Origin of the sequence: Curtobacterium oceanosedimentum, assembly GCF_020297365.1 — a bacterium.
Taxonomy (GTDB): Bacteria; Actinomycetota; Actinomycetes; order Actinomycetales; family Microbacteriaceae; genus Curtobacterium.
Window position 1 is genome coordinate 1 of sequence record NZ_JAIXIG010000030.1, and the last position, 49,041, is coordinate 49,041.

Consider the following 49,041-nt stretch of genomic DNA (forward strand, 5'->3'; position numbering starts at 1 on the left):
TGCGCCCGCCCGCCGGACGCACCTCGAGCCTCCCGTCCGCCCCCACGCGCAGCGTGCCCACGCCGCCGAGCACACGCCCGCCCTGCCGTCGCTCCACGTGCAGGACCAGGTCGAACGCGCTGACCGCCTGGCGCGCAAGTGCCTCGGCGCCGAGTCCAGCCAAGGCACCGAGCGCCTCGAGCCGTGCCGCCACGTCCGCGGTGCCGTTCGCGTGCGCCGTCCCCGCGCCGCCGTCGTGACCGGTGTTCAGCGCCGACACGAGCTCCCGCACCTCGGCCCCGCGGCACTCCCCAACGACGATCCGGTCGGGACGCATGCGCAGCGCCTCGCGCACGAGCCGGTCGAGCCCGAGCGCACCGGCGCCCTCGGCGTTCGCCTGCCGTGCTTCGAGCGCGACGACGTGCGGGTGGGCGATGCGGAGCTCGGCGACGTCCTCGACGGTGACGATGCGCTCGTGGGTCGGCACCGCCCCGAGCATCGCCGCGAGCAGTGTCGTCTTGCCGCTGCCGGTCGCCCCCGTCACCAGGACGTTGCGGCGACGGTCGACGGCGTCCTCGACGACCGCACGCGGCACCGTCGAGAACGTCCCGGACCGTTCCAGGCCGGCGAGGGTGGGGCGGTGCACCTGGGGCAGTCGGATCGACAGGGCCGTGCCGGCGACGGAGACCGGGGCGAGCACCACGTGCACCCGCACCCCGTCGCCGTGTCGGACGTCGGCACACGGTGTGGTCTCGTCGACGTGTCGGCCGCCGAGCGCGACCAGGCGGGTCGCGAGTTCGCGGACGCGCCCCTCGGTCAACCGCGGCCGGACCGCCACGAGCCCGGCGCCCCGGTCCACCCAGGTCCCGACCCCGCCGACCACGAGCACGTCGGTGACGGACGCGTCCGCGACGAGTGCGGCGAGCTCCTCGAACTCGACCAGGCGGTCGGTGCGTCGACGCCGCGAGGGCACCGCACCGGGCAGGAAGGGGCCGCTGGCCTCGAGCGCCGCGTGCGCCGGCCCCGCCGGAGTCGACGGCGGGATGGACCGAGACGGCGGGGATGGCGGGTTCGGCGGGGCGCGATGCAGGGGCACACGCCGACCGTACGGACGAACGGGATCCCACCAACCGCCCCACAAGTGCGCGGTGGACAACTCCCTCCAGTCAGCACCAACGGTCCGATGTGTACCCCGAAACGGAAAGCCGTACCCCGGTCGGTGACGCGACACCGGCTTGCACGAATGACACCGGATCGAGCGTGGCGGAGCCGCGGAGCAGGGGTCCAGCGAGCGCGGAAGGCGCGATCGATTTCATCCCTCGCCATGGACCGTTCTGTCCACGACGACCGCATACCCGCGCGGATCGTAGCGCGTCATCGGAGTCCGAACAGCGACGATCACTCGCATCAGACCCCGGGAAACAGAAGAGGCGGCACCGGTTGGGGGGAACAGGTGCCGCCTTGACATCGAGGGATTGGGGGGAATCCGATTCGATGCCGCCGGAAACGAGTCCAGCGGGATCTACTGTACCCCATGATCGGCCTCCCGGGGCAACCCCGGACACGACCGCCGGGCGTGCCGCCGTGCCACCGCCCGGTGGGGTGAGGGGTAGCATCCCGGTGCACCCCGCCGCAACGACGCGAAAGGACATCGATGTCCACTCCGACCCAGACCGACTCCCGTGGCGACGACGGAGCGACCTTCGCGCCGCCGCCCGACTTCGTGGCCGACGCGATCGCCGGCGAGGACCTCCACCACGCCGCGACGGCCGACCGCGAGGCGTTCTGGGCCGGGCAGGCGCGGGACCTCGTCGACTGGCGCACGCCCTTCACGCAGACCCTCGACTGGTCGGGTGCCCCGTTCGCGAAGTGGTTCGCCGACGGCACCCTCAACGTCGCCGAGAACTGCCTCGACCGGCACGTCCGCGCGGGCAACGGCGACCGGGTCGCGATCCACTTCGAGGGAGCACCGGGCGACACCCGCCGCATCACCTACGCCGAGCTCACCGCCGAGGTGCAGCGCGCCGCGAACATGCTCACCGACCTGGGCGTCGGACAGGGCGACCGTGTCGTGGTCTACCTGCCGCTCATCCCCGAGGCCGTCGTCACGATGCTGGCCGTGGCCCGCATCGGCGCCGTGCACTCCGTCGTGTTCGGTGGGTTCAGCGCCGAGAGCCTCCGCGCCCGCATCGAGGACGCCGGCGCCAAGCTGGTCGTCACCGCCGACGGCGGCTGGCGTCGCGGTGCCGTGTCCGCGCTCAAGCCCGCCGTCGACGAAGCCCTGACCGGCGACGGCACGGACAGCGTCGAGCACGTGCTGGTCGTCAAGCGCGGCGGCAACGAGATCACCTGGAACGACCGCGACCTGTGGTGGCACGACGAGCTGGCGAAGGCCGCGCCCGAGCACGTGGCCCGGGCCTTCCCCGCCGAGACCCCGCTGTTCATCCTGTACACCTCGGGCACGACGGGGAAGCCGAAGGGCATCGTGCACACCTCCGGTGGGTACCTGACCCAGGCGGCGTACACGCACAAGAACGTGTTCGACATGCACCCCGAGAAGGACGTCTACTGGTGCACCGCCGACATCGGCTGGATCACCGGGCACTCCTACGTCGTGTACGGGCCCCTCGCGAACGGCGTCACGCAGGTGCTCTACGAGGGCACCCCGGACGAGCCGCAGCCGGGGCGCTGGTGGGACATCGTCGACTCCTACGGCGTCACCGTCCTGTACACGGCGCCCACCGCGGTTCGCGCCGCGATGAAGGCCGGCCGACAGATCCCCGAGGCGCGCAACCTGCAGACGCTCCGCCTGCTCGGCAGCGTCGGTGAACCGATCAACCCCGAGGCGTGGCAGTGGTACCGGCAGGTCATCGGCCACGACCGCACCCCGATCGTCGACACCTGGTGGCAGACCGAGACCGGCGCGATCATGATCTCCGCGCTGCCCGGCGTCACGAAGCTCAAGCCCGGCGCTGCGCAGACGCCGCTGCCCGGCATCGTCGCCGAGATCGTCGACGACGACGGCAACCGCGCCGACCCCGGCGAGAGCGGCTACCTCACCATCACGGAGCCGTGGCCGTCGATGGCGCGCGGCATCTGGAACGACCCCGACCGCTTCGTCGAGACGTACTGGTCGCGGTTCCCGGGTCGCTACTTCGCGGGCGACGGCGCTCGACTCGACGGCCAGGGCGACATCTGGATCCAGGGCCGCGTCGACGACGTCATGAACGTCTCCGGTCACCGGCTGTCGACCGCGGAGATCGAGTCCGCCCTGGTCGGGCACGAGGGCGTCGCCGAGGCGGCCGTCGTGGGCGCCGCCGACGAGACCACGGGCCAGGCGGTCGTCGCGTACGTGATCCTGACCGCCGAGGCCGCTGCGGACGTCGACCGTCAGGCCGTCGCCGCGGAGCTCCGGAACTGGGTCGGCAAGCGGATCGGCGCGATCGCGAAGCCCCGGCAGGTCGTCATCGTGCCCGAGCTGCCGAAGACGCGCTCCGGCAAGATCATGCGCCGCCTGCTCCGCGACGCGGCGGAGGGCCGCCGCATCGGCGACACGACCACGCTCGCCGACCCGACGATCATGGCGACCATCGCGGAACTCATGTAGCAGGAACGACGCGAGCCGCGCCTCCCGACCGGGTCGGACGGGAGGCGCGGCTCGCGTGACGTGTGCTGCTGACGGTCCGTCAGGCGGTGAGCTCGACCACCAGCTCGACCTCGACCGGTGCGTCCAGCGGGAGCACCGCCACGCCCACCGCGCTGCGCGCGTGGACGCCGGCGTCACCGAAGACCTCGCCGACCAGGGTCGACGCGCCGTTCGCGACACCGGGCTGGCCCGTGAAGGACGGGTCCGACGCCACGAACACCGTGACCTTCACGACGCGGGCCACGCGGTCGAGCGAGCCGGCGACCGACTGCACGGCGGCCAGGGCGTTCAGCGCGGCCACGCGGGCCTGGGCGGCGGCGGTCTCCGGGTCGACGTCGGCACCGACCTTGCCGGTCACGGGCAGGGCGCCGTCGACGAACGGCAGCTGGCCCGCCGTGTGGACGTACTGGCCCGTCACGACGGCGGGCACGTAGGCGGCGACGGGCGCGGCGACCGCGGGGATCGTCAGGCCGAGTTCGGCGAGCCGGTCGGCGATGCTCATGCGTCGGCCTTGGGGCGCTTCAGGTAGGCGACGAGGCCGCCCTCGGGACCGGTGACGATCTGGACCAGCTCCCAGCCCTCGTCCCCGTAGTTGTTGAGGATCGCGGTGGTGTTGTGGATCATCAGGGGCGTGGTGAAGTACTCCCAGCGAGTCATGCGGTTCCTTGCCAGCCTTTCAGTCGTGGGTGTCGTTTAGGCTGCATCCTATGTCTGCCCAGAAGACGTCTGCATCGCGGACCAAGCCCGTCTCAGCAGTCGGCGCCTTCATCGGATTCGTCGGGTTCAGTGCCCTCGCCGGCCTGCTCGTGACCATCGGTGTCACCCCCGCGATCGCGGTCGCCGGCGTGACGACGACGTCCACGATCGGTGTGTTCGAATCGCTGCCGGAGTACATCGAGATCGGTGACCTGCCGCAGCGCAACGAGATGTACGCGTACTCGGGCGGCAAGTCGGTGCACTTCGCCACGCTGTACGACCAGAACCGCCAGGAGCTGAAGTTCGACCAGATCAGCGACCAGCTGAAGAACGCGGCGATCGACGGCGAGGACAAGCGCTTCTACGACCACGGCGGCGTCGACATGACCTCGCTCATCCGCGCGGGTGTCGGCAGCATCGCCGGCGGGCTCGGCGAGTCGGGCGGTGGGTCGACCCTGACCATGCAGCTCGTCCGCAACATCAAGATGCAGCAGGCCCTCGAGCTCCCCACGAAGAAGGAGCAGGTCAAGGCCTACAACGAGGCCGTCGAGCAGACCATCCCCCGCAAGCTCGAGGAGATGAAGCTCGCGATCGGGCTGGCGAAGAAGTACTCCAAGAAGGAGATCCTCACCGCCTACCTGAACATCGCCTACTTCGGCGACCAGACCTACGGCGTGCAGGCCGCCGCGCAGCACTACTACAACAAGAGCGCGACCGACCTGACCCCGGCCGAGGCTGCGTCGCTCATCGCGATCGTGCAGTACCCCGAGGCACGCAACCTGTCGAGCCCGAAGAAGTACGACGCGAACGTGGCCCGACGCAACGTCGTCCTGCGCTCGATGTACGCGCAGAAGAACCTGACCGAGGAGGAGTACCGCACGGCGCGCCAGTCGAAGCCGGCGGACTACGTGCACCTGACGCAGCCGTCGCAGGGCTGCCGGGCATCGGTCGGCGACGGTTCGCAGTTCTTCTGCGACTACGCCAAGAAGGTCGTGCTCGAGATGCCGCAGCTCGGCTCGTCGCAGAAGGCGCGTGACACCGCGTGGCGTAACGGTGGCTACAAGATCCAGACGTCGCTGAACATCGACCTGAACGCCGAGCAGAAGCGTCTGTTGAACACGTACGACAACAAGGCCGAGACGAACATGGCGCTCGGCGCGACCCTCAACTCCATCGAGGCCGGGTCGGGGCGCATCATCACGATGGCGCAGAACAAGGACTTCGACGAATCGCTGAAGTCCGCCCCCACGTCGACGTCGCTGAACTACAGCGTGGACGAGAAGTACGGGAGCTCGAAGGGCTTCCAGACGGGCTCCACGTACAAGCTCTTCACCCTGCTCGACTGGGTGAAGCAGGGGCACGGCCTGAACGAGACCGTCAGTGGAGCGGAGCGAACGGTCTCGCCGTGGACCATCTGCGGCCAGACGGACTACACCGCGTTCCCGGTGTCGAACGATGCTCCGGGTGAGGGCGGCAACTGGAGCGTCATGGGTGCCACCGCTGGTTCCATCAACGGCGCGTTCGCCTCGATGGCGCAGAAGCTCGACCTCTGCGACATCCGCGACGTCGCGAAGTCGCTCGGCGTCCACCGTGCGGACGGCGACGAGCTCCAGTACATGAACCCGTCCGCGATCCTCGGTACCAACGAGATCGCGCCGATGACGATGGCCTCCGCCTACGCCGCGGTCGCGAACAACGGTGTGTACTGCAAGCCGATCGCGATCGACCAGATCACCTCGCCGTCGGGCAAGAAGCTCGGCGGCCAGACGAAGGACTGCAAGCAGGCCGTCGACCCGGCCTTCGCGCAGGCCGCGATCTACGCCATGAAGGGCACGATCAGGAGCGGTACTGCCCAGGGCGCGCAGACCCCCGACGGTACGCAGCTCTTCGCGAAGACGGGTACCACCGACGAGGCCGACCAGATCTGGCTCGTCGGCGCGAGCTCGCGTGTCGCCACCGCCTACTGGCAGGGCAACACCGACGGCCGGAAGATCAACCTCCGCCACTTCAGCAACGGCGTGAGCAACACCTACGCCGGCGCTCGCGCTGACGTCTGGCGTCAGGCCATGACCCCGATCAACGCCCTCTACCCGGCGGGCCCGTTCACCGATCCGCAGCAGTCATCCATCCGTGGCAACGCCAAGTCGCTGCCGAACCTGCAGGGCAAGACCGCCGACGAGGCACGCTCGGCGATCTCCGGCGCCGGCTTCACCTACGTCGACGGCGGAGCTCGCCCGGGCACCGGCGAGCCCGGCCGTGTCTCGACGACCTCCCCGGCCGCCGGCGCGCTGCTCTCCAGCGGCGCGAGCGTCACGGTCTACACGTCGGACGGCAGCCAGGCGACGGTCCCCGACATCGGCGGTGCGTCCGTCGGCAGCGCCCGCTCGGCACTGAACGACGCCGGCTTCACCAACGTCAGCCTCACCGAGGACTACGCGAAGGGCGGCGGCGGCAAGACCTGCAAGGTCGCGGCCGTCGAGCCAGCCGCCAACACCGACGTGGCCAAGGACGCCGAACTCCGCGTCCAGCTCTACGGCGACAAGAACGGCAAGGCGCCGAAGGACTGCAAGTGACACGCGGTCGCGCCGCGCTGGGGGTCCTCGCAGCGGGCGCGGCCGTCGGTGCCGCCTCGGCGGCCTGGGGCTCGCTCGTCGAGCGTCGTCGCTTCGGGATCCGGTGGGAGACCGTCCCGGTCCTCCCGCCGGGGTCGCGCGACGTCACGGTCCTGCACCTGTCGGACATCCACATGGCCCCGTGGCAGGCCGACAAGCAGCAGTGGATCCGCGACCTCAGCCTCGTCGAGCCCGACTTCGTCGTGAACACCGGCGACAACCTCGGGCACGCCACGGCCAACGCCGCCGTCGAGTACGCGCTCGAGCCGTTCCGCGGGGTGCCCGGCGTCTTCGCCTACGGGTCGAACGACTTCTTCGGCCCCTCCCCGCGCAACCCGCTGCGGTACTTCTCGGGCCCGAGCAGCACGCACGCCACCGCCACACCCGTGGAACTCGACATCGACCGCCAGACGGCGTTCTTCGAGTCCCTCGGCTGGCTCGACCTGAACGACAAGGCGCACGCCGTCGAACTGCGCGGCTCGCGCTTCGAGTTGTTCGGCACGTCGGACGCCCACCGCGACTGGGACCGGCTCGACCTGCTGCCGACGAACGTCGACGAGATGCGCAGCGACGTGTCCTGGTCCGACGACGAGGACGGCCCCGCCCCGGTGTCGATCGCGGTCACGCACGCGCCCTACCGGCGGGTGCTCGACGCCTTCGTCACGCAGGGTGCCGACGTCATCTTCGCGGGACACACGCACGGCGGCCAGGTCGCGGTGCCCGGGGTCGGTGCGCTGCTCACGAACAGCGACCTCCCCCGCCGGTTCGCCAGCGGGCTGCACAAGTGGGAGCACCGCAACCACTGGTCGTGGCTCGAGGTCTCGGCGGGTCTCGGCACGTCGATCTACGCGCCGGTCCGGTTCGCGTGCCGTCCCGAGGCCGTCGTCGTCACCCTGACTGCACGGACCTCCTGATCCGACGCGCCCGGGAGTTCACCCGATGGTCGTGAGCATCCCCGAACATCGGATAGACTTCTGGGGTTGCTCCGACACGGAGTGACCACACCGCGGGGTGTGGCGCAGCTTGGTAGCGCGCCTCGTTCGGGACGAGGAGGTCGCAGGTTCAAATCCTGTCACCCCGACACTGTGTTGAGACAGTACGAAGAAGGCCCTGGTTCTCCGGAACCAGGGCCTTCTGCTTTCATCGGTGACCTCGACCGTCCGATGGGTCGCAGGACCCACGCGCCCCCGTCCTCCCCCACCGCGAGCACGCCCTCCCGCTACGCTCGCAAGCGCCATGCAGAACGACCATCCCCTCGCCGCCGTGCTCACCGCGATCGCCGCGGAGTTCCCGGACGTCGCGGACGACCCGGTCCTGACGCAGAACCTGGTCGACAACGTGACGTCGATGATCGCGGAGGCCCACGAGCGGTACGCGGCAGGCCCCGACGGCAGTGTCGTGAGCCACGCGTTCCTCGATCCCGAACACCTGGCGACCGGGAGCCTGCACGCCGAGCACGCCCAACACCCGGCGGGCGCCATGCTCGCCGCCGAGATGCTGTTCGACGCCTACCTGCCGGTCTTCGTCGACGAGGTCGGTGCGACTTCCACCGTCGAGGTCCTGCGCGCCACCCGGGCCCTGCACGCCGGCATCTGGAGCCGGTTCCCCGCCGGGGCGGTCGCCTACACCGAGGCACTGCGCCAGCGCGTCACGACGGCGCACCTGGACTCCCGCACGCAGATCGCGCGGGACCTGCACGACCGCGTGGCACACGGCATCCTCGCCGGGTTGCAGCGCCTCGACCTCGTCCTGCTGACGGACCCGCCGTCGGACGAACGAGCCGACCAGCTGGACGACGCCGCACGGCTGCTGCGCCGAGCCCTCGGCGACGTACAGGACCTGGCGGTCAGCCTGCACGCCCGCGTCGGGGACGCACTGCTCGACGACGCGCTCCGTCGGCACGTGCGTGACCTGTTCCCCGACGACGACCGGCTGTCGGTCGGATCGACGGGCACACCCGCTCCGCTGCCGAACTGGCAGGCCGAGGAAGCCCTGACGATCCTGCTCGAGGCGCTGACGAACCGCAGCAAGCACGCTCCCGGTTCGACGACGTCGGTGCACTTCGCGTGGTCGCCCGCTGCGCTGGTCGTGACCGTCTCCGACGACGGTCCGGGCTTCGACCCGAGCGCCGACGCCGACGGACGCCTCGGGCAACAGACGATGCGCGAGCGAGCCGCGGTCATCGGCGCGCGACTCGACGTCGAGAGCGTCGAGAGCGGTCCGGACACCGGCACCACCGTCCGGCTGACGATCCCGAGGGGCACACTGTGACCGTCACGCACGTGGCCGTCGTCGACGACCATCGGCTGTTCCGCGAGGGACTCGTCACGATCCTCGGCTCGGTTCCGACGGTCCGGGTGGTCGCACACGGGGAGCGGCCGTCCGACGTGCTCGACTCCCCCGAGGCCGCCGCGATCGACGTCCTGCTGCTCGACGTCGAACTCGACGGACCACCCGCACGCACGACGATCGCCACGGTCCGCCGCACCCGGCCGGACATCGCGGTCGTGGTGCTCACCATGCACCGGGACGCCGTGCTGCGCCGGACCCTGCTCGACGCCGGCGCCGTCGACTTCGTGACGAAGGACACCCCGAGCCGCGAACTCGTCGACCGCATCGCGCGCGCAGCCCACGCCGACGCCGCCCCCGTCACCTTCCCGGTCGACCTGGTGACCGAGGCCCGCGCGGGCTCACCGCTGAGCGACCGCGAACTCGAGGTCTTGCGACTGATCGCCGCCGCCCGCAGCAACGCCGAGATCGCCGCCGACCTGCAGCTCGCGGTCGGCACGGTGAAGCGGCACGTCTACAACGTGTTCCGCAAGCTCGACGTTGGTTCCCGCGTCGGCGCGGTCGCCGCTGCGACGCGCCTGGGCCTGCTCTCCTGAGGCAGCGCCCCACTCCGTGAGCAGGAATGGTCGGGTGCCCAGCGGCGACCCGACCATTCCTGCTCACCAAGCGCGAGCGCTCGACCGTGCGGGCGAACGACTAGACCGCCGCGGCCACTCCGGCCGGCACGAGCCGCCCCTCGCCGTGCAGCCGCGCCACGACCTCGAGGGCCTGGTGCCGGTACCGCGCCTGGGCGGCCCCGGGCGAGACGATCACGCCGTCCGCCCCCGTCGACGCCACGAGCGCGTTGATCTTGTCGGCCACCTGGTCCGCGGTGCCGTAGGCCTGCCGCTCGGTGCGGGCGGCGATGAACCGACGCTCGAGGTCGGAGAACTCGTACGCCCGTGCCTCGTCCATCGACACCGGCTCGGGCTTGGCCCCCTGGCGCATCCGGATGAACGAGATCATGCCCGGGGCGCTCTGCTCGTCCACGACGGCCGGGTCCTCGTCGGTGACGACCTGCACGCCGATCAGCGCGTTCGGCGTCTGCCGGAAGCGCGACGGGCGGAACGAGTCGCGGTACAGCGCGAGCGCCGCCTCGGTGTTGTCGGACGCGAAGTGGTGCGCGAAGGCGAACGAGACGCCGAGGGCACCCGCGACCTGCGCGCTGTAGCCGGAGGACCCGAGCAGCCAGAACTCGGGCACGTCGCCGTACCCGGGCACCGCCTGGATGCGCGACAGCGGGTTCGCGGGGTCCATGCCGGTGAAGAACCCGATCAGGTCGGACAGGCGCTCCGGGAAGTCGTCGACGTCCAGCCGGTCGGTGCGACGCAGGGCCATCGCCGTGGCGCCGTCCGTGCCGGGCGCACGCCCGAGCCCGAGGTCGACGCGGTCGCCGTACAGCGCCCGCAGCGTGCCGAACTGCTCGGCGACGACGAGCGGCGCGTGGTTCGGCAGCATCACCCCGCCGGACCCGATGCGGATGGTCGAGGTGGCCGCGCCGACGGCGCTCAACAGCACGGCGGGTGCCGAAGACGTGATGCCGGGCATGCCGTGGTGCTCGGCGACCCAGAAGCGCTCGTACCCGAGCTGCTCGGCGCGCACCGCCATGTCGATGGAGCCCTGCAGGGCCTCGGTGTTGGTCTGGCCGTACTCGCGGGTCGCCAGGTCGAGGACGGAGAGGTGCAGGGTGTCGTCGGTCATGTGGGCACCAACCCGTGCGTGCCGCCGCACATTCCGGCGGAGACCGGTCACGACGTGCCGTCGCCCGGTCGGCGGGCGGTCGCCGGGCGTCGCCCGACGACCGGGGGGGCGACGGTTCGCGACCACTCGGCGGAGGCGCGTGGCGCGCCCTGGAACGACGGCGCGGCGGCCGGGAGGCGCGGGGCGGGGCCGTGCCGCGCCTCCCGGCCGCTGTCCGGTCACGTCTCGGGCGCGCACGGTCACGACGTGCCGTGCGCACCTCGCGGACCGGTCACGCCCGGTCGCCCGACGGGCGCACCGACGACGGAACGCGACCGCTCGCCGGACCCGGGCGGGGTGTCGTGACCGGCCGACCCGACCGCTCAGGCGCCGTCGAGGCGTCCGCCGGACTCCGTCAGGTAGCAGTTGGCACAGAGCGACTCGTACGCGACGTCGACGCCGTCGATCGCGACCTGCGACCCGTCGAAGACGAACCGGCCGTCGACGGTCCGGGCGTTGAACACGGCCTTGCGACCGCAGCGGCAGATGGTCTTGAGCTCCTCGAGGGAGTGCGCGACCTCGAGCAGGCGGGCGCTGCCGGGGAACGCCTCGGTGCGGAAGTCGGTGCGGATGCCGTAGGTGATGACCGGGATCTCGTCGAGCACCGCGATCCGCAGCAGGTCGTCGACCTGGCGCGGGGCGAGGAACTGCGCCTCGTCGACGAGCACGCAGCTGACCGGACGCACCATGCCGTCCAGGCGGTCCGACTCCGGGTCGACGGCGCCCGCGGCGGTGACGGCCTGGCGGACGTCCGCGTCGGGGCCGAACACGATGTCGACGGTGCGCGTGACCCCGAGCCGCGAGACGATCTCACGGTCGCCCTTGGTGTCGATCGCCGGCTTGGCGAGGAGCACCCGGTGCCCACGCTCCTCGTAGTTGTACGCCGCCTGCAGGAGTCCGGTGCTCTTCCCGCTGTTCATCGCGCCGTAGCGGAAGTAGAGCTTCGCCACTACGCGAGGAACCCGTCCTCGGCGGCCCGACGGATGAGGTCGGACTTCTTCGAGGCGGGTCGACCGACCTTGCTGTACTTCTCGCGCACCCGACGCAGGTAGGTCTTGGCGGTCTCGTACTGCACGTTCATCTGCGCGGCGACCTCGTTCGTCGAGTAGCCCGACACGTACAGGCGCAGCGCTTCCTCTTCGCCGGCGCTGAGCTTGGGCCGCTGGTGGGCGGCCGCCCCGGTCGGCAGCGGTCGCCACTCCCGCGGCTGCGGGGTCTCGCGGGCGACGCCCATGATCTCGCGAGCGACGTCCATGACCTCGCGCATCGGGAGCGACTTCGACAGGAACGCCGCAGCTCCGGCGGCCAGGGCACGGTCGCGGGACTCGCGGCTGTCGACGCTCGACAGGACGATCACCTTGGCGCCGGCAGCACGGCAGGTGCGCACGCGGGCCTCGATCGAGACCGGCTCCTTGAGCTGGAAGTCGAGGAACACCAGGTCGGTCGGGAAGCTGTCGCTGTGCACCATCTCGAGCCAGGTGTGCGCGGTCAGGGCGAGGTCGAAGTCGAATGCGTTGACGGCGATCCAGCTCGACAGGCTGTCCAGCAGCACCTCGTGGTCGTCGAGGATGGCCAGCCGCACACGTCGTGCTCCCGGGTTCGGGACGGCCGGGAGCCCCTCCGAGAGCCGGTTGGGGTCAGTGCTGGTCATACGAGAACCTTAGTGCGAGGGCGGACGGACGGACCGAGACGTCGAGGTCGGGGAACGTCACACGGAGGACGGCGAGGTAGGGGTCGAACGTGCGGTGGATGCCGATGTCGGAGTCGGCGACGACGAGGTCGAGCGCGACGACCACGCCGGCCGATCCGTCGTCTGCGCGGCGCACCGTCGCCCGGAACCCGGCCGGGTCGACGGTGACGGCACGGAACGCCGCGCGGACGAAGGTGCGCACGACGGTCCGCTGGTCGGTGTCGAGCGTCGCGATGAGTCCGTCGGGGTCGTCGACCACGGCGGCGGCACCGCCTTCGACCCGGACGGCGTACTCGAACCAGGTGCGGTCGGCGTCGGCGACCATGGACCGACGGATGCCGTCGGCGATCTCGCGGGCTCGCTCGCGGTCGGCGTCCGTGATGCCGTCGCGGGTGCGCAGCTCGGCGAAGAACGGTGCGACGTCGCGGGACAGGATCGTCGATCGGTCCTGCTGCACGCTCGCCGCGATGCCGTCGCGTTCGGCCCGCGCCACCGAGTAGGAGCCGGCGCGGATCTGCACGCGTTCCGCCAGGCCGGCGAACGTGCGGGCGAAGACCGCCGACGCCGCGGTGAGCACCAGGGTGGGTGCCGCGGCCAGGAAGGCGGCGACCGCGACGGGGACCTCGTGGGGGAAGACCGCGGCCCCGATGCCCCACGTCACGGCGTTCACCACGGCGAGCACCACACCACCGACGGCCAGGTCGGTCCACGGGCGGTACGGCGCGACCATCACGATGCCGGTCGCCGTGATGAGCGACATGAAGTCGTTCAGGGCGCTGCGGTCCGGGCCCCACTGCGCGGCGACGCTCGTCATGGAGGCCAGGCCGAGCAGCCCGACGTGCGCGATGTACGCCCAGCGCGGGAACGGTGCACGGAAGGGGCTCGACGCGACGAAGACGACGGCGGCCGACGCGGCGACGAGCAGCACGGTCAGGGCGCTCAGCGTGGCGCTCCCCTCGACGTCGCGGTCGAACACCGACACGAGGAGCGCCCACACGATCCCGGCGGCGCCGAGCACGACGGCGAGCGGCCGGGAGCCCATGGCGCCGAGGGGGTCGTACTGCTGGGCGGTCCGGCGGACCTCGGGCGCCCGACGGCCGCGCACCGCCCTCACCGCCCGGCTCCCTGGCCGTCGCCGCTCCCGACCGGCACGGTGACCGCGCCGGTGACGGGTCCGTACGGGACGGTCATCATGACGCTGGTACCGGAACCCGGCGACGACCAGATCTGCACCTCGCCGCCGACCCGACCGATGCGGTCACGGACGGATCCGCGGAGCCCCATCCGGTCCGCCCCGGTGGCGTCCTCGTCGAATCCGCGGCCGTCGTCCACGACCATCACCGTGCACGAGGCGCTGTCGTCGAACACGCTGACCTCGGCGGCGTCGGTGCCGGCGTGCTTCCGGACGTTCGCCAGGCACTGCCCGACGGCGCGGACGAGCGCGGCGAGGGCTCGCTGGTCGAGTCGTTCGAGGGTCGAGGTGTCGCCGGAGACGGTGACGTCGAGCCCGAGTGCGCGGTGCTCGTCGACCATGGCGTCGAAGACCGCTGCCCCGGCGCCCGGCTGCGGTCGCACCACGGGAGCGAGCCACCCCTTGCCGGTGAGGACCGCGACGTCGGCGTCGACGGTCTCGGCCAGGTGCGGGTCCATCGGGCCGTCGGGTGCGACGGCGATCGCGCCGAGGTGGTTCAGGACGGTGTCGTGCAGGATCGCGGCGGCCTCGGCCTCGACCCCGGCGCGGTACGCCGAGACGTGCTCCTCGCGCGCCGACCGCAGGAGCTCCGGCTGCACCTGCTCGGAGCGCGTGGTGCTCCGGCTCGTGGCGAGCACGAGCGCCACCACGAAGCCGAGGGTGACCCAGGCGAGCACGAGCGGCCGCAGGGTCGCACCGGCCTGCTCGATCGCGATCCAGGTGGCAGCCCGGCCGACCACGAAGCCGACGAACGACCACAGGGCGACCCCGCGCGGCGCGGCACCGGCCCCGCCGACCAGGATGAGCGGGATCACGACCAGGGACAGCAGGTACGACGTCACCCAACCGGTCGGCACCTGCTCCTGCACCCCGAGGGCGAACCACCAGGCACACACGCCGCCGACCACCAGGAACGCGCCGGCCGACCGCGAGGTACCGAACTGCACGTGCACGCCGACCATCGCCAGCATCGGCAGGAGGGCCAGCACGGCGGGCAGGACCTGCACCTCCGGCTCGGACAGCCGGTAGAGCACCAGGGCGATCCCCGCGGCGACGATCGACCCGATGGCACCGGCGTGGAACGCACGCACCGTCGACCACGCGTTCACGCGCGGCGCGAGGTGCGTGGGGATGCCGAGCACGAGGTGGATCCTTCCGGGTGGCGTTGGCGCCGTCCACGATCCAACCACCGCGGCGGCGACCGTGTACCCCGAAAGCAGGGACTCTCGGCGACTGGCTCGATGATAGTCGCCCGCGCCGGGGGCCTGCTGTCCCCCGAAGACGGACCGCCGTGGTCAGAACAGCGTCTGCGCCGCCACCGGGCGGAGGAGCCGGCGGTCGAACCCCGGATCGGCGCGTTTGAGCGGGGAGACCGTCGGCACGGACTGCTCCTGCGGGAGCGCCCGCGGCTCCGAGAACCCCATCGACCCGGTGGCCGGGTCGACGCGGCCGAGGCCGACCCCGTGCGCGGCCAGGATCGGACGGATGCGCTCGGTCAACCAGCGCCGGTAGTCCTTCGGCGCGTACGTGTTGTCGAGGTACATCGCCCGGTAACGCTGCACCAGGTCCGGGTACTCGCGACCGAGCCACTCGAACCACCACGGCTTGACGCCCGGCCGCAGGTGCAGCGCCGAGTACGTGATGCTCGTCGCGCCGGCCGCGGTGGCCCGCCCGACCGCATCGTCGAGGTGCGCCGTCGTGTCGGTGATGTACGGCAGGACGGGCATCAGGAAGACCGTGCAGTCCAGCCCGGCGTCGCGGATGGCCCGCACGGTGGCGAGCCGCGCGGCCGTCGTCGGTGTCCCCGCCTCGACGGACTGCTGCAGGCCGTCGTCGTACACGGCGATCGACATCGCCAGGTCGACCGGCACGACCTTCGCCGCCTCGACCAGCAGGGGCAGGTCACGACGGAGCAGCGTGCCCTTCGTCAGGATGCTGAAGGGCGTGCGCGACTCGGCCAGCGCCTCGATCACGCCGGGCATCAGCCGGTACCGACCCTCGGCCCGCTGGTACGGGTCGGTGTTCGTGCCGAGCGCGACCGGGTGGCGGTCCCACGTGGGCTTGCCGAGCTCGCGGCGCAGGACCTCGGCGACGTTCGTCTTCACCACGATCTGCTGGTCGAAGTCTGCGCCGCCGTCGAACTCCAGGTAGGTGTGCGTCGGCCGGGCGAAGCAGTACACGCAGGCGTGGCTGCAGCCCCGGTACGGGTTGATCGTCCACCCGTAGGTGCCGGAGCCGTCGGCGCTGGGGACCCGGTTCAGGGCGCTCTTGGCCAGGACCTCGTGGAACGTCACCCCGGCGAACTCCGGCGTCGTCACGCTCCGCACGAAGCCGCTGTTCGACTCCATGCCCGGGAGCGCGTCGTCCTGTGACGCGTCGATCGCCTGTCCACTCCACCGCATGCCGTCATTCGAACACATGTTCGAACGGGCCGCAAGCCGTGACCGGTCGTGGCGGCCGTCAGTGGTGCAACCCGAGCACCTTCGCCGTGCGCTCGAGCGTGGCGTCCGCCAGGGCCGCGTCGTCGCCGAGGTCCTGCCCGTAGGTGGGGACCATCGCGCGGACGTCGTCCTGCCAGCCGTCCCAGCGGTCCGGGAAGCACCGGCGCAGCAGGCCGAGCATGATCGGCACGGCCGTCGACGCTCCGGGCGACGCGCCGAGCAGCCCGGCGATCGACCCGTCGGCCGAGGTGATGACCTCGGTGCCGAACTGCAGCACGCCGCCCTTGTCCTTGTCCGGCTTGATCACCTGGACGCGCTGCCCGGCGGTGATGCGGTGCCAGTGCTCCGGCTGCGCGCTCGGCATGAAGTCGCGAAGCGCGTCGAACTTGGTGCGCTTCGAGGCGAGCAGCTGCCCCACCAGGTACCGCACCAGGTCGAAGTTCGAGAACGCGACACTCAGCATCGGCCGCAGGTTGTGCGGCCGGATCGACCGGAACAGGTCGAGCAGCGAGCCCTGCTTGAGGAACTTCGGGCTGAACCCGGCGTACGGCCCGAACATGAGCGAGGCACTGCCGTCGACGATGCGGGTGTCGAGGTGCGGCACCGACATCGGCGGGGCACCGACGCTCGCCTTGCCGTACACCTTGGCCGCGTGCTTCTGCACCACCTCGGGGTCGTCAGTGCGCAGGAACTCCCCCGAGACCGGGAAGCCTCCGTAGCCGCGGATCTCCGGGATGCCGGACTTCTGCAGCAGGTGCAGTGCCCCGCCGCCGGCGCCGACGAAGACGAACTTCGCGGCGATCCGCTGCGTGGAGCGACCGATCTCGTTGCGGACGTCCAGGACCCACCCCTCGGACACCTTGGACCGGCTGAGCTTCGTGACCTGGTGCGAGGGCTCGAACTCGACCCCGTCGATCTCGAGCTGGTCGAACAGCTGCCGGGTGAGCGAGCCGAAGTCGACGTCCGAACCGGCCGCCGAGTACGTCGCGGCGATCGGCTGGTCCTTCTTGCGGCCGGGGATGAGCGCGGGGGCCCACTTCCGGATCTGTTGCGGGTCGTCGGAGAACTCGATGCCGGCGAAGAGCGGGTGGTCGCGCATGGCTTCGTACCGGGCACGCATGTACGCGACGTTCGCCTCGCCCCAGACGAACGAGATGTGCGGCGTGGGGTTGATGAAGTTCGACGGCTCCGGCAGCACACCGGTCTCGACCAGGTGCGCCCAGAACTGGCGGGACACCTGGAACTGCTCGTTGACCGTGACGGCCTTCGCGATGTCGACGCGGCCGTCGGGCAGCTCGGGTGTGTAGTTCAACTCGCAGAGCGCTGAGTGACCGGTGCCGGCGTTGTTCCACGGGTTCGAGGACTCCTGCGCCACGGTGCCGAGCCGCTCGTACACCCGGATCTTCCAGCTCGGTTCGAGCCGATGGATGATCGCGCCGAGGGTGGCGCTCATGATGCCACCGCCGATCAGGACGACGTCGATGGGGTCCACCTGCTTCTCTGCCACCCGTCGATCCTACCGACGTCGGCCGACAGGCCGGTCGGCGGACGCTCCGTCGCCCGGCCGGCGGAGCACGCGCAGCCGATGCGGGACGGACGGGAGGCCCGTGGCGGTGTCGCCACGGGCCTCCCGTCTGCTGGTCGCGTCGCTGCGCTACGCGGCGACCGAACGCCGCGCGACGATCGTCTCGGCGATCTGCACCGCGTTCAACGCGGCGCCCTTCCGCAGGTTGTCGTTGCTGACGAAGAGCACCAGGCCGCGGCCCTCGGGCGCGGACTGGTCGGCACGGATGCGACCGACGAACGCCGGGTCCTGACCGGCCGCCTGCAGCGGGGTGGGGACGTCGGAGAGCTCGACGCCGGGGGCGTCCGCCAGGATCTCGGTCGCACGCTCGGGCGACAGCGGGCGCTCGAACTCGGCGTGCACCGAGATGGAGTGGCCGGTGAAGACGGGGACGCGCACGCACGTCCCCGCGACGAGCAGGTCGGGCAGCTCGAGGATCTTGCGGCTCTCGTTGCGGAGCTTCTTCTCCTCGTCGGTCTCGCCCAGGCCGTCCTCGACGATGCTGCCCGCGAGCGGCACGACGTCGAACGCGATCGGGCGCACGTACTTGACGGGCTCGGGGAAGGTCACTGCCGACCCGTCGTGGGTGAGCGCCGCGGTGTCCTGCTCGAGCGCGGCCTTCGCCTGGCCGAGCAGTTCGTCGACCCCGGCGAGCCCGGAGCCCGACACGGCCTGGTAGGTCGTGGCGACCAGGCGGCGGAGTCCGGACTCGGTGTCCAGGACCTTGAGCACCGGCATGATCGCCATCGTCGTGCAGTTCGGGTTCGCGATGATCCCCTTCGGCGCCTGGTCGATGGCGTGCGGGTTCACCTCGCTCACCACGAGGGGCACCTCGGGGTCCATGCGCCAGGCGCTGGAGTTGTCGACGACGAGTGCCCCGGCGGCGGCGAACTTCGGCGCGAGCGCCCGCGAGGCGGTGGCCCCGGCGGAGAACAGCGCGATGTCGATGCCGGACGGGTCGGCGGTCTCGGAGTCCTCGACCACGATCTGCTCGCCGCGGAACGGCAGCGTCGTGCCGGCGGACCGTGCGCTGGCGAAGAAGCGGACCCGGTCGGCCGGGAACGCGCGCTCCTCGAGCAGGCGGCGCATGACGGCGCCGACCTGGCCGGTGGCGCCGACGACGGCGACGGTGAGGGTGCTCATGCGGTGCTCCTGATCGGTGGTCGGGTCAGCGGCCGGTGCCGGCGTAGACGACGGCCTCGGCGTCGGCGTCCAGGTCGAACGCGCTGTGCACGACCCGCATCGCCTCGTTGAGGGTGTCGGCGCGCGTCACGACGGAGATCCGGATCTCCGACGTCGAGATCATCTCGATGTTGATCGACGCGTCGTGCAGGGCGCGGAAGAGCTTCGCGGAGACGCCGGCGTTCGTGCGCATGCCCGCCCCGACCAGGGCGAGCTTGCCGATCTGGTCGTCGTACTGGATGCTCTCGTACCCGATGTCGGCCTTCGCGACCTCGAGCGCGGTGAGCACCGACTGACCCTGGTCCTTCGGCAGCGTGAACGAGATGTCCGTCCGGCCGGTCGACGCCGCCGACACGTTCTGGACGATCATGTCGATGTTCGCGCCGGCACGAGCCACGTTGGTGAAGATCTCGGCGGCCTTGCCCGGCTGGTCCGGGACCCCCACGACGGTGATCTTGCCCTCGGAGAGGTCTCCGGCGATCCCGGTGATGATCGGTTCTTCCACGGTTTCCCCCTCTGCAGGGTTGTAGACGATGGTGCCCTCGGCGTTGTTGAACGAGGACCGGACGTGCAGGGTGACGCCGTGCCGCCTGGCGTACTCGACGGCGCGGATGTACAGGACCTTGGCGCCCGAGGCGGCGAGCTCGAGCATCTCCTCGCTCGTGATGCGGTCGACCTTGCGGGCCTTCGACACCACCCGCGGGTCGGCCGTGAAGATGCCGTCGACGTCGGTGTAGATCTCGCACACGTCGGCGTCGAGGGCTGCGGCGAGGGCGACGGCGGTGGTGTCCGAGCCGCCGCGGCCGAGCGTGGTGATCTCGCCCGTGGTGCGGTTGAAGCCCTGGAAGCCGGCGACGATCGCGACGTGGCCGGAGTCGAGCGCCTCGCGCACGCGCTTCGGGGTGACGTCGACGATGCGCGCCTTGCCGTGCTGGGCGTCGGTGAGCATGCCCGCCTGGCTGCCCGTGTACGACGACGCCTCGACCCCCAGGCTCTTGATCGCCATCGCGAGCAGGGCCATCGAGATGCGCTCCCCTGCAGTCAGGAGCATGTCGAGCTCACGGCCGGCGGGGATCGGCGTGACGGAGTGCGCCAGGTCGACGAGCTCGTCGGTGGTGTCGCCCATCGCCGACACCGCCACGACGACGTCGTTACCGGCCTTCTTCGTCTCGACGATCCGCTTCGCCACGCGCTTGATGCTCTCGGCGTCCGCGACGGATGAACCACCGAACTTCTGCACGATCAAGGCCACTGGCTGGTACTCCCGGGGACGGCGACACCGCGCGGTCACGCGGTGTCCCAATCGTAGAGGGTGTTCCGGGGATGTTGCGTGCGAGCGGCCCCGGACGCAAGGAAGCTGCGCGGCGCTCAGCCGCCGACCACGCGCCGCCCCTCGAAAGCCCGACCGAGCGTGACCTCGTCGGCGTACTCCAGGTCACCGCCGACGGGCAGCCCCGAGGCCAGTCGGGTGGTCCGGATCCCCATCGGCACGAGCAGCCGGCTGAGGTACGTCGCCGTGGCCTCGCCCTCGAGGTTCGGGTCGGTCGCGATGATGACCTCGTCGACCGTGCCGTCGGCCAGGCGCGTCATGAGCTGCTGGATGCGCAGGTCGTCCGGACCGATGCCGTCGATCGGGCTGATCGCGCCGCCGAGCACGTGGTACAGCCCACGGAACTCCCGGGTGCGCTCGATCGCTGCGACGTCCTTCGCCTCCTCGACCACGCAGATGACGGAGGGCGAGCGACGCGGGTCGCGGCAGATGCTGCAGCGCTCGGACTCGGTGACGTTGCCACAGACCTCGCAGAACCGCACGCGCTCCTTGACGTCGGCAAGCAGTTCGGACAGGCGCGACGGGTCGAAGGACTCGGTCTGCAGGATGTGGAACGCGATGCGCTGCGCCGACTTCGGGCCGATGCCGGGTAGGCGGCCGAACTCGTCGATGAGGTCCTGGACGATGCCGTCGTACATCAGGCGCCGTCCTCGTGCAGGGCGGTCTCCTCGATGAACTGGGCGTTGAGGATCTCACGCACCACCGCCTCGCCGTAGCGACCGGCGACCGGCGCGCGGCGCGCGGGCGGTGCGGTCCGCGGGGCAGCGGCGGCTCGCTGCTGCTGCGGTGCTGCCTGCTGCGGTGCTGTCTGCTGTGGTGCTACCTGTTGCGGTGCTGCCTGCGCGGGCTGTCGCGCCGCCGTGGGCGCTGCCGCCGGACCGCCGCGCCCGGGGTCGGGGAACGGGGCACCGTCGTCGTACGGTTCGTCGTCGAGCGGGTAGTCGTCGACGGGGACGCCCGGCGCGCCCGCTCCGACGCCGGGAGCGGCTGCCGCACCGGACGCCTGCGGTGCCGGCGTGGTGGGGCGGTCGTGCTCGGGTGCGGTCGGACCGTTGGCACCGGAGGCCGCGGGCTGGTCGGGCTGCTGGACGGGCTGCGCGGGTGCGACCGGGGCCGAGGCTGGAGCGGTGCCGAACGGGGCGGCCCAGCTCGGCTCGACGGACTCGGGCACGGCATCGGCGGTGGGGTCGCTGGCGGGGATCGTCGCGACAGCCCACTCCGTGACCGGCGCTCCCGGGGCAGCGGCGGCTGGCCCGTCGGACGCGGTGTCCGGCGTCGGAGCTGCGTCGGCGGCCGGCTGCGACGACGGTGCGGTCGCGGCCGGTGCCGATGCCGCCGGCTCCGACGACGGTGCGGTCACGGTCGGGGCGTCCGGCGTGGGGGCCGACGCCGGGGTGGCCGCGGCGCTGGCCGCGGGTGCGTCGGCCGGCTGCCGGTCTGCGACGGGGGCAGTCCCACCCGACGGCGCTGCCGGGGCGGACGGACGCTGCGGCGCGGCACTCGTCGGAGCCGGTGCCGGCGCCTGCTGCTGCTGCTGCTGCTGCTGCTGCTGCTGCTGACGCTGCTGTCCCGGCCCGCGGGCGACGAACTTCACCCGGATCCCGAGCACCTCGACGATCGCCGCGCGCAACAGCTCGCTGACGCTGGCCGACGGGTCGGACATCTCCTTGAACGAGGCGACGTCCTGCTGGCTCGGGAACGTCAGCGTCAGGACGTCGTCGCGCAGCGCGGTGACCTGCGCCGTGACGACGACCGACCAGGCGGAACGCTTGGCGTGCTGGACGTGCTCGACGATCTGCGGCCACGAGTCCCGCATCTGCTGGAACCCGACGGTGCTGACGCTCCGCACGGCCGGCTCGTCGCCGATCGTGGTGCCCTGCCCGGTCGACGATGCGCTGACCGGCTCGTCGGCGCTCGGGGTCGGGGTCGGGGCGCGCGTGGACGCCGGCGCGGCGGACGTCGACGGAGGTACGGCCGGGGCGGCCGGCTCGCTCGGGGCGACGGCGGCCCAGGACGCAGCGGCGTCACGTGCCACGGCACCGGCGTCCGGCCGGGGCGCGGTGGACTGCTCGTCGGGCTGCTCCGGCGCTGCCGACGGCGCAGCAGCAGGAGCAGCGGACGCTGCCTGCGGCACGGACTGCTCCGGTCGTGCGGAGCCGGCAGCCGTCGTCGGTGCTGCGGCCCCGGACGCCGCGGACCCGCGTGCGCCGGTCGCGGAGTCCCTGGGCGCGGCGGCCCTGGGCCCGGTGGACGCGGGTGCGGCAGCCGTCGGAGCAGCGTTGCCGTCGGCCTGGTGTCCGCCGGCGTCGCCGACACCGACGCGTCGCTCGAGCCGCTCGACGCGTGCGAGGGCGCCGCGCTGGGTGTCGTCGACCTCGGGCACGAGCATGCGCGCCGTCATGAGCTCGAGGTGCAGCCGGGGCGAGGTGGCTCCGGTCATCTCGGTGAGCGCACGGTTCGCGATGTCGGCCGCCCGGGACAGTCCGCCCGCCCCGAACACGCCGGCCTGCCGGCTCATCGTGTCGAGTTCTTCGGGCGAGACGCCCCGCAGGACCGCCGCGGCGCTCTCGTTCGTCGCCGCGACGACGATCAGGTCGCGCAACCGCTCGAGCAGGTCCTCGACGAAGCGCCGGGGGTCCTGACCGGTCTGCACGATGCGGTCGATGGCCGCGAAGGCCGACGCCGGATCGGCGACGGCCAGGGCGTCCACGACGTCGTCGAGCAGCGCGGCGTCGGTGTAGCCGAGCAGGGCGACCGCACGCTCGTAGGCGATCGCGCCGTCCTCACTGCCGGCCATCAGCTGGTCGAGCAGGGACAGGGTGTCGCGGACGGAACCGCCGCCGGCACGGACGACCAGCGGCAGGACCCCCGGCGCCACCGACACCGACTCCTGCGTGCACAGCTGCTCGACGTACTCGAGCATCGCGGCCGGCGGCACCAGACGGAACGGGTAGTGGTGGGTGCGCGACCGGATGGTGCCGATGACCTTCTCGGGCTCGGTCGTCGCGAAGATGAACTTGACGTGCTCCGGCGGCTCCTCGACCAGCTTGAGCAGCGCGTTGAACCCCTGGGGCGTCACCATGTGCGCCTCGTCGAGGATGAAGATCTTGTAGCGGTCACGAGCGGGCGCGAAGACCGCCCGGTCGCGCAGGTCGCGCGCGTCGTCGACACCGTTGTGGCTGGCGGCGTCGATCTCGATCACGTCGAGCGACCCGCTGCCGTCGCGGGCGAGCTCCACGCAGCTCGGGCAGACACCGCACGGGGTGTCGGTCGGGCCCTCGGCACAGTTGAGGCAGCGCGCGAGGATGCGGGCCGACGTCGTCTTGCCGCAGCCGCGCGGGCCGCTGAACAGGTAGGCGTGGTTCACGCGGTTGGTCCGGAGCGCCGTGCGCAGCGGGTCGGTGACCTGCGACTGCCCGATCAGCTCGGCGAAGTTCTCGGGCCGGTAACGGCGATACAGGGCGGTGACCACGCGACAAGGGTAGCCGCCGCGACCGACAACCCGCGTGCCCGTCCACAGGGGGCACCGCCGGGCCGGACCGCCCGTCGGCGGCGAGCCGGGCGCACGGACGGCACCGCGCCTCCGGTCCGTCTCGACGACGGGCCGGAGGCGCGGTGCGTGACGCGCTGCGGACTCAGCCGCGCGTTCGGCGGCGGACCCCGCGGGCCAGGCGGGAGAGGCCCAGCAGCAGGAACCCGAGCACCACGAGCGCGCCCGCGGAGCCGGCGATCGGCGCGATGTCGGCGCCCGTGAAGGCGAGGTCACCGCTGCCCGGACCCGTCCCGGTGCCGTTGCCGGCCCCGGCCCCGCCGCCGACCCCCGGTGCGCCGGGCGTTCCCGGCGTCCCCGGCAGGCCGGGCGTTCCCGGCGTACCGGGCGTGCCCGGCGCCTCCGGGTCGGCGGTGTCGGCCATGACGACGACGCGGACCATCTGCGCCCGTGAGGTCGCCCCGTCCACGGTCTGGGTCACCCGCAGCACGTGCTCGCCGACCGGCAGCCAGACCATGACGGACCACTCGCCGGACGCGTCGGCCGTGGTCACGACGCCGTCGCGACCCATCGGGACGACCGTGACGGTCGCTCCGGGCTCGGCGGTCCCCGTGATCATCCACTCGACCCCGCCGTCGTCGCCCGCCATCTGCCGCTCGCCCGGGGTGGGCGAGGTGACTGCGAGCGGTTCGACGGCGTCGACCACGATCGGCACCGCCGGTGCGGCCGACGTCGTGCCGTTGACGGACTGGGTGGCGCGGATCGTCCACTCGCCCTCGGGCACCCGGTCGAAGGTGACGCTCCAGTCGCCCTCCGCGTCCGCGGTGGTGGTGCGCACCTGTCCGGTCGACAGCGTGACCGTGACGGCCGCCCCGGGGGTCGCCTGTCCCGTCACCGTGAACGAGCCGGTGTCGCCGAAGCCGTCGGCCGGGATGAGCTCCCCGGCCTCGGGGCTGGTGACGGTGATGTCCGTCACGTCGGCCGCCACCACGGTGATGTCGGTGGTCACCGGGTCGGAAGTCCGCCCGCCGACCGTCTGCGTGACCGACACCGAGTGGTCGCCCACCGGGACGCCGCCGACCGTGACCGTCCACGAGCCGTCGTCGCCGGCCGTCGTCGTGGCCGTGCGGCCGTCGACGTCCACCCGCACCGCGGCGCCGGGCTCGGCCGTGCCGCTCACCGGCACCGACGTGGTCGATCCGGTGGTCGGGAAGCGCTGCCCGTCGGTCGGGGTGGTGACCGTGACCGGTGCGACGGCCTCGACCCGGAAGCCGACCTCCGGAGCCTCGGTCGTGTCACCCGCCACCGTCTGGCTGGCGGCGATGGTGTGGGCGCCCTCGGCGACGTCCTCGACGGTCACGGCCCATGCGCCGTCGCCGTCCGCGGTCGTGGTGACCGCGCGGCCGCCGTCGATGCGGACGCTGACCGCTGCGTCGGGTGCGGCGGTGCCGACCACGCGCACGTCGGTCGTCCCGCCGAGCACCCGGTAGACCGTGCCGTCCGCCGGGGCGGTGACGACGATCGCATCCTCGGCGGCCACCGCGACGGTGACGTCGCGCTCGACCGGGTCGGACGTGGTGCCGTTCACCACCTGCTCGACGGTGAGCGTGTGCTCGCCCTCGGGAACGGTGACGCTGGTCTCCCAGCGGCCGTCGGGGCCGACACGCACCGTGATCGGGTCGCCGTCGTCGACGACGACGCGGACGGTCGCACCGGGCTGTCCCTCGCCGCCGACCGGCACCGTCGCGCTCGACTCGGTGCTCGGCACCGTGAAGGTGGTGTCGTCCGCCGGGGCGGTCACCGTCAGCGCTGCCCCCGGAGCCACGGTCACGGTCGTGCGGACCGGGCTCGAGGTCGAGCCGTCCACCGTCTGGGTGGCCCGGACGACGTGCTCGCCCACCGTGGTGCCCGGCAGGTCGACGCTCCAGGTGCCGGCGTCCGTCGCCGTCACGGTCACGGGGTCGCCCCCGTCGACCGTGACCCGGACCTCGGCACCCGGCTCCGCCGCACCGGCGGCGGTGAGCGTCAGGACCGAGTCGGCCTGCGCGACGCGCACCGTCGACCCGTCCGCCGGGGTGGCGATCGTGATCGGGTCGGCGACGAGGACGCGGACGCCCACGGTCACCGGCGCGGACTCGGTGTCGCCGACGCGCTGCGTGACGCTCACCGTGGTGGTGCCGGCCGGGACGCCGGGGACGCTGACGTCCCAGTCGCCGCCGTCGTCCGCGGTGGTCGTCTCGGTGCGGCCGCCACCGAGGTCGACGACGATCGTCGCCCCGGGCTCCGCGGTGCCCGCCACGTCCACCGTCGTGGTGGCGTCGCGGTCGGCGACCGTGTACTGCTGGCCGGCCGTCGGCTCGGTGACCCGGACGGGCGCGCCCGCCTCGACCACGAACGTGGTCTCGGCCGGGACGGTCGAGGTCGACCCGTCGACCGTCTGCGTCACCTCGACCGTGTGCTCGCCGACGCCGAGGTCGGGGACCCGGACGCTCCACGAGCCGTCGTCACCGGCGGTCACCTCGACGGGGTCGCGGTCGTCGACCGTGACCGACACCGTGGCACCGGGCTGGGCGTCGCCGGCGACCGTCACGGTCGTCGTGGCGTCGTCGTCGGCGACCGTGATCGGGTCGTCGCCGGGCTCGCGGATCGTGAGCGCCGCGGCCGCCACCACGGACACCGGTCGCTCGACCGCTGCGCTCGTGGTGTCGTTCAGCGACTGCGTCACCGAGGCCGTGTACGAGCCGGTCGGCACGTCCTCGACCGTCGTCGCCCAGCGGCCGTCGTCGCTCACCGTCGCCGTGGCGGTCCCGCCGTCGCCGAGGTCGACCGTGACGGTCGCGCCCGGCTCCGCGGTGCCCCGGAAGTCGACGTCGGTGGTGGCGTCGTCGTCCGCCACCGTGACGGTGGTGGCACCCCGCGGGGTGGACACGACGAGCGGAGCGCCCGCGCGGACCGACACCGCAGCCGTGACCGGCGTCGACGGCTGGCCGTCGACGACCTGCGTCGCGGTGACTCGGTGGTCGCCGACCGGGACGTCCTGGAACGTGGTGGTCCACCGGCCGTCCTCGTCGGCCGTCACCGTCTCGGTCGCACCGGTCGAGAGCCGCACCGTCACCTCGGCGTCGGGCTGCGCCCGACCGCTCGCCACGACGTCGGCCGTGCCGGCCGTGTCCGCGACGGTCAGGACGTCGCCGTCCTCCGGGGTCGCGATGGTGAGCGCGTCCGCCGCCCGCACCGTGACGGTCTGCTCCGGACTGGAGGCGGTGGTCCCGCCGACCGTCTGGCTGGCGGTCAGCGTCGGGGTGCCGACACCGACCCCGCCGAACGTGACCGTCCAGTCACCCTCGGCGTCCGCGGTGGTGGTCAGCTCGTCGTCGCCGAGCCGCACCGTGACCGGGGCGCCCGGCTCCGCCGCGCCGGAGACCACGACGTCGCGCGTCGCGTCACCGTCCGGCACGAGCAGGACCACGTCGGCCTCGGGCGCCGTGATCGTCACGGCGTCGGCCGCCGCGATCGTGACGGTGCGCTCGACCGGGTCGGAGGTCCGCGGGTCGGAGACGGTGCCGGCCAGGGTCTGGGTGACCGCGATCTGGTGCACGTCGACCCCGAGGTCGGGGAACGTGACCGACCACGTGCCGTCCGCGCGGACCGTCGTCTCCTGGTCGTCGGCCCCGGCGAGGGTCGCGGTCACCGTGGCGCCGGGCTGGCCGGTGCCGGTGATGGTGAGATCACGTTCGACGTCCGGGCCGGCGACCGTGATCGGGTCGGTGTCCGGGCCGGTGATCGTCAGGGCGTTCGCCACGACGACCTCGATGGCGACCGGGACGGCGCTCGTCACGACGTCCTCGACCTGCTGGCTCGCCGTCACCGTGTACACGCCGGTCGGGGCCAGGCCGGTCGCGTCGACCGCCCACTTCCCCTCGGCGTCCGCGGTGGTGGGGAACTGCGTACCGGGGCCGACCGAGACGCGCACGTCGGCGCCCGGTTCGGCGGTGCCGGTGATCCGGACCGTGGCGGTCGCGTCCTCGTCGACCACGACGAAGCGTGCGCCGCTCGCCGGGGTGTCGATGACGATCGCGTTGCCGGGCACCACGGTGAAGGCACGCGTGACGACCGGGCCGTCGGTGCCGTTCACGGTCTGCACGGCCTCGACGGTGTGCTCGCCGATGCCGAGCTGCGTGGTCGGCAGCTCCCAGTTGCCGGCGGTGTCCGCCGTCACGTCGACCGGGTCGGCGTCGTCGATGGTCACGGCGACGTCCGCACCGGGTTCCGCCGTGCCGCGGACGACCACGTTGGCCTGCCCACCGGTGCCCGCTGGCACCTCCTGCGCGTCGCCCGGGGCCACGATCACCAGGTCGTCGCCGGCTTCGACCGTGAAGTCGCGGTCGACCGGGGTCGAGGTCGCGCCGTCGACGGTCTGGGTCACGGTCGCCGTGTGCTCGCCGGTCCCGACGCCCTCGAGGACGACCGACCAGTTGCCCTGCGGGGTGACCGTCGTGGTGACCGCGTCGCCCTCGTCGAGGACGACCGCGACCTGCGCACCCGGCTCGGCGGTGCCACGCACGGTGACGTCGAGCGCGGAGTCGTCGGTCGCGACCGTGAGCGTGTCGTCCTGGTCCGGCGCGGTGACGGCGAGCGGTGCGCCCGCCTGCACCGTGACGACCTGGCGGAGCTCCGGCGAGGTGGTCCCGCCGACCGTCTGCGTCGCGGTGATCGTGTACCGACCGACCGGGACGTCGGTGACGGTCAGCGTCCAGGTGCCGTCGGCGTCGGCCGTCGTGGTGGCGGTCAGCCCGTCGCCGAGCGAGACCCGCACCTCGGCGTCGGCTTCGGCCGTGCCGGCCAGGTCGAGGTCGGTGGTGGTGTCGGCATCGAGGACGGTGACCACGTCGCCGGCGTCGGGCGAGGTGATCGCGAGCGGGTCGCCCGCCTCGACGGTGAAGGTGGTCTCGACCGGGCCGGACGTGGTGCCGTCGACGCTCTGACGCGCCGTGACGGTGCGCTCCCCGACCGGGACGTCGGCGAAGGTCGTCGTCCAGGCGCCGTCCTCGTCGGCGGTCACCGCGGCGGCGAAGGAACCACCGATGTCGATGGTGACCCGGGCGTTCGGAGCGGCCGTCCCGGACACCGTCACCGGCGTCGTCGCGGTCTCGTCGGCGACGGTGATGGTGCTGCCGTCCGCCGGCTCGTCGATCGTGAGCGCAGGGGCCGCGGTCACGGTGAGGTCCCGGGTGACCGGGGCGCTCGTGGTGCCGCCGACGGTCTGGGTGACGTCGGCCGAGTACTCGCCGGCCGGGACGTCCGTGACGCTGGTGGACCAGGTGCCGTCGGCGTTCGCCCGGGTGGTGGCCGTCAGCCCGTCACCGAGGTCGACGTCGACCCGCGCCCCGGGCTGGGCGCTGCCGGCGAAGGGCACGGAGCGCGTGTCCGCCGCGAGCGGGAAGTCCTGGTCGGCGGTGGGGGTGTCGACGGTGAGTCTTGCCGCTGCGACGACCCGGAAGTCCCGGGTCACGGGGGCGGAGGTCGAGTCACCGACGGTCTGCGTCACGCTGGCCGTCCGGTCGCCCAGGGGGACCTCCGGGACGGTGACGCTCCACGCACCGGTCTCGTCCGCGGTGCCCGTCGCGGTCACGCCGTCGCCGAGGTCGACGCTGATGGTCGCGTTCGCGGTCGCCGTGCCGGTCAGGGTGACCGGGGCGGTCTCCCCCGTCGTGGTGAAGGTCTGGCCGGTCGTGGGGCTGGTGACGGTCAGCGCACGCTGGGCGACGACGGAGAAGTCCTGCGTCGCGGTGCCGGCCGCGGTGGCGCCGACCGTCTGGGTCGCGGTCGCGGTGTACTCGCCGGTGGGGACGTCCGCGATGGTCGTCGTCCAGGTCCCGTCGGCTCCGACGGTCGCCGTGCCGGTCCGGTCGTCGCCGAGGCGCACGACGACGGTGGCGCCGGGCTCACCGGCACCGCGGACGACGATGCTGCGGGTGGCGTCGGCCGAGGGCACGGTGAACTGCTGCCCCGCGGTCGGCGCCGTGATGGTCGGGGCCGCGAAGGCCGTGGCCCGCACCGTCGAGGTCGCGAGGTCCACGGTGGCGGCGTCCGCCCCGGGCAGCACCGAGAGTCGCAGGGCGTGCACGCTCCGCGATCCGGTGTCGGTCCCGCGGGGGTCACGGAAGCCGACGGTGTCCTGCGCGTTGACGGTGAGGTCGATCACCTGGCGGAGCAGCAGGACCACCGGGCTGAGCAGCCTCGAGACCGCCGAGGTCGTGGCGGTCAGCGTCGTGCCGAGCTCCGTCAGCGCGGTCCCGGAGACGAGCGGCCGCACGGTGTCCTGCAGCGCCGGGATGACGATGGAGTTGACCGCCGGGGCGAGCAGCGTGCCCAGCGCGGCGAGTCCGAGCGGACCACCCGTCGCAGTGACGGTGGCGCGGGCCGGCGACGTCCCGGCGAGGGCGCCGAGCGTGGTGTCCGCCCGGAGCGCGAGACCCGCGAGCGGCAGTCCGGCCGCGGTGACGTTCGCGGTCACGTTCACGCGCACGGCCGTCGAGTTCACCGTGTCGACGACCGCGGTCTGCAGTGCCGTCGGGAGCTGGGTGCCGAGGATCGTCGTGATGCTCCGGTTGATCGAGCTCACGGCTGCCTCGGTGAGCACCGGTGTGTTGGCCGGCTGACCGTTGAGCGTGGTGAGGCGGTCGAGGTCGACCGAGATCGCGCCCGTCGCCGGGGTGATCGTCACCGCTCCGTCCGTCAGCGGCTGCTGCAGCACACGGGTCAGCGTGTCGTCGAGGTTCAGGTCGACGGTGGCGGTGACGTTCGTCCCGTTGACGGTCACCAGACCGAGGCTCGTCGTCCGGAGCAGCCGCTGGATCTCGGCGGTCAACGCCGTGGTCGTGCCGGAGAGCGCGCCGTCCGCACCGACCGCCGAGTTCACGGTGCCCGAGAAGGTCCGCAGGTCGTTCCGCAGCGCGGTGGAGAGCCCGGCGACGGCGGGGCTCGTCAGGTCGAGCGTCGCACCTGCGATCCGGTAGTCGCTCGTCGTGCTGACCTCGGTGCCGCGCGTCGCCTGGATACGGGACGCCAGTGCGCCGATGCGCAGCTGCGAGGTGGAGAGCACCGTGGTGTCGGCTCCGACCCGCGAGAACAGCGGGGCGAGGTCGAGCGTGGCGGCACCGGTGCCGGCCCCTGTGCCGACACCGATGCCGCCGTCGTTCGTCAGCAGACCGGAGGACGCCGTCGCCCCGTTCGCCGAGGTCGTGGCGTACTGGCCGTCGACGCCCAGGGTGAGGATGCCGTTCGCCCCGAGCAGGTCGACGTCGTTGCCCAGGTCCACCCCCACCGTCTCGAGGGCCGTCAGGTTGAGCGGCTGGGCGGTGGTCCCGCCGCCCGAGGTCGCGCCGCGGGCCGAGTAGGCCCCGCCGAGCTGGGCGATCGCGTCGGCGTCGACGATGCCGGAACCGCTGAGCAGCAGCCCCTCGGCCTCGGCGACGTCGGTGGGGGCGGCCGCCGCGGGTTGGATCGCCACGGTGGCGGCGACGAGCGCCGTCACCGTGGCGACGACGCCGCCGCGCAGCAGGAGACGCCGTCCGTTCGGTGCTCGTCGTCGAGCTCCTCGGTCGGCACCGGTGGTCCGTCGTTCCTGGTCGTACGCTGCGGCGGGTACGCGGGTACCGAGCAGCGACGCAAGCCTGCGCATGCGCGTCTCTTTCCTGGCGGGCACGCCCGCCACCTGATCCTCGGAACTCCCCCGCTGGTGAGGCGGTGGAGGGTCGGGATCCTGGTTGGGGATCCCTGAAGGTGATCTTTACACATGATCAGGATCGTGTCCGCACGCGTCCGGGAAAAACCGACCTCCCCGAACGGGGGACAGCGACGGACCGCAGACGCGAGGTGCGTGGGCGAGGTCCGTGGGACGACGGGCCGCAGACGAAGAAGACTCCCCACGCACCCGCCAGAGCCTGGTTACCCTTGCTGCGTTTCCGCCCTGGGGGAGTTGGCCTGGATGGCGTCACGTGAGGAGCCGCCGAGAAGTCTACCGGATGCGACGGGCAGGATCGGACACATGAAGATCGCCATCGCCGGAGGACACGGCCAGATCGCCCTGCTCCTCGCCCACCAGATCACCGAGGCCGGCCACGACGCCGTCGCCATCGTCCGCAACCCCGCCCACGTCTCCGACGTCGAGCAGCAGGGCGCCCGCGCGATCGTCGCCGACCTGGAACACCTGAGCGACGACGAACTGGCGCTGCGACTGCGCGGTGTCGACGCCGTGGTCTTCGCGGCCGGAGCGGGGCCGAACAGCGGCGCCGAACGCAAGCTGTCGGTCGACCGTGACGGGGCGATCCTGCTCGCCGACGCCGCCGAGCGAGCCGGCATCGAGCGCTACGTGATGATCTCGGCGATGGCCGCGGACACCTACGACCCGGAGCTCGCGGTCGTGCCGGCGCAGGACGACCGTGCGGTGTTCCAGGTGTACCTGCGCGCGAAGGCCGAGGCCGACGCCAACCTGCGCGCACGACGGCTCCGCTGGACCATCGTCCGCCCGGGGGCGCTGCTCGACACGCCGCCGCAGGGCACCGTCGACGTCGGCAGGACGGTCCCCCGCGGTTCGATCCCCCGCGCCGACGTGGCGACCGTGGTGCTGCACGCGCTGCTCGACGACGCGGCGGTCGGCGTGCAGTTCGAGGTCACGAGCGGGGACACCCCGATCCCGGCCGCACTCGACGCCCTGAGCTGATCACCGCCCGCGCCCCGCTGCGGTCGTCGCGCCCCGGTGCGTCGGGGCGCGACGACCGCAGCGGGGCGCGGAGCGGCGCGAAACGGCGGAGCGGCGCGGAGCGGCGGCCGCCGCGGGCCGACCGCCCAGCGATCAGAGCGCGACCGCAGCCGACTGCCGGGCGATCTCGAGCTCCTCGTTCGTCGGGATGACGAGCACCGCGACACGCGACGTGTCCGTGGAGACGAGCCGCGCCTCCCGGGAGGCCAGCTCGTTGCGGTCCGCGTCGATCTCGATGCCCAGGTGCTCGAGCCCGGCGAGCACGCGCCGGCGCAGCAGCGCGTTGTTCTCGCCGACCCCCGCGGTGAAGACGACGGCGTCGAGCCCGCCGAGCTGCGCCGTGTAGGCGCCGACGTAGCGGCGGATGCGGTGCCGGTAGACGGCGAGCGCCGCCTCGGCGACCTCGTCGCCGTTCAGGGCGGCGTCCTGCACGTCGCGCATGTCGCCGTTGCCGGTCAGGCCGAGCAGCCCGGACTGCTTGTTGAGCATGGTGTCGAGTTCGTCGAACGACAGCCCGGCCTCGCGGTGCAGGTGGACGAGCACGGCGGGGTCGAGGTCGCCGGAGCGGGTGCCCATGACGAGCCCCTCGAGCGGCGTGAGCCCCATCGAGGTCTCGATCGACCTGCCCCCGTCGATCGCGGCGGCCGACGCCCCGTTGCCCAGGTGCAGCACGATCGTCTTGAGCTCGGCCAACGGGCGTCCGAGGAACTCGGCGGCCTGCTCGGAGACGTACTTGTGGCTCGTGCCGTGCATGCCGTACCGGCGGATCCCGTACCGCTCGGCGAGGTCGGCGGGGATCGCGTAGGTGTACGCGTGCGGCGGCATCGTCTGGTGGAACGCGGTGTCGAACACCGCGACGTGCGGCACGGTGTCGAACACCTGCTGCGCGGCGCGGATCCCCTCGAGGTTGGCCGGGTTGTGCAGCGGGGCGAGGCTGCTGAGGTCGTCGATCTGCTGCGCGACCTCGTCGGTGACCACGGTCGCGCGGTCGAAGGTGGTGCCGCCGTGCACGACACGGTGGCCGACGACGGCCGGCGGGTGCTCGTCGAAGGACGGCCCGACCTTCGCGAACGCGTCGATCATCGCCTGGAACCCGGCGGCGTGGTCGGGCACGTCGGCCGCGTCGTTCGAAGACGACTCCCCCGTCAGCGCGTTCGTGTGCTTCCACGCGCCGGCGGATTCGCCGATGCGCTCGACGAGTCCGGACGCGAGCGTCCGTTCGTCCTCGAGCTCGATGAGCTGGTACTTGAAGGAACTCGATCCGGAGTTCACGACGAGCGCTGCGGTCACTGCTGGGTCACTCTCTGTCGGCACTGCTGGTGGGTGGCTGGTCCGGCGACCACGTCGCCGTCGGCCTAGAGGCGCGGCGCGCGTCCGTCAGTCGGCTACGCGTCGGTCGCGGTGCCGGCCTGGATCGCGGTGATGGCGACGGTGTTCACGATGTCGCCGACGAGGGCGCCGCGGGACAGGTCGTTGATCGGCTTCCGCAGGCCCTGCAGGACCGGGCCGATCGCGACGGCACCGGCCGAGCGCTGCACGGCCTTGTACGTGTTGTTGCCGGTGTTCAGGTCCGGGAAGATGAACACGGTCGCCTTGCCGGCCACCGGGGAGTCCGGCATCTTCGTGCGCGCGACGGTCGGGTCGGCGGCGGCGTCGTACTGGATCGGTCCCTCGACGAGCAGGTCGGGCCGGCGCTCGCGGACGAAGGCCGTACCGGCCCGCACCTTGTCGACGTCGGCGCCGGAGCCGCTGTCGCCGGTGGAGTAGCTGAGCATCGCGACGCGCGGGTCGATGCCGAACTGCGTCGCGGTCTCGGCGGACGAGATCGCGATGTCGGCGAGCTGTTCGCTCGTCGGGTCCGGGATGACGGCGCAGTCGCCGTAGACGAGCACGCGGTCGGCGAGCGCCATCAGGAACACGCTCGACACGATCGAGGTGTCGGGACGGGTCTTGATGATCTCGAACGACGGTCGGATGGTGTGCGCCGTGGTGTGCTTCGCACCCGAGACCATGCCGTCCGCGAGCCCGAGCTGCACCATCATCGTGCCGAAGTAGGACACGTCGGTGACGGTGTCGCGGGCGAGCTCGATCGACATGCCCTTGTGGGCGCGGAGCCGGGTGTACTCCTCGGCGAAGCGCTCCCGCAGCTCGGGGTCGAACGGGGACACGAGCTGCGCGGCCTCGAGGTCGAGGCCGAGCTCGGTCGCGCGGGTGCGGATGGCGGCCGGGTCGCCGAGGATCGTGAGCTCGCAGACCTGGCGCTGCAGCAGGGTGGAGGCGGCACGGAGGATGCGGTCGTCCTCGCCCTCGGGCAGGACGATGCGCTTGCCGTAGCCGCGGGCCCGGTCGAGCAGCCCGTGCTCGAACATGAGCGGCGTGACGACGCCCGACGGGGCGAGCTGCAGGCGGTCGCGCAGGGCCTCGGCGTCGACGTGCTGCTCGAACAGCGCGAGCGCCAGGTCGGCCTTGCGGGGCGAGTCGGCGGCCAGGCGGCCACGCGTCTGGGTGATCCGGAGGGCGGTGTCGTACGTGCCGAGGTCGTTCTGCGCGATGGGCAGCGAGCTCGACAGGCCCTCGAGCAGCCGGGACACCGGCGGGGCGATCTCGAACCCGCCGTTCAGGATGACGCCGGCCAGGCTCGGGAAGGTCTCGGACTGGTTGGCGAGCAGGGTCGCGATGAGGACGTCGCTGCGGTCGCCGGGGACGACGACGATGCCGCCCTCGATCAGGCGGGGCAGGACGTTCTCCATGCTCATGCCGGCGACGACCGTGCCGAGCGCCTCGCGATCGAGCAGGGCCTCGTCGCCGCGCACCAGGGTGGCACCGGTGGCCTGCAGCAGGGCGCGGACGGTCGGGGCGACGAGCACGCGGTCCTCGGGGATCGCCCACACCGGCACGTCGGGGTGGTCGTCGTGCACGGCCCGCTCGACGCTCGAGACGATGGTCGCGAGGGCGTCCGGGTCGGCGCGGTTCACGACGACGCCGAACAGCTGCGCGTGTGCCGCCCGCAGCTCGCTCGTCGTGACGTCTGCGACCTGCGCCATGCCCTCGGGGGTCCGGGCACCGCGCTCGGCGGTGTCCCGGCCGCCGAGGACCAGGAGCACCGGCGCACCGAGGTTCGCGGCGACCTTGGCGTTGAAGGACAGCTCCGTGGGGCTGCCGACGTCGGTGTAGTCGGAGCCGAGCACCACGACGGCGTCGCACTGCCGCTCGACCTGCGCGAAGCGGGTGACGATGGTGCCGAGGGCTGCCTCGGGGTCGGCGTGCACGTCGTCGTAGGTGACGCCCACGGCGTCGTCGTACGAGATGCCGACCGCGGTGTGCTGCAGCAGCAGTTCGAGCACGTAGTCCGGCTCCACCACCGACCGGGCGACGGGGCGGAACACGCCCACGCGGCCGACCGACCGCGCGAGGGTCTCGAGGACACCGAGGGCGACGGTGCTCTTGCCCGTGTGCCCTTCTGCTGACGTGATGTAGATGCGGGTCGACACGTGGCCCAGGGTAGTCGCCGGACACGTCGTGCCGACTGGGAGCGGGCGGCTCCGCGACACGCGGTCGTGAGCACCCCGGAGAACCTGTACCATTGGGTGTCGCCGTCGCAAGACGGAGCCAGGAGAATTCGCCTAGTGGCCTATGGCGCACGCTTGGAAAGCGTGTTGGGTGCAAGCCCTCGGGGGTTCGAATCCCCCATTCTCCGCCAGCAGGACGAAGGACCCGTACCGGATCGGTGCGGGTCCTTCGTCGTTCCACGGCGTCCGGTCCCCCGGTCGGCGGACGAGCGCGTACCCGGCTGTGCGGCGCTGGCCGGGAAACGCCGACGCGGGGTGGAACGGGCTGTCCTCGGCGCCGGTCGGTCACCTATGCTGTCCGAGCGAACGGCTCCGGGACGAGCCGACCGCGGTGCATCGAGCGGCAGGGGCGTCGCTCGGAGGGCGTGCCGATCGGCGTGCCCGGGTACCCGAGGGGACGAGGAGACGCGCATGGGGGATCGCTCTGCGCCCGCGACACCGGCCGCCCGCGCACCGGAGTACGACACGGTGCTCCGCCCGCGCCGGTCCCTGGTGCGGTCGACCGCGCTCAGCGTCGTGTTCTCGGCCGTGCCGTTGGCCGTCGCCCTGCTCTGGGTCTCGTTCCCGTTCCGGACGTGGGTCCTCGTCGCCGGCGCGGTCGTCGCGATCGCCGCGGCGCTCGGCGTCGTCTTCGTCCGCCTGCAGACGGCCTTCATCGGCATCGACGAGGACGGCATCACGGTGCGCAGCGTCCTGACCCGTCGTCGCCGCTTCCCGCGCGACCACGTGCACAGCCTGGTGCTCGCCACCACCTACGGGTCGTCGGTCGACAGGGCCGTGCGCGAACTGGTGGCCTTCGACGCGACGGGCGCCCACCTGTTCCGCGTGCGCGCCGACGTGTGGGGCGACGACGGGATCGACCGTGTGGCCGACGCCCTCGGCGCGCAGATCACCGAGGAGCCGCGGCCGGTCTCCGCACGGGCGTTCGTGAAGCGCTACCCGTCGAGCCGCGCGTGGTACGAGCGTCGGGTCGCGGTCGTGCTCGCCGCCGGGCTCGTCGTCGTGGTCGTCGGCGGGGTGCTCGCCGTCGAGGTCGCCGGGCTGCTCGGCCGCTGACCTCGCCGACCGGTCAGTGCGACAGGGCCGGGACCGTCCGGGGGCGCACCACGACCCAGAGCACGACGATCGCGACCGCGGCCGTCGACGCCATGACCATCGCCATCGGCGAGGCGGTCGTGATGCCGAGCCACCCGACGACGGGCGAGATGAGCCCGGCGACGCCGAAGTTCAGGGCGCCGAGCACCGAGGCGGCGGTGCCGGCCTCCTTGCCGTGCGCGGCGAGGCCGATGACCTGGACCAGCGGGAACGAGAACCCGCACGCCGCGATGAAGAACCACAGCGGCACGAGGACGCCGACCAGCCCGGCGCCCAGCTGGTCGAGGACGATGATCGCCACCGACGACAGCAGCAGGGTCCCCGTCGAGCAGGCCAGGATCCACTGCGGGCCGACGCGCTGGGCCAGCCGCGCCGAGATCTGCACCCCGAGCACCACGCCGACCGAGTTGACCGCGAAGAGCAACCCGTACTGCTGGGCGTCGAGCCCGTAGACCTGCTGGAACAGGAACGGCGACGCGCTGAGGTACGAGAACAGCCCGCTGAACACCATGGCGCCGATGAGTGCGACGCCGACGAAGATCCGGTCCGAGAACAGTGCCTTGTAGCGCTGCCCGATGGTGGAGTGCCCGGCCTCGCGGCGACGGGCCGGCGGCAGCGTCTCGACGATGAGCAGGATCGACGCGATCACCACGGCGAGGCCGTAGCAGGCCAGGAACACGAAGATGCCGCGCCAGCTGGTGAACTGCAGCATCTGCGAACCGATGAGCGGCGCCAGGATCGGTGCGAGACCGTTCACCATCGCCAGACGGGACAGCATGCGTACCAGGGGCTTGCCACCGAACAGGTCGCGCACGGTGGCCATCGCGACGACACCACCGGCCGCAGCGCCCATGCCCTGCAGCACCCGGAAGACCGCGAGCAGCTCGATGTCCGGAGCCGTGGCGGCACCGATCGACGCCGCGATGTGCACCGTCGTGGCGATGATGAGCGGTAGCCGGCGCCCGACCTTGTCGCTCCACGGACCCACGAGCAGCTGGCCGATGGCGAACCCGAGCGTCGTCGCTGTGAGCGTCAGCTGGACCGCGCCGTCCGTCACGGCGAACTGGTCCTTGATCGCCGGGAACGCCGGCAGGTACAGGTCGATCGTGAACGGACCGAGCGCCGTCAGGGCGCCCAGGACGAAGACGTAGACGAGTCGCTGCCCACGGGAGAGCGAGTCTCCGGGGTGCAGCACGACCCGGAGCGAACCGGTGGTGGCGGGCGCGGTCACGAGGAAGGGGTCCTTCGGCGAGGGGTGGGAGCGGGCGGCGCGACGTCGATCGAATCGATTCGTGCGCGGAACCATCCTACGGCCGGGTGAGCGCTCTCACGGCCGGGCGTCCGGCGGGACCGCGTGTTGCGGCTCGTGCGACCGCCCGCCACGGGCACGCCATGGGGTAGCGTCGGACTGCTCGGGTGCTCCCGGGCGGACCGGACCAGAAGGGGGTGGGTGTCATGGTGGACGCCCGGATCCTGCACACGACCGCTGCGCTCCGCGAGGCGATCCTGCGCCTCGCGGCGGAACGTCCGGTCTCCGAGATCACCGTGGCGGACGTCACCCGTGCGGCCGGCATCAACCGGGCGACGTTCTACTCGCACGCGGTCTCCCCCGGCTCGCTGCTCGCCGACGTCCTGACGCCGGAGCTCGACCGCATCCGGCAGGACGACGCCGACGAGCGCCGTGCGGCCGCCGCCCGCGGGGCCGGTGCCGACGAGCTCGCGGCCGTCACGCGGCGCGGGATCAACGCCGTGGTCGAGCACGTCACCACGCACCGCGACATCTACTGCCGGGCACTGCCCGACCCGAACGACGCCTCGCTGCACCGGCTGCTCGTGGAGCACTTCACGGTGTCCAGCGCCCTGCACATCCGCGAGCTCGGCGCCGAGCAGCGTCCGGAGCTGCTCGCCGACGTCGCCGCCGGATTCGTGGCGCAGGGGTTCGTCGGCGCGATCGAGGCGTGGTTGGCAGGACCGCGACGGTCGCGCAGGGCGCTGGTCGAGACGATCACGCTGTCGTTCCCGGCCTGGTGGCGCTGAGCCGACCGACGCGAGCGTCGACCGACGCTGAGCCAGACCGGATCGGACCGAGCCTGGGTCGGACCGACGCGCCCCGGTCCGTCCGTCCGCCTACTCGGCGTCCGTCGTGTCGCCGTCGGTCACGTCGGTCTCGGGCTTCTCGCCGCGCTGCAGCGACCGCACCATCTCGACCGCCGTCGCCGCCACGTCGGCGTCGTCCGCCCCCGCGGGCACCCGGTAGTCGGCGGACACCCCGTCCCCGCCGGTGCCGGCCGCGGGCAGCTGGTCGCCCAGGGACACCACGACGACCCCGGCGTCGTGGGCGGTCTGCACCACACCGGTGAGGGTCGACGGCCGTTCGGCGTGCACCAGGAGCGCCTTCGCCCCCTTCCGCACGAGCTGCGCGACCGCGGCCCGCTGCGACGAGGCCGCTCCGGACGCCGGCGCGACCCGCACGTCGGGACGGAACCCGGCGTCGGACAGGCCGGTCCGGAGTTCGACCGCCAGGGCCGCGTCGTCGTGCACCAGGACGACGCCGATCACCGCCTGCTTGTCGAACCCGCCGTCCGAGCTGGTCAGGTCCGTGCTCTGGACGGGCGTCGGCGCGGCGGACGTCGTGCTCTGACACCCGGCGAGGGTCAGTGCCGCCGCCAGTGCGACGGTCACGGTGACGATGCGCAGCACGGTGTCTCCTCTCCGCTCCGGGACTGCCACGCTACCCGGCGTCCGCCCCGCGCGGCGACGATCCCGCCGTGGTCGGTGCCGGGACCGGACCGAGACGGCGCACCGCGGCGACCGCCAGCAGGGCGAAGCACACCATCGCCGCGAAGACGAGCGGGAACGACACCGCACCGTCGGCACCGCCCGTCGCGGTGAAGAGCAGTCCGGTCACCGCGAGCCCGACGACCGTGCCCGCCGCGTCCGCGATCGTCAGCGCCGAGCTCGCGAAGCCGTCGTCCCCCTCGCCCGAGAACCGCAGCGTCAGCATCGAGGCACGCGGGTAGATCGCCCCCATGCCGGCACCGCCGACGAACCAGCCCGCCACGAGCACCCACCACGACAGGTCGAGCGTCGCCACGGCGAGCGCGGTGAGCAGGCTGACGAGCACGAGCGCCAGGCCCGCCCCGAAGGTGCGCCGGGCGGTCAACCGCTGCTCGCCCAACCGCCCGTGCGCCCAGCTCGACGCCGCCCAGCTCAGCGCGGCGACGGTCAGCGCGAGCCCGGCCGCCGACGCCGACAGGTCGTGCTCGGCCTGCAGCAGGAACGGCACGTAGGCCTCGCTCCCGAAGAACGACGCCGCCACCAGTCCCCGCAGCAGCACCACCGAGGGCAGTCCCGCGGCGGCGCGGAAGGTCCCGGCGGGCAGCAGCGGACGGAGCGCGAACCAGGTGCCGACCAGGCCGACGAGCACCGCTGCCACCATCCCCCACGGCGGCAGGTCGGGTGCGACGTTGAGGAGCAGGACGGACGCGGCCGCCGCCACCGACCACCCGATGCGCACCCGTTGCCACGGCGGACGGACGGCGACCGGCGGGGCGTGCAGGCGCCCGAGCGTCGGGACGAGCAGGGTGAAGGCGCCGACCGCGATGACCAGCGCCCCGGCGAACACCCAGTGCCAGTTCCACAGGTCGGTGACGATGCCGGCCAGTGCCGGGCCGATCAGCGCGGGGACGACCCACGCCGCGGCGAAGCCGGCGAACACCGGCCCGTGCAGGTCGGCGGGGAAGATCCGGGCGACGAGCACGTAGAGCACGACGTCGATCGCGCCGGCGCCGAAGCCCTCGATCAACCGCCCGGCCAGGAACACCTCCATGGTCGGTGCGAGCATCACCACGGCCGTCCCGACCGCGAACAGGGCCGCCGAGACCCAGGCGACGACCCGGCCGCCCGCGCGGTCGGACCAGTTGCCCGCGAGCACCATGCCCGGCACCCCGGCCGCGAGCGGGGCGGCGAACGCCAGCGCGTACAGGGTCTCGCCGTCGAGGTCGTGGCTGATCACCGGCATGATCGTCGTCATTGCCAGGTTCTGGAACGCCGCGACCCCGACGATCGCGATCATGCCGATCGTGGCGAGCGCGTACGGCCCGCTCAGCAGTCCCACCCGCGACGCCGTCGTCCTCACCCGTCCATCGTAGGGGCGGGCACCGACGCGACGGGCGATGGACGGGAGGCACGGTGCGGGCCCGCACCGTGCCTCCCGTTCCGTCGGCGCGTCAGCGCACCGACGTGTCAGCGCATCGATGTGTCAGCGCGCGAGCGCCTGTTCCAGGTCCGCGACGAGGTCGCCGGCGTCCTCGATGCCGACCGACAGGCGCACCACGTTCTCCGGCACGGCGAGCTCGGTGCCCTTGACCGAGGCGTGCGTCATCTCGCTCGGGTACCCGATGAGCGACTCGACACCGCCGAGCGACTCGGCGAGCAGGAACAGCTCCGTCGACTCGACGAACCGCTTCGCCGCCGCCGGGCCGCCCGTGAGCGCCACGGAGAGCATCCCGCCGAACCCACGCATCTGGCGGGCGGCCACGTCGTGGCCCGGGTGGTCGGGCAGGCCCGGGTAGTAGACGCGCTCGACGCCCGGCGCGACGACGAGCGCCTCGGCGACGGCCTGCGCGTTCCGCGAGTGCCGCTCCATCCGCACCGCGAGCGTCTTGATGCCGCGGGTCGTCAGGTACGAGTCGAACGGCGACGAGATCGCGCCGGCACCGAACTGCAGGAACTGCACCTTCGCCGCGAGCTCCTCGTCCGCCACGACGATCGCACCACCCACCACGTCGGAGTGCCCGCCGAGGTACTTCGTCGTCGAGTACGAGACGACGTCGGCCCCGAGCGCGAGCGGCTGCTGCAGCGCCGGCGACGCGAAGGTGTTGTCGACGACGACGAGTGCGCCGGACTCGTGCCCGAGGGCCGCGAGCGCCGCGATGTCGGCGATCTTCATGAGCGGGTTCGTCGGGGTCTCGACCCACAGGACGGTCTTCGCCGGGGCACCCTGCAGCGCCGCGCGCACCCGGTCGATGTCGCTCATGTCGACCACGACGAGCTCGACACCCCACGGCACGTGCAGCCGGTCCACCAGGCGGTGCGTCCCGCCGTAGACGTCGTTGCCCATGACGACGCGGCCGCCGGGCTCCAGGTACGCCCGGAGCAGTGCGTCCTCGGCCGCGAGTCCGGACGCGAACGAGTACGCCGCGACGCCGCCGTCCAGGTCGGCCAGCAGCGTCTGCAGCGAGTCGCGGGTCGGGTTGCCGGCGCGGGAGTACTCGTACCCGTTGCGCATGCCGCCGACGCCGTCCTGCACGTACGTCGACGTCAGGTGGATCGGCGGGATGACGGCGCCGGTGGTCTCGTCGGGCTCCTGGCCGGCGTGGACGGCCCGGGTGCTGAACTCGGTCATGCTCGGTGTTCCTTACTCGGAGAGGGACGTCAGGAGGTCGTGCCGCGTCAGCACGGTGACGGGCTTGCCGTCCGCGACGACGAGCAGCGCGTCGACTGTCTGCAGGGCACGTCGGGCCGCCGACACGGACTCGCCGACGCCGATGAGCGGCAACGGATCGCCGACCGCCCCGGACACGGCGTCGGACATCTTCGCCGCGCCGGTGAAGACCAGCTCGAGCAACGCCTTCTCCTCGACGGCACCGACGACCTCGCCGATGACGACGGGCGGCTCGGCGCTGAGCACGGGCATCTGCGAGACGCCGTACTTCGACATGATGTCGACGACGTCCCGCACGGTGTCCGCGGGGTGGGCGTGCACCAGGTCGGGCAGGCGGCCGTCCTTGCCGGCGACGAGCGAGCCGACGGTGCGCTCGTCGTCGGTCTCGGCGAAGCCGTAGGAGCGCATCCAGCGGTCGTTGAAGATCTTGCCGAGGTACCCGCGGCCGCCGTCGGGCAGCAGCACCACCACGACGTCGTCCTCGGTCAGGTCGCGGGCCGCGCGGAGCGCCGCGACGACGGCCATGCCGCTCGACCCGCCGACGAGCAGCCCCTCCTCGCGTGCGAGTCGTCGGGTCATGGCGAACGAGTCGGCGTCCGACACCGCGATGATCTCGTCCGGCACGCCGGCGTCGTACGCGCTCGGCCAGAAGTCCTCGCCGACGCCCTCGACCAGGTACGGGCGACCGGTGCCGCCGGAGTACACGGAGCCCTCGGGGTCGGCGCCCACGATGCGCACACGGCCGTCGGAGGCCTCCTTGAGGAACCGCCCGGTGCCCGAGATCGTGCCGCCGGTGCCGACGCCCGCGACGAAGTGCGTGATCTGCCCCTCGGTGTCGCGCCAGATCTCCGGACCCGTGGTCTCGTAGTGGCTGCGCGGACCGTTCGGGTTGGCGTACTGGTTCGGCTTGTAGGCGCCGGGGATCTCGCGCACGAGCCGGTCCGACACCGAGTAGTACGACTCCGGGTGCTCCGGTGCCACCGCGGTCGGGGTGACGACGATCTCGGCGCCGTAGGCCGTCAGGACGTTCCGCTTGTCCTCGCCGACCTTGTCCGGCAGCACGAACACGCACCGGTAGCCGCGCTGCTGCGCCACGAGGGCGAGCCCGACACCGGTGTTGCCCGAGGTCGGTTCGACGATGGTGCCGCCGGGGCCCAGGTCGCCGGACGCCTCGGCGGCGTCGATGATCCGCGTGGCGATGCGGTCCTTGGCCGATCCCCCGGGGTTCAGGTACTCGACCTTCACCAGGACGGTCGCCCGGACACCCTCGGTGACCCGGTTCAGCTTGACGAGCGGAGTGTCGCCGACGAGGTCGACGACGGAGTTCGCGTAACGCACGCGCCGATCCTAGGCGGCGCCACCGTCAGCGTGCTGGTGTGTGTCGTCCGCGGACATCGGGCGCTGCACGCGCCCGCGGTGGCGGACGCGCCGGCGGACGGACGGGAGGCCCGTGGCGGCGGCCCCACGCGCCTCCCGTCCGGTGTGCACCACGGCCACCGCGTGGCCGGGCCGCCGCCCTGGCGTCAGGACCGGACCGTGTCGGCCGAGGTGTTCTGCTGCCGGTGCAACTGCGCGTAGGTGCCGTCGAGCGCGAGGAGTTCGTCGTGCGTGCCCTGCTCGGTGATCCGACCGTGGTCGAGGACGAAGATGACGTCGGCGTCCCGGACGGTCGACAGCCGGTGCGCGATGGAGATCGTCGTGCGACCGGCCGCCGCCGTGTCGAGGGCCGTCTGCACCACGTGCTCCGAGATGGAGTCGAGGGCGCTCGTCGCCTCGTCGAGGACGAGCACGGGCGGGTCCTTCAGCATCACCCGGGCGATGGCGATGCGCTGCTTCTCGCCGCCGGACAGCCGGTACCCCCGCTCCCCCACCACGGTGTCGTAGCCGTCCGGGAACGACGCGATGGTGTCGTGGATGTTCGCCGCACGGGCCGCTCGCTCGAGTTCCTCGGCGGTGGCGTCGGGCTTGGCGTACCGCAGGTTCTCGGCGATGGTGGCGTGGAACAGGTACGTCTCCTGGCTGACGATGCCGACGTGCCGCATGAGGTCCTCGTGCACCAGGTCGCGGACGTCCTGTCCGGCGAACCGCACCGACCCGGCGGTCGCCTCGTACAGGCGGGGCACCAGGTAGGACACCGTGGTCTTCCCCGCGCCCGACGGCCCGACGAACGCCGCGAACTGTCCGGGCTGCAGCTCGAACGACACCCCGCGCAGGGTGGGCTTGTCGGGTTCGCCGTCCGGGTAGACGAACGTGACGTCCTCGAAGGCGACGTGGCCGACCTTCGATGCGTCGACCGGCTTCGCGGTGGGGGCGTCCGTGATGGCGGGCCGGAGGTCGAAGTACTCGAAGATGCGGGCGAACAGCGCGCCCGAGGTCTGCAGGTCGAGCACCACGCGCAGCAGCCCCACGGTCGGGAACAGCAGCCGCGACTGCACCGTCGTGAACGCGACGATCGTCCCGGCCGTGATGGGCACGTCGCCGATGATCAGGTACGCCGCGACGACGTAGATGATCGCCGGGATGATCGACAGGAAGATCTGCACGATCGCGAAGAACCACTGCCCGGACATCTGCTGCCGCACCTGCAGGGTGATCTGGTTGCGGTTCTCGTCGCCGTAGCGACGCGTCTCGCTGGCCTGCTGGTTGAAGCTCTTGGCGAGCAGGATGCCGGAGACGCTCAGGGCCTCCTGCGTGATCGCGGTCATGTCCGACAGCGACTCCTGGGTCTGGCCGGCGATCCGGGCGCGGACCTGGCCGACCCGGCGCTGCGCGATCACGAGGAGCGGCAGCAGGACGACCGCGACCAGGGTCATCTGCCAGCTCAGCAGGAGCATGGCGACGACGGCGGCGATCACGGTGACGGTGTTGCCGAGCACCGACGAGATCGTGTTGTTCAGCACGCTCGCCACGCCACCGACGTCGTTCTGCAGGCGTGACTGGATGACACCCGTCTTGGTGCGCGTGAAGAACGCGAGCTCCATGCGCTGCAGGTGGGCGAACAGCCGCATCCGCATCGCGCCCATCACCTTGTTGCCCACCGTCGCGGTGAGGTACGTCTGCCAGACACCCACCCCGGCGCTCGCGATCCACAGCAGCACCATCGCGCTCACGAGTTCGACGAGCACCGGCACGTCCGGACGCCCCGACGGCGGGAACAGCCCGCGGTCGAAGGCCTGCTGGGTGAGCAGCGGCGGCACGACCGAGATGGCGGCACCGACGAGCACGAGCACGACGGTCAGGGCGATCGCGTTCCGGTGCGGCCGGAAGAGTTCGGCGATCCGGCGGACCAGGTGCGGGATCTGGGGCGCCTCGGCGTTGGCGGCCTTCTGCGCGCGGACGTCACCGCTCGAGATGCGCCCACCGCCGCGGGGACCGCCCCGCACACCGTGTCCCATGCTCATGGAGCAACCGTAGCCCCGCCGTCGGACATCGCCGTGCCGCTGCCGCCGCGCCCGTATTTGACCCCGTTCAGGGGCCGTGCGAGCATGTGCCGTCCACGTCCCCGCACCACCGAGGTCCCATGTCGTCCGCGCCGTCACGTCCCACGTCCCTGGGGGCGCAGCTCGCCCGCCGCAAGCCCGTCGCCCAGCTGCAGGCCGAAGCCGGCACCGGCGTCGACGGCGCACCCCTCCGCCGGTCGCTCGGTGTCTGGCACCTGACGATGATCAGCGTCGGCGCGACGCTCGGCACCGGCATCCTCGTGGTGCTCGGGACCGCCGTGCCGCTCGCCGGTCCCGCCGTGTGGATCTCGTTCGTCGTCGCGGGGATCGCCGCGCTGCTGTCGGCGCTGTCCTACGCCGAGATGGCGGGGGCCGTCCCGACCTCCGGGTCGAGCTACTCGTACACCTACGCCACGATGGGCGAGGGCATCGCGTGGGTCTGCGGCTGGTGCCTCGTGCTCGAGTACGCCGTCTCGGTGGCCGCGGTCGCGGTGGGCGCGAGCGAGTACGTCGACGAGACCCTCCGCGTGTTCGGGCTGCACCTGCCCACCGCGCTGTCCGCTCCCCCGGGTGAGGGCGGCGTGGTCAACCTGCCCGCAGCGGTGCTCGTGCTCCTCGCCACCGTCGTGCTGCTGCCCGGCGCCCGCGAGAGCGCCTGGGTCAACACCGTCATGGTGATCGTGAAGATCGCCCTGCTGGTCTTCTTCGTCGTGGTCGCGTTCACCGCGTTCCAGGCGCAGAACTTCGAGCCGCTCGCCCCGATGGGTGCCGCCGGGGTCACCGCCGCGGCGTCCCGACTGTTCTTCTCGTACATCGGCTTCGACGCCGCGTCCACCGCCGGCGAGGAGGCGAAGGACCCCCGCCGCGACCTGCCCCGCGCGATCATCGGCTCGATCGTCATCATCACCGCGCTGTACATCCTGGTCGCCGTCGCAGCGATCGGCGCCCGCTCGTGGACCGACTTCTCGTCGACCGAGGCCTCGCTCGTCCGCATCGTCGTCGACGTCACCGGCCAACCGGTCGTCGCGCTGGTGTTCTCGGTCGGCGCGGTCGTCGCGATCGCGAGCGTCGTGCTCACCGTGCTGTACGGCCAGACCCGGATCCTGCTCACGATGTCCCGCGACGGGCTGGTGCCGAAGGTGTTCGGTCGGGTGTCCCGCCGCACCGGCACCCCGATCGCGAACACGCTCATCGTCGGTGTGGCCGTGACGGTGGTCGCCGCCCTCGTGCCCCTCGGCGAACTCGCCGACGCCACGAGCATCGGGACCCTGGTGGCCTTCGCCCTGGTGAACGTGTCCGTCATCGTGCTCCGTCGCTCGCAGCCCGAGCTCGAGCGGTCCTACCGCGTGCCGCTGTTCCCCGTCGTCCCGATCGTCGGCGCCCTGAGCTGCGCGCTCCTCGCGGTGTTCCTCGGCGCCACGACCTGGATCGCCTTCGGCATCTGGATGGTCGCCGGCGCCGCGCTCTACCTGGCCTACGGCCGCCGCCACAGCACCCTGCGCTGACGCGCTATCGCTCTGTCCGCTCCGGCCGGACAGCGCGGCTTGCGTCCGCGAAGACGACAGATTCCGACAGAAGGTTCGCGGAATCCTGTCGCTCTGCCATGAGGCTCCGCGCGGCCTCGGCGCACACCGTCGTCTTGGGCACAGTCACCGTCCACTGCGCCCGGTCCGCATCATCGACACGGCACGCCGTGCTGGCGGAAGAGGGTCCTGAGCCGCTCCGGGTCCACGAGGTGCTGCCAGTACACACGGACGAAGCCGTTCACCTCTCGCTGACGTCGAACGCGGTCCTCTCGCTGTTTCTCGCGCCAGAGTGCCTCGCCGCCGCTCCGCCCCTGGAGCATCGCCGGGTCCTCGTACTTCTGGCGACCGTCGAACTCGATGACGATGCCCTGTCGAGGCAGCCAGAAATCCACGCGATCCACCCGCCCGTCCGGCGAGACGAACTCGTGCTGCGGCTCGACGTCCGGGCAGCCGAGCTCAGCAGCGCGTGCCGCCAGGTAGGACTCGCCTACCGACTCGTGACGCTCGTCCGAGATCTCGAGCGCGTGTTCGAGCTGCACCGATCCCCAGGGCCCGGCTCTCGAGGCGAACTGTTCGAGTTGCGACCGACCCACGCCACCGCGGAGTGCATGGTCCACCACGACGACAGCACCAGCGAGAGTCCCGCGGCGTGCCACCTCGACGGTGGTCTGCGGGAGCGACGTGTACCGGACACCATGGAAGAGGCGTTCCGCGTACTCCGGCTCACCGACATGCGTCGTCAGTCCGACCCGGTGCACATCGTGCTCGAGGGTGGGGTCGACCGCCTGGACGCGCTCCGGCCATCCGTTCAGCCTCGGGATCCCGAGGATCGCTGCGGCCGAGTCGAGGGCGAAGACCGCGGTGGGCCTGAGGAGCGGAGCGACCGCACGCATGCGAACGAGGTGCCGAGCGCGGCCGTCGAGCGCCTCCCAGGCTGCTCGTTCCGCATACACGCCGTGCCTGACACGCACGAGTTCGTCGGCTCGCTGACGGCGCTGCAGGTGACGTGCCGCCGCGCGGTCGAGGCTGGTCGTCCGGAAGAGGCTGATCGCGTTCGCGGGGTGCATGCCAGCACTCTGTCGCCAGAAGAGATCAACATGGACGGCAGGGATCGATCTGTGGACAACGCGCACGCCTACCGACCTTCGACCGTGCCCCTCGAAAGCGACAGTTCTGCGTGAACGGGCGGGAATTGTCCCGCGTCGCCGTCACTGTGCCACGAACAGTTGCCAGCACCTTGTCGCTTTGCCGGAGCCCGGCCGAGACTCGGCGAAGGCCGGCCCGCCCCGCCGCCCCGCCCGCGCCCCGCAC

Annotated in this window: 33 protein-coding genes, 2 tRNA genes and 1 other RNA gene; 11 read left to right on the forward strand and 25 right to left on the reverse strand. The window is 72.3% G+C overall.

Features of this window, described 5'->3' with window-relative positions:
* Positions 1–1,075 (reverse strand): TadA family conjugal transfer-associated ATPase (locus LEL83_RS13165; protein WP_372454461.1); only part of this gene is annotated, 1,075 nt, incomplete at its 3' end.
* A gap of 558 nt (positions 1,076–1,633) precedes the next feature.
* Here LEL83_RS13165 and acs point away from each other — a divergent pair.
* Entirely contained in the window at positions 1,634–3,586 is a 1,953-nt protein-coding gene (acs, locus tag LEL83_RS13170; RefSeq protein WP_225559154.1) for an acetate--CoA ligase, read from the forward strand.
* Between the two features lie 79 nt (positions 3,587–3,665).
* Here the strand turns inward: acs and LEL83_RS13175 are convergent, their stop codons facing one another.
* Both LEL83_RS13175 and sp36 read right to left on the reverse strand, forming a co-directional pair.
* On the reverse strand, positions 3,666–4,127 hold the full coding sequence (locus tag LEL83_RS13175) for a RidA family protein (protein ID WP_225559155.1): 462 nt from the start codon (positions 4,125–4,127) through the stop codon (positions 3,666–3,668).
* A complete protein-coding gene (sp36, locus tag LEL83_RS13180) occupies positions 4,124–4,282 on the reverse strand; it encodes a Sp36 family protein (RefSeq protein WP_017888699.1) in 159 nt (52 codons plus the stop codon). Before sp36 ends, LEL83_RS13175 begins: the two co-directional genes overlap by 4 nt.
* Before the next feature lie 50 nt (positions 4,283–4,332).
* Between sp36 and LEL83_RS13185 the strand changes: the two genes are divergently transcribed.
* The 5 genes from LEL83_RS13185 (at position 4,333) to LEL83_RS16300 (ending at position 9,818) form a co-directional block, all read left to right on the forward strand.
* The gene (locus LEL83_RS13185) at positions 4,333–6,894 is read left to right on the forward strand and encodes a transglycosylase domain-containing protein (protein ID WP_225559156.1); all 2,562 of its coding nucleotides are present in this window, start codon (positions 4,333–4,335) and stop codon (positions 6,892–6,894) included.
* Positions 6,891–7,847: a metallophosphoesterase gene (locus LEL83_RS13190; RefSeq protein WP_225559157.1), complete on the forward strand. Its 957-nt coding sequence runs from the start codon at positions 6,891–6,893 to the stop codon at positions 7,845–7,847. Before LEL83_RS13185 ends, LEL83_RS13190 begins: the two co-directional genes overlap by 4 nt.
* Positions 7,848–7,940: 93 nt before the next feature.
* A tRNA-Pro gene (locus LEL83_RS13195) sits at positions 7,941–8,014 on the forward strand.
* A 155-nt stretch (positions 8,015–8,169) separates the two neighbouring features.
* A complete protein-coding gene (locus LEL83_RS13200) occupies positions 8,170–9,204 on the forward strand; it encodes a sensor histidine kinase (RefSeq protein WP_225559158.1) in 1,035 nt (344 codons plus the stop codon).
* Entirely contained in the window at positions 9,201–9,818 is a 618-nt protein-coding gene (locus tag LEL83_RS16300; protein ID WP_225559159.1) for a response regulator transcription factor, read from the forward strand. Before LEL83_RS13200 ends, LEL83_RS16300 begins: the two co-directional genes overlap by 4 nt.
* A 100-nt stretch (positions 9,819–9,918) precedes the next feature.
* On the opposite strand, the gene LEL83_RS13210 is transcribed toward LEL83_RS16300, so the two are convergent.
* The 13 genes from LEL83_RS13210 to ffs all read right to left on the reverse strand — a co-directional run bounded on the left by LEL83_RS13210 (position 9,919) and on the right by ffs (position 31,903).
* Positions 9,919–10,962, reverse strand: coding sequence for an LLM class flavin-dependent oxidoreductase (locus tag LEL83_RS13210; protein ID WP_225559160.1), 1,044 nt, complete (start codon positions 10,960–10,962; stop codon positions 9,919–9,921).
* 362 nt (positions 10,963–11,324) lie between these two features.
* Complete coding sequence (locus tag LEL83_RS13215) at positions 11,325–11,951, reverse strand: thymidine kinase (RefSeq protein WP_225559161.1); 627 nt, start codon at positions 11,949–11,951, stop codon at positions 11,325–11,327.
* Positions 11,951–12,652 (reverse strand): response regulator transcription factor, encoded by a 702-nt coding sequence (locus LEL83_RS13220; RefSeq protein WP_225559162.1) that lies wholly within the window; start codon positions 12,650–12,652, stop codon positions 11,951–11,953. The genes LEL83_RS13215 and LEL83_RS13220 overlap by 1 nt, the downstream gene beginning before the upstream one ends.
* The gene (locus LEL83_RS13225; RefSeq protein WP_225559163.1) at positions 12,639–13,805 is read right to left on the reverse strand and encodes a hypothetical protein; all 1,167 of its coding nucleotides are present in this window, start codon (positions 13,803–13,805) and stop codon (positions 12,639–12,641) included. The genes LEL83_RS13220 and LEL83_RS13225 overlap by 14 nt, the downstream gene beginning before the upstream one ends.
* Positions 13,802–15,025: a sensor histidine kinase gene (locus LEL83_RS13230; RefSeq protein ID WP_198656337.1), complete on the reverse strand. Its 1,224-nt coding sequence runs from the start codon at positions 15,023–15,025 to the stop codon at positions 13,802–13,804. The genes LEL83_RS13225 and LEL83_RS13230 overlap by 4 nt, the downstream gene beginning before the upstream one ends.
* A gap of 153 nt (positions 15,026–15,178) precedes the next feature.
* Complete coding sequence (locus LEL83_RS13235) at positions 15,179–16,285, reverse strand: Rv2578c family radical SAM protein (protein WP_225559164.1); 1,107 nt, start codon at positions 16,283–16,285, stop codon at positions 15,179–15,181.
* Between the two features lie 58 nt (positions 16,286–16,343).
* Complete coding sequence (locus LEL83_RS13240) at positions 16,344–17,831, reverse strand: malate:quinone oxidoreductase (RefSeq protein ID WP_225559165.1); 1,488 nt, start codon at positions 17,829–17,831, stop codon at positions 16,344–16,346.
* A 147-nt stretch (positions 17,832–17,978) separates the two neighbouring features.
* Complete coding sequence (locus LEL83_RS13245; RefSeq protein WP_225559166.1) at positions 17,979–19,031, reverse strand: aspartate-semialdehyde dehydrogenase; 1,053 nt, start codon at positions 19,029–19,031, stop codon at positions 17,979–17,981.
* A 25-nt stretch (positions 19,032–19,056) separates the two neighbouring features.
* Positions 19,057–20,322: an aspartate kinase gene (locus tag LEL83_RS13250; protein WP_198656341.1), complete on the reverse strand. Its 1,266-nt coding sequence runs from the start codon at positions 20,320–20,322 to the stop codon at positions 19,057–19,059.
* 116 nt (positions 20,323–20,438) lie between these two features.
* Entirely contained in the window at positions 20,439–21,038 is a 600-nt protein-coding gene (gene recR / locus LEL83_RS13255) for a recombination mediator RecR (RefSeq protein ID WP_198656342.1), read from the reverse strand.
* A complete protein-coding gene (locus tag LEL83_RS13260) occupies positions 21,038–23,872 on the reverse strand; it encodes a DNA polymerase III subunit gamma and tau (protein ID WP_225559167.1) in 2,835 nt (944 codons plus the stop codon). The genes recR and LEL83_RS13260 overlap by 1 nt, the downstream gene beginning before the upstream one ends.
* Positions 23,873–24,035: 163 nt before the next feature.
* Complete coding sequence (locus LEL83_RS13265) at positions 24,036–31,574, reverse strand: choice-of-anchor G family protein (RefSeq protein WP_225559168.1); 7,539 nt, start codon at positions 31,572–31,574, stop codon at positions 24,036–24,038.
* A gap of 232 nt (positions 31,575–31,806) precedes the next feature.
* An RNA gene (gene ffs, locus LEL83_RS13270) (signal recognition particle sRNA small type) lies at positions 31,807–31,903 on the reverse strand.
* Positions 31,904–31,940: 37 nt separating this feature from the next.
* On the opposite strand from ffs, the gene LEL83_RS13275 reads away from it, so the two are divergent.
* Positions 31,941–32,615, forward strand: a complete 675-nt coding sequence (locus LEL83_RS13275) for an SDR family oxidoreductase (RefSeq protein ID WP_198656345.1) — start codon at positions 31,941–31,943, stop codon at positions 32,613–32,615.
* A 132-nt stretch (positions 32,616–32,747) separates the two neighbouring features.
* Here the strand turns inward: LEL83_RS13275 and LEL83_RS13280 are convergent, their stop codons facing one another.
* Positions 32,748–33,944 (reverse strand): acetate/propionate family kinase, encoded by a 1,197-nt coding sequence (locus LEL83_RS13280; protein WP_198656346.1) that lies wholly within the window; start codon positions 33,942–33,944, stop codon positions 32,748–32,750.
* Between the two features lie 95 nt (positions 33,945–34,039).
* Positions 34,040–36,145, reverse strand: a complete 2,106-nt coding sequence (gene pta, locus LEL83_RS13285) for a phosphate acetyltransferase (RefSeq protein ID WP_198656347.1) — start codon at positions 36,143–36,145, stop codon at positions 34,040–34,042.
* A gap of 121 nt (positions 36,146–36,266) precedes the next feature.
* Here pta and LEL83_RS13290 point away from each other — a divergent pair.
* Positions 36,267–36,354: transfer RNA gene (locus LEL83_RS13290), tRNA-Ser, on the forward strand.
* A gap of 280 nt (positions 36,355–36,634) precedes the next feature.
* Positions 36,635–37,279 carry a hypothetical protein gene (locus LEL83_RS13295; RefSeq protein WP_225559169.1) on the forward strand — a complete coding sequence of 215 codons (645 nt, stop codon included), beginning with the start codon at positions 36,635–36,637 and terminating at the stop codon, positions 37,277–37,279.
* A 13-nt stretch (positions 37,280–37,292) separates the two neighbouring features.
* Here LEL83_RS13295 and LEL83_RS13300 read toward each other — a convergent pair whose 3' ends face one another.
* Complete coding sequence (locus LEL83_RS13300; RefSeq protein ID WP_198656349.1) at positions 37,293–38,549, reverse strand: multidrug effflux MFS transporter; 1,257 nt, start codon at positions 38,547–38,549, stop codon at positions 37,293–37,295.
* A gap of 224 nt (positions 38,550–38,773) precedes the next feature.
* Between LEL83_RS13300 and LEL83_RS13305 the strand changes: the two genes are divergently transcribed.
* Positions 38,774–39,355, forward strand: coding sequence for a TetR/AcrR family transcriptional regulator (locus tag LEL83_RS13305; RefSeq protein ID WP_225559170.1), 582 nt, complete (start codon positions 38,774–38,776; stop codon positions 39,353–39,355).
* A 90-nt stretch (positions 39,356–39,445) separates the two neighbouring features.
* Here LEL83_RS13305 and LEL83_RS13310 read toward each other — a convergent pair whose 3' ends face one another.
* The 5 genes from LEL83_RS13310 to LEL83_RS13330 form a co-directional block, all read right to left on the reverse strand.
* Positions 39,446–40,018: a type 1 periplasmic-binding domain-containing protein gene (locus LEL83_RS13310; RefSeq protein ID WP_225559171.1), complete on the reverse strand. Its 573-nt coding sequence runs from the start codon at positions 40,016–40,018 to the stop codon at positions 39,446–39,448.
* A 31-nt stretch (positions 40,019–40,049) separates the two neighbouring features.
* Positions 40,050–41,456: an MFS transporter gene (locus LEL83_RS13315; RefSeq protein WP_225559172.1), complete on the reverse strand. Its 1,407-nt coding sequence runs from the start codon at positions 41,454–41,456 to the stop codon at positions 40,050–40,052.
* A gap of 123 nt (positions 41,457–41,579) precedes the next feature.
* Positions 41,580–42,725: a cystathionine gamma-synthase gene (locus tag LEL83_RS13320; RefSeq protein WP_225559173.1), complete on the reverse strand. Its 1,146-nt coding sequence runs from the start codon at positions 42,723–42,725 to the stop codon at positions 41,580–41,582.
* Positions 42,726–42,737: 12 nt separating this feature from the next.
* Complete coding sequence (locus LEL83_RS13325; protein WP_225559174.1) at positions 42,738–44,102, reverse strand: cystathionine beta-synthase; 1,365 nt, start codon at positions 44,100–44,102, stop codon at positions 42,738–42,740.
* 185 nt (positions 44,103–44,287) lie between these two features.
* A complete protein-coding gene (locus LEL83_RS13330) occupies positions 44,288–46,159 on the reverse strand; it encodes an ABC transporter ATP-binding protein (protein WP_225559177.1) in 1,872 nt (623 codons plus the stop codon).
* Positions 46,160–46,284: 125 nt separating this feature from the next.
* On the opposite strand from LEL83_RS13330, the gene LEL83_RS13335 reads away from it, so the two are divergent.
* Positions 46,285–47,709 (forward strand): APC family permease, encoded by a 1,425-nt coding sequence (locus tag LEL83_RS13335; protein WP_225559175.1) that lies wholly within the window; start codon positions 46,285–46,287, stop codon positions 47,707–47,709.
* A gap of 170 nt (positions 47,710–47,879) precedes the next feature.
* On the opposite strand, the gene LEL83_RS13340 is transcribed toward LEL83_RS13335, so the two are convergent.
* Positions 47,880–48,797, reverse strand: a complete 918-nt coding sequence (locus LEL83_RS13340) for a hypothetical protein (protein WP_198656356.1) — start codon at positions 48,795–48,797, stop codon at positions 47,880–47,882.
* Between the last annotated feature and the right edge of the window lie 244 nt (positions 48,798–49,041).

What these genes read in the sequence shown, in the direction of transcription:
- acs (WP_225559154.1), top strand. Translation starts at nt 1,634, where the DNA reads ATGTCCACTCCGACCCAGACCGACTCCCGTGGCGACGACGGAGCGACC.
- LEL83_RS13175 (WP_225559155.1), bottom strand. Translation starts at nt 4,127, where the DNA reads ATGAGCATCGCCGACCGGCTCGCCGAACTCGGCCTGACGATCCCCGCG.
- sp36 (WP_017888699.1), bottom strand. Translation starts at nt 4,282, where the DNA reads ATGACTCGCTGGGAGTACTTCACCACGCCCCTGATGATCCACAACACC.
- LEL83_RS13185 (WP_225559156.1), top strand. Translation starts at nt 4,333, where the DNA reads ATGTCTGCCCAGAAGACGTCTGCATCGCGGACCAAGCCCGTCTCAGCA.
- LEL83_RS13200 (WP_225559158.1), top strand. Translation starts at nt 8,170, where the DNA reads ATGCAGAACGACCATCCCCTCGCCGCCGTGCTCACCGCGATCGCCGCG.
- LEL83_RS13210 (WP_225559160.1), bottom strand. Translation starts at nt 10,962, where the DNA reads ATGACCGACGACACCCTGCACCTCTCCGTCCTCGACCTGGCGACCCGC.
- LEL83_RS13220 (WP_225559162.1), bottom strand. Translation starts at nt 12,652, where the DNA reads ATGACCAGCACTGACCCCAACCGGCTCTCGGAGGGGCTCCCGGCCGTC.
- LEL83_RS13235 (WP_225559164.1), bottom strand. Translation starts at nt 16,285, where the DNA reads ATGCGGTGGAGTGGACAGGCGATCGACGCGTCACAGGACGACGCGCTC.
- LEL83_RS13245 (WP_225559166.1), bottom strand. Translation starts at nt 19,031, where the DNA reads ATGAGCACCCTCACCGTCGCCGTCGTCGGCGCCACCGGCCAGGTCGGC.
- recR (WP_198656342.1), bottom strand. Translation starts at nt 21,038, where the DNA reads ATGTACGACGGCATCGTCCAGGACCTCATCGACGAGTTCGGCCGCCTA.
- LEL83_RS13265 (WP_225559168.1), bottom strand. Translation starts at nt 31,574, where the DNA reads ATGCGCAGGCTTGCGTCGCTGCTCGGTACCCGCGTACCCGCCGCAGCG.
- LEL83_RS13275 (WP_198656345.1), top strand. Translation starts at nt 31,941, where the DNA reads ATGAAGATCGCCATCGCCGGAGGACACGGCCAGATCGCCCTGCTCCTC.
- LEL83_RS13295 (WP_225559169.1), top strand. Translation starts at nt 36,635, where the DNA reads ATGGGGGATCGCTCTGCGCCCGCGACACCGGCCGCCCGCGCACCGGAG.
- LEL83_RS13305 (WP_225559170.1), top strand. Translation starts at nt 38,774, where the DNA reads ATGGTGGACGCCCGGATCCTGCACACGACCGCTGCGCTCCGCGAGGCG.
- LEL83_RS13320 (WP_225559173.1), bottom strand. Translation starts at nt 42,725, where the DNA reads ATGACCGAGTTCAGCACCCGGGCCGTCCACGCCGGCCAGGAGCCCGAC.
- LEL83_RS13330 (WP_225559177.1), bottom strand. Translation starts at nt 46,159, where the DNA reads ATGGGACACGGTGTGCGGGGCGGTCCCCGCGGCGGTGGGCGCATCTCG.
- LEL83_RS13335 (WP_225559175.1), top strand. Translation starts at nt 46,285, where the DNA reads ATGTCGTCCGCGCCGTCACGTCCCACGTCCCTGGGGGCGCAGCTCGCC.
- LEL83_RS13340 (WP_198656356.1), bottom strand. Translation starts at nt 48,797, where the DNA reads ATGCACCCCGCGAACGCGATCAGCCTCTTCCGGACGACCAGCCTCGAC.